The 55,525-nt window shown below is 73.4% G+C and carries 53 protein-coding genes and 4 tRNA genes (2 of these 57 only partly in view); 30 read left to right on the top strand and 27 right to left on the bottom strand.

The annotated features are described in order from the left end of the window. Window positions 1-524, top strand: the 3' portion of a protein-coding gene (locus B5Y66_RS17160) for a CocE/NonD family hydrolase (RefSeq protein WP_079575771.1). It extends 1,591 nt beyond the left edge of the window; only the last 524 of its 2,115 coding nucleotides appear in the window; the start codon falls outside the window, past its left edge; the stop codon is at window positions 522-524. 14 nt (window positions 525-538) lie between these two features. Here B5Y66_RS17160 and B5Y66_RS17155 read toward each other — a convergent pair whose 3' ends face one another. The 4 genes from B5Y66_RS17155 to B5Y66_RS17140 all read right to left on the bottom strand — a co-directional run bounded on the left by B5Y66_RS17155 (window position 539) and on the right by B5Y66_RS17140 (window position 5,460). Continuing rightward, window positions 539-1,459, bottom strand: a complete 921-nt coding sequence (locus tag B5Y66_RS17155; protein ID WP_079575770.1) for an LLM class flavin-dependent oxidoreductase — start codon at window positions 1,457-1,459, stop codon at window positions 539-541. 235 nt (window positions 1,460-1,694) lie between these two features. Then, window positions 1,695-2,723, bottom strand: coding sequence for a MaoC family dehydratase (locus B5Y66_RS17150; RefSeq protein ID WP_079575769.1), 1,029 nt, complete (start codon window positions 2,721-2,723; stop codon window positions 1,695-1,697). Next, window positions 2,720-4,063: a 3-oxoacyl-ACP reductase gene (locus tag B5Y66_RS17145; RefSeq protein ID WP_079575768.1), complete on the bottom strand. Its 1,344-nt coding sequence runs from the start codon at window positions 4,061-4,063 to the stop codon at window positions 2,720-2,722. The genes B5Y66_RS17150 and B5Y66_RS17145 overlap by 4 nt, the downstream gene beginning before the upstream one ends. A gap of 11 nt (window positions 4,064-4,074) precedes the next feature. Continuing rightward, a complete protein-coding gene (locus B5Y66_RS17140) occupies window positions 4,075-5,460 on the bottom strand; it encodes an acetyl-CoA C-acetyltransferase (RefSeq protein ID WP_079575767.1) in 1,386 nt (461 codons plus the stop codon). An 86-nt stretch (window positions 5,461-5,546) separates the two neighbouring features. Between B5Y66_RS17140 and B5Y66_RS17135 the strand changes: the two genes are divergently transcribed. Both B5Y66_RS17135 and B5Y66_RS17130 read left to right on the top strand, forming a co-directional pair. Then, window positions 5,547-6,290, top strand: coding sequence for a TetR/AcrR family transcriptional regulator (locus B5Y66_RS17135; protein ID WP_079575766.1), 744 nt, complete (start codon window positions 5,547-5,549; stop codon window positions 6,288-6,290). Continuing rightward, window positions 6,287-8,389, top strand: coding sequence for an acyl-CoA dehydrogenase family protein (locus B5Y66_RS17130; protein WP_079575764.1), 2,103 nt, complete (start codon window positions 6,287-6,289; stop codon window positions 8,387-8,389). The genes B5Y66_RS17135 and B5Y66_RS17130 overlap by 4 nt, the downstream gene beginning before the upstream one ends. Window positions 8,390-8,471: 82 nt before the next feature. On the opposite strand, the gene B5Y66_RS17125 is transcribed toward B5Y66_RS17130, so the two are convergent. Continuing rightward, complete coding sequence (locus B5Y66_RS17125) at window positions 8,472-8,807, bottom strand: hypothetical protein (protein WP_139820950.1); 336 nt, start codon at window positions 8,805-8,807, stop codon at window positions 8,472-8,474. Window positions 8,808-8,906: 99 nt separating this feature from the next. Beyond that, window positions 8,907-9,422 carry a hypothetical protein gene (locus B5Y66_RS17120; RefSeq protein WP_079575760.1) on the bottom strand — a complete coding sequence of 172 codons (516 nt, stop codon included), beginning with the start codon at window positions 9,420-9,422 and terminating at the stop codon, window positions 8,907-8,909. A 266-nt stretch (window positions 9,423-9,688) separates the two neighbouring features. On the opposite strand from B5Y66_RS17120, the gene B5Y66_RS17115 reads away from it, so the two are divergent. Beyond that, window positions 9,689-10,261, top strand: a complete 573-nt coding sequence (locus B5Y66_RS17115; RefSeq protein ID WP_217700837.1) for a hypothetical protein — start codon at window positions 9,689-9,691, stop codon at window positions 10,259-10,261. A 7-nt stretch (window positions 10,262-10,268) separates the two neighbouring features. Here B5Y66_RS17115 and B5Y66_RS17110 read toward each other — a convergent pair whose 3' ends face one another. After that, a complete protein-coding gene (locus tag B5Y66_RS17110) occupies window positions 10,269-11,291 on the bottom strand; it encodes a LacI family DNA-binding transcriptional regulator (protein WP_079575758.1) in 1,023 nt (340 codons plus the stop codon). A gap of 156 nt (window positions 11,292-11,447) precedes the next feature. On the opposite strand from B5Y66_RS17110, the gene B5Y66_RS17105 reads away from it, so the two are divergent. From B5Y66_RS17105 to B5Y66_RS17090, 4 genes are all read left to right on the top strand, one after another. Continuing rightward, the gene (locus B5Y66_RS17105; RefSeq protein WP_079575756.1) at window positions 11,448-13,364 is read left to right on the top strand and encodes a glycoside hydrolase family 127 protein; all 1,917 of its coding nucleotides are present in this window, start codon (window positions 11,448-11,450) and stop codon (window positions 13,362-13,364) included. Window positions 13,365-13,519: 155 nt separating this feature from the next. Further along, window positions 13,520-14,833, top strand: coding sequence for an ABC transporter substrate-binding protein (locus tag B5Y66_RS17100; protein WP_079575754.1), 1,314 nt, complete (start codon window positions 13,520-13,522; stop codon window positions 14,831-14,833). Further along, on the top strand, window positions 14,830-15,783 hold the full coding sequence (locus B5Y66_RS17095) for a carbohydrate ABC transporter permease (protein WP_079575753.1): 954 nt from the start codon (window positions 14,830-14,832) through the stop codon (window positions 15,781-15,783). Before B5Y66_RS17100 ends, B5Y66_RS17095 begins: the two co-directional genes overlap by 4 nt. Before the next feature lies 1 nt (window position 15,784). Beyond that, window positions 15,785-16,744 carry a carbohydrate ABC transporter permease gene (locus tag B5Y66_RS17090; protein ID WP_079575751.1) on the top strand — a complete coding sequence of 320 codons (960 nt, stop codon included), beginning with the start codon at window positions 15,785-15,787 and terminating at the stop codon, window positions 16,742-16,744. Here B5Y66_RS17090 and B5Y66_RS17085 read toward each other — a convergent pair. Both B5Y66_RS17085 and B5Y66_RS17080 read right to left on the bottom strand, forming a co-directional pair. Beyond that, window positions 16,705-17,094, bottom strand: coding sequence for a putative immunity protein (locus B5Y66_RS17085; RefSeq protein WP_407656405.1), 390 nt, complete (start codon window positions 17,092-17,094; stop codon window positions 16,705-16,707). The genes B5Y66_RS17090 and B5Y66_RS17085 overlap by 40 nt on opposite strands. A gap of 32 nt (window positions 17,095-17,126) precedes the next feature. Beyond that, window positions 17,127-17,519 carry a DUF2568 domain-containing protein gene (locus B5Y66_RS17080; protein ID WP_079575750.1) on the bottom strand — a complete coding sequence of 131 codons (393 nt, stop codon included), beginning with the start codon at window positions 17,517-17,519 and terminating at the stop codon, window positions 17,127-17,129. 211 nt (window positions 17,520-17,730) lie between these two features. Here B5Y66_RS17080 and purL point away from each other — a divergent pair, with 211 nt between their 5' ends. Both purL and gdhA read left to right on the top strand, forming a co-directional pair. Beyond that, window positions 17,731-20,082, top strand: a complete 2,352-nt coding sequence (purL, locus tag B5Y66_RS17075) for a phosphoribosylformylglycinamidine synthase subunit PurL (protein WP_079575748.1) — start codon at window positions 17,731-17,733, stop codon at window positions 20,080-20,082. A 274-nt stretch (window positions 20,083-20,356) separates the two neighbouring features. After that, the gene (gdhA, locus tag B5Y66_RS17070) at window positions 20,357-21,694 is read left to right on the top strand and encodes an NADP-specific glutamate dehydrogenase (protein ID WP_079575746.1); all 1,338 of its coding nucleotides are present in this window, start codon (window positions 20,357-20,359) and stop codon (window positions 21,692-21,694) included. 88 nt (window positions 21,695-21,782) lie between these two features. Here gdhA and B5Y66_RS17065 read toward each other — a convergent pair whose 3' ends face one another. Further along, on the bottom strand, window positions 21,783-22,268 hold the full coding sequence (locus B5Y66_RS17065) for a Dps family protein (RefSeq protein WP_079575744.1): 486 nt from the start codon (window positions 22,266-22,268) through the stop codon (window positions 21,783-21,785). 116 nt (window positions 22,269-22,384) lie between these two features. Beyond that, window positions 22,385-23,326 (bottom strand): alpha/beta hydrolase family esterase, encoded by a 942-nt coding sequence (locus B5Y66_RS17060; protein ID WP_079575742.1) that lies wholly within the window; start codon window positions 23,324-23,326, stop codon window positions 22,385-22,387. A gap of 67 nt (window positions 23,327-23,393) precedes the next feature. Here B5Y66_RS17060 and B5Y66_RS17055 point away from each other — a divergent pair, with 67 nt between their 5' ends. Continuing rightward, a complete protein-coding gene (locus tag B5Y66_RS17055; protein ID WP_079575740.1) occupies window positions 23,394-23,792 on the top strand; it encodes a hypothetical protein in 399 nt (132 codons plus the stop codon). Between the two features lie 165 nt (window positions 23,793-23,957). On the opposite strand, the gene B5Y66_RS17050 is transcribed toward B5Y66_RS17055, so the two are convergent. Beyond that, window positions 23,958-26,189, bottom strand: a complete 2,232-nt coding sequence (locus B5Y66_RS17050) for an NADP-dependent isocitrate dehydrogenase (protein WP_079575738.1) — start codon at window positions 26,187-26,189, stop codon at window positions 23,958-23,960. Between the two features lie 167 nt (window positions 26,190-26,356). Here B5Y66_RS17050 and B5Y66_RS17045 point away from each other — a divergent pair, with 167 nt between their 5' ends. Beyond that, the gene (locus tag B5Y66_RS17045; RefSeq protein WP_079575736.1) at window positions 26,357-27,847 is read left to right on the top strand and encodes an RNB domain-containing ribonuclease; all 1,491 of its coding nucleotides are present in this window, start codon (window positions 26,357-26,359) and stop codon (window positions 27,845-27,847) included. A 47-nt stretch (window positions 27,848-27,894) separates the two neighbouring features. Here the strand turns inward: B5Y66_RS17045 and B5Y66_RS17040 are convergent, their stop codons facing one another. Further along, entirely contained in the window at window positions 27,895-28,332 is a 438-nt protein-coding gene (locus B5Y66_RS17040; RefSeq protein WP_079575734.1) for a YybH family protein, read from the bottom strand. A gap of 287 nt (window positions 28,333-28,619) precedes the next feature. On the opposite strand from B5Y66_RS17040, the gene B5Y66_RS17035 reads away from it, so the two are divergent. From B5Y66_RS17035 to purM, 10 genes are all read left to right on the top strand, one after another. After that, entirely contained in the window at window positions 28,620-30,368 is a 1,749-nt protein-coding gene (locus B5Y66_RS17035) for an ABC transporter substrate-binding protein (RefSeq protein WP_079575732.1), read from the top strand. A gap of 127 nt (window positions 30,369-30,495) precedes the next feature. Then, window positions 30,496-31,488, top strand: coding sequence for an ABC transporter permease (locus B5Y66_RS17030; RefSeq protein WP_079576006.1), 993 nt, complete (start codon window positions 30,496-30,498; stop codon window positions 31,486-31,488). Beyond that, window positions 31,481-32,488 (top strand): ABC transporter permease, encoded by a 1,008-nt coding sequence (locus B5Y66_RS17025; protein ID WP_079575730.1) that lies wholly within the window; start codon window positions 31,481-31,483, stop codon window positions 32,486-32,488. The genes B5Y66_RS17030 and B5Y66_RS17025 overlap by 8 nt, the downstream gene beginning before the upstream one ends. Next, complete coding sequence (locus tag B5Y66_RS17020) at window positions 32,485-33,411, top strand: ABC transporter ATP-binding protein (protein WP_079575728.1); 927 nt, start codon at window positions 32,485-32,487, stop codon at window positions 33,409-33,411. The genes B5Y66_RS17025 and B5Y66_RS17020 overlap by 4 nt, the downstream gene beginning before the upstream one ends. Then, a complete protein-coding gene (locus B5Y66_RS17015; protein WP_079575726.1) occupies window positions 33,408-34,232 on the top strand; it encodes an ABC transporter ATP-binding protein in 825 nt (274 codons plus the stop codon). Before B5Y66_RS17020 ends, B5Y66_RS17015 begins: the two co-directional genes overlap by 4 nt. A 148-nt stretch (window positions 34,233-34,380) precedes the next feature. After that, a complete protein-coding gene (locus B5Y66_RS17010; protein WP_079575724.1) occupies window positions 34,381-34,755 on the top strand; it encodes a sterol carrier family protein in 375 nt (124 codons plus the stop codon). Window positions 34,756-35,004: 249 nt separating this feature from the next. Continuing rightward, window positions 35,005-37,815 carry an ExeM/NucH family extracellular endonuclease gene (locus B5Y66_RS17005; protein WP_079575722.1) on the top strand — a complete coding sequence of 937 codons (2,811 nt, stop codon included), beginning with the start codon at window positions 35,005-35,007 and terminating at the stop codon, window positions 37,813-37,815. Between the two features lie 99 nt (window positions 37,816-37,914). Next, complete coding sequence (locus tag B5Y66_RS17000) at window positions 37,915-38,334, top strand: hypothetical protein (RefSeq protein WP_079575720.1); 420 nt, start codon at window positions 37,915-37,917, stop codon at window positions 38,332-38,334. A gap of 48 nt (window positions 38,335-38,382) precedes the next feature. Beyond that, the gene (purF, locus tag B5Y66_RS16995; RefSeq protein ID WP_079575718.1) at window positions 38,383-39,930 is read left to right on the top strand and encodes an amidophosphoribosyltransferase; all 1,548 of its coding nucleotides are present in this window, start codon (window positions 38,383-38,385) and stop codon (window positions 39,928-39,930) included. A gap of 87 nt (window positions 39,931-40,017) precedes the next feature. Continuing rightward, window positions 40,018-41,124 carry a phosphoribosylformylglycinamidine cyclo-ligase gene (purM, locus tag B5Y66_RS16990; RefSeq protein ID WP_079575716.1) on the top strand — a complete coding sequence of 369 codons (1,107 nt, stop codon included), beginning with the start codon at window positions 40,018-40,020 and terminating at the stop codon, window positions 41,122-41,124. A 121-nt stretch (window positions 41,125-41,245) separates the two neighbouring features. On the opposite strand, the gene B5Y66_RS16985 is transcribed toward purM, so the two are convergent. Further along, window positions 41,246-41,449, bottom strand: a complete 204-nt coding sequence (locus B5Y66_RS16985; RefSeq protein WP_079575714.1) for a DUF3073 domain-containing protein — start codon at window positions 41,447-41,449, stop codon at window positions 41,246-41,248. 397 nt (window positions 41,450-41,846) lie between these two features. Between B5Y66_RS16985 and B5Y66_RS16980 the strand changes: the two genes are divergently transcribed. After that, the gene (locus B5Y66_RS16980; protein ID WP_079575713.1) at window positions 41,847-42,053 is read left to right on the top strand and encodes a BldC family transcriptional regulator; all 207 of its coding nucleotides are present in this window, start codon (window positions 41,847-41,849) and stop codon (window positions 42,051-42,053) included. 28 nt (window positions 42,054-42,081) lie between these two features. Here B5Y66_RS16980 and B5Y66_RS16975 read toward each other — a convergent pair whose 3' ends face one another. The 5 genes from B5Y66_RS16975 to B5Y66_RS16955 all read right to left on the bottom strand — a co-directional run bounded on the left by B5Y66_RS16975 (window position 42,082) and on the right by B5Y66_RS16955 (window position 43,388). Further along, window positions 42,082-42,399 carry a DUF3618 domain-containing protein gene (locus B5Y66_RS16975; protein WP_079575711.1) on the bottom strand — a complete coding sequence of 106 codons (318 nt, stop codon included), beginning with the start codon at window positions 42,397-42,399 and terminating at the stop codon, window positions 42,082-42,084. Further along, window positions 42,396-42,812 carry a phage holin family protein gene (locus B5Y66_RS16970; RefSeq protein ID WP_079575709.1) on the bottom strand — a complete coding sequence of 139 codons (417 nt, stop codon included), beginning with the start codon at window positions 42,810-42,812 and terminating at the stop codon, window positions 42,396-42,398. Before B5Y66_RS16970 ends, B5Y66_RS16975 begins: the two co-directional genes overlap by 4 nt. A 153-nt stretch (window positions 42,813-42,965) precedes the next feature. After that, window positions 42,966-43,041: transfer RNA gene (locus B5Y66_RS16965), tRNA-Phe, on the bottom strand. A 51-nt stretch (window positions 43,042-43,092) separates the two neighbouring features. Then, a tRNA-Asp gene (locus B5Y66_RS16960) sits at window positions 43,093-43,166 on the bottom strand. 149 nt (window positions 43,167-43,315) lie between these two features. Then, window positions 43,316-43,388: transfer RNA gene (locus tag B5Y66_RS16955), tRNA-Glu, on the bottom strand. 61 nt (window positions 43,389-43,449) lie between these two features. Here B5Y66_RS16955 and B5Y66_RS16950 point away from each other — a divergent pair. Then, the gene (locus B5Y66_RS16950) at window positions 43,450-43,812 is read left to right on the top strand and encodes a metallopeptidase family protein (RefSeq protein WP_079575707.1); all 363 of its coding nucleotides are present in this window, start codon (window positions 43,450-43,452) and stop codon (window positions 43,810-43,812) included. Window positions 43,813-43,897: 85 nt separating this feature from the next. Here B5Y66_RS16950 and B5Y66_RS16945 read toward each other — a convergent pair whose 3' ends face one another. Next, window positions 43,898-45,145, bottom strand: a complete 1,248-nt coding sequence (locus B5Y66_RS16945) for a M15 family metallopeptidase (RefSeq protein WP_079575705.1) — start codon at window positions 45,143-45,145, stop codon at window positions 43,898-43,900. 264 nt (window positions 45,146-45,409) lie between these two features. Here B5Y66_RS16945 and B5Y66_RS16940 point away from each other — a divergent pair, with 264 nt between their 5' ends. Beyond that, window positions 45,410-45,985, top strand: coding sequence for an antibiotic biosynthesis monooxygenase (locus B5Y66_RS16940; protein ID WP_079575703.1), 576 nt, complete (start codon window positions 45,410-45,412; stop codon window positions 45,983-45,985). Window positions 45,986-45,996: 11 nt separating this feature from the next. On the opposite strand, the gene B5Y66_RS16935 is transcribed toward B5Y66_RS16940, so the two are convergent. Both B5Y66_RS16935 and B5Y66_RS16930 read right to left on the bottom strand, forming a co-directional pair. After that, window positions 45,997-46,755, bottom strand: a complete 759-nt coding sequence (locus B5Y66_RS16935) for a glycerophosphodiester phosphodiesterase (RefSeq protein ID WP_079575701.1) — start codon at window positions 46,753-46,755, stop codon at window positions 45,997-45,999. A gap of 26 nt (window positions 46,756-46,781) precedes the next feature. Continuing rightward, window positions 46,782-46,854: transfer RNA gene (locus tag B5Y66_RS16930), tRNA-Lys, on the bottom strand. Window positions 46,855-47,105: 251 nt separating this feature from the next. On the opposite strand from B5Y66_RS16930, the gene B5Y66_RS16925 reads away from it, so the two are divergent. Further along, on the top strand, window positions 47,106-47,390 hold the full coding sequence (locus B5Y66_RS16925; RefSeq protein ID WP_079575698.1) for an iron-sulfur cluster biosynthesis family protein: 285 nt from the start codon (window positions 47,106-47,108) through the stop codon (window positions 47,388-47,390). Between the two features lie 202 nt (window positions 47,391-47,592). Next, the gene (locus tag B5Y66_RS16920) at window positions 47,593-48,408 is read left to right on the top strand and encodes a DUF1206 domain-containing protein (RefSeq protein WP_079575695.1); all 816 of its coding nucleotides are present in this window, start codon (window positions 47,593-47,595) and stop codon (window positions 48,406-48,408) included. A 42-nt stretch (window positions 48,409-48,450) separates the two neighbouring features. Here the strand turns inward: B5Y66_RS16920 and B5Y66_RS16915 are convergent, their stop codons facing one another. After that, window positions 48,451-49,200 carry a M50 family metallopeptidase gene (locus tag B5Y66_RS16915; RefSeq protein WP_079575693.1) on the bottom strand — a complete coding sequence of 250 codons (750 nt, stop codon included), beginning with the start codon at window positions 49,198-49,200 and terminating at the stop codon, window positions 48,451-48,453. A gap of 228 nt (window positions 49,201-49,428) precedes the next feature. Between B5Y66_RS16915 and B5Y66_RS16910 the strand changes: the two genes are divergently transcribed. The 3 genes from B5Y66_RS16910 (at window position 49,429) to B5Y66_RS16900 (ending at window position 52,172) form a co-directional block, all read left to right on the top strand. Beyond that, a complete protein-coding gene (locus B5Y66_RS16910; RefSeq protein WP_079575690.1) occupies window positions 49,429-50,922 on the top strand; it encodes a DEAD/DEAH box helicase in 1,494 nt (497 codons plus the stop codon). 64 nt (window positions 50,923-50,986) lie between these two features. Then, window positions 50,987-51,391 (top strand): peptide-methionine (R)-S-oxide reductase MsrB, encoded by a 405-nt coding sequence (gene msrB, locus B5Y66_RS16905; RefSeq protein ID WP_079575688.1) that lies wholly within the window; start codon window positions 50,987-50,989, stop codon window positions 51,389-51,391. A 40-nt stretch (window positions 51,392-51,431) separates the two neighbouring features. Continuing rightward, on the top strand, window positions 51,432-52,172 hold the full coding sequence (locus B5Y66_RS16900; protein WP_079575685.1) for a tyrosine-protein phosphatase: 741 nt from the start codon (window positions 51,432-51,434) through the stop codon (window positions 52,170-52,172). 78 nt (window positions 52,173-52,250) lie between these two features. On the opposite strand, the gene B5Y66_RS16895 is transcribed toward B5Y66_RS16900, so the two are convergent. The 4 genes from B5Y66_RS16895 to B5Y66_RS16880 all read right to left on the bottom strand — a co-directional run. Continuing rightward, on the bottom strand, window positions 52,251-52,736 hold the full coding sequence (locus B5Y66_RS16895) for a MarR family winged helix-turn-helix transcriptional regulator (RefSeq protein WP_079575682.1): 486 nt from the start codon (window positions 52,734-52,736) through the stop codon (window positions 52,251-52,253). Between the two features lie 113 nt (window positions 52,737-52,849). Beyond that, window positions 52,850-54,400, bottom strand: coding sequence for an MDR family MFS transporter (locus tag B5Y66_RS16890; protein ID WP_139820968.1), 1,551 nt, complete (start codon window positions 54,398-54,400; stop codon window positions 52,850-52,852). A gap of 59 nt (window positions 54,401-54,459) precedes the next feature. Further along, window positions 54,460-54,936, bottom strand: a complete 477-nt coding sequence (locus B5Y66_RS16885) for a MarR family winged helix-turn-helix transcriptional regulator (protein WP_079575678.1) — start codon at window positions 54,934-54,936, stop codon at window positions 54,460-54,462. A gap of 214 nt (window positions 54,937-55,150) precedes the next feature. Continuing rightward, a protein-coding gene (locus B5Y66_RS16880; RefSeq protein ID WP_079575676.1) for a sugar porter family MFS transporter crosses the window boundary here: on the bottom strand, window positions 55,151-55,525 show its final stretch. The gene runs 1,065 nt beyond the window's last position; the window shows 375 of its 1,440 coding nt (coding positions 1,066-1,440); its start codon lies beyond the right edge, outside the window — the gene reads right to left on this strand; the stop codon is at window positions 55,151-55,153.

Genomic DNA, 55,525 nt, shown 5'->3' with positions numbered 1-55,525 from the left:
CGGGCGACGCCGTGCTGGCCGTCGCGGTCGGGGACGGCGCCGTCGAGCTGCCGGTGCACGACCGTGCGTCGTCGCACCCGCCGGTCGTGTTCGAGGAGCCGGAGCAGGCGCCGCCGCTGGGCGTCGTCTTCGGGGAAGGCGCCGAGCCGCGCCCGGAACGTCGGGTGGTGCGCGACGTCGCGGAGGGGCGCTGGCTCCTCGAGGTCGACCCTCGTTACGGCGGCACCCGCACCTACCCCGACGGCCTCGAGTTCACCGAGGACGCGCTCGAGCGGTACTGGATCGGTCGCGACGCGACGAGCGCCCGCACGCGCTCGGACTGGACGGTGCGCCTGCGCCGTGCGCCGGGCGACCCGCTGCCGGAGGGGATGACCGGCGGGTGGGACGCGAGCATCCGCACCCGCTCGGAGATCAGCTGTGACGCGGACAGCTTCTTCACCGAGAACGAGGTGGTGGCGCGCGACGGCGACGAGGTCGTCTTCGAGCGCCGATGGACGCGCACGATCCCCCGCACCGCGGGCTGACGTCGTCGGGCCCGCTACCGCAGCAGCGGTGCGACCTCCTCGCCGAGGAAGGCCGCGAAGCCGTCGAGGTCGGGGTCGTCGAGGGTCGGTTGTGCGACGACGGTCGAGACGCCGAGCGCGGCGAAGCGGCGGAGCCCGTCGGCGACCTGTTCCGCCGAGCCCCAGCTGGCGTGGTCGGCGAGCACCTCGTCGGACGTCGCGTCGACGTCCCAACGCGCCAGTGAGCGCCGGAGCCGGTCGGCCGCGCCGTCGCCGGTGGCGGCCTGGGCGAAGGCGACCGCCCGGAACGGGTGCTCGCTCCCCGGGCCGGAGTCCGCCACGGGCGGCAGGCCCGCGGCGGCGCGCCCCTCGTCGAGCAGCGCGATCGCCCGGCGCGCGCCGGCGACCCCGGAGTCTCCGTCGATGACCACTCCGTCGGCGATCTCGCCCACCAGCCGCAGCGTCTTCGGCCCCTTCGCCGCGGCGAGCACGGGCGGAGCGGCGGCCGGCGGCCAGTCGAGGGCGACGTCGTCCAGCGTGACGTACCGACCGGACGTCGTGACGCGATCGCCGGCGAGCAGGGCGCGCAGCGCGGCGACCTGCTCGCGCATCAGCGTCAGGGGCGACGCCACCCGCGCGCCGACCTGGCCCATCCAGTCCTGCACGCCGTGGCCGACGCCCGGCAGGAACCGGCCGGGGAACATGCCGTCGAGCGTCGCGGTCTCCATCGCCGTGAGGGCCACGTTGCGCAGCGGCAGCGGCATGACACCGATCCCGACGCGCAGCCGTTGCGTGGCGGCCAGCATCGCGGACGCCGCCGACGGGCCGGACTCGAGGAAGCAGTCCTCCCAGAGCCACACCTCGTCGAGGCCGGCGGCCTCCGCGGTGCGAGCGAACGGGACGAACCGCGAGGGCGGGTTGCCGTAGGGCGCGAGGATGCAGCCGAGAGTGGTCATGCGCAGATCCTGCCGCAGGCCCGCACGCCGAGGTAGTCCAAGCGCCGCGAGGTAGTCCGGATCGTGCCGAGGTAGTTCGAAGCGCCGCGAGGTAGTTCGAAGCGCCGCGAGGTAGTTCGGCTCAGCCGTCAGGGACGCGGTGGTGCGAACCCGGAACTACCTCGCCGTGATTTCGACTACCTCGGCATGCTCCGAACTACCTCGGCAGCCCTCGGACTACCTCGCGGACACCGGGTCAGAGCGGGGTGACCGTGCCCCGGAAGTGCTGACGGCCGCGGCCGCCGTTCCAACCGACGTACGCGAACCCGGGACCGTCGGGGTCGGGCGTGACCGCCACGTCGACGGTGCCGGGCAGCAGCACGGGCGACGCGAACTCCACCGTCCAGCGGTAGGCGTCGCCGCGGGCGTGCCCGACGTCCGCCAGCGCCCGGGCTGCCGTGTACATGCCGTGCGCGATGGCGCGCGGGAAGCCGAAGGCCTTGGCGGACAGTGCCGACAGATGGATGGGGTTGCGGTCACCGGACACGGCGCCGTACGCGCGGCCGGTGCCGGGCCCGAGCGCCCAGCGGCCGGTGGGCAGCGGGGCCGTCCACGTGCCCGCGGGCGCGCGGTCCTCTGCGTCGTCGGGCGCGTCCGCCGAGCTCTCGGCGTCCGCCGACGTCCACGGTAGGTGGAACCCCTTCGCGAGGTAGGTCGAGACGCCGCGCCAGACGGGGCGGGCGTCCGGCTCGGACTGGCGGCGCACCTCGGCGACCAGGTCCACCTGCACCCCGCGCTTGTGGGGACGCAGGTTCTCGGCCCAGGCGCGCACCTCGAGCACGTCGCCGAGGACGACGTGCCCGCGCAGCTCGACGTCGTTCGCCAGGTGCACCATGCCCAGCAGCGGCAGCGGGAAGTCGCCGCGCACCATGACCGCCGTCGCCAGCGGGAACGCGAGCACGTGGAGGTAGCCCGCGGGCAGCACGTCGGTGACGGGCTCGTGCAGCAGTCGCTGGTAGTCGTGCAGGTGGTGCGCGAGGTCCGCCGTCGGCACGCCGGTGACCTGGTAGGCGACGTCGGGCAGGGTGAGGGGCGCGGCCTCGCCGTCCCCCTCGACCGACCGGCCCTGACCGATGACCGGCAGCCCCGGCATCGCACGGCCGGCGGCGATCCGGCCGGACGCGGCGGCGCCCCGCGCGTACAGGCCGCCGAGCCCCGGCAGCGTGGCCAGGCTCTCGACGCGCAGCGGCTCGCCGGCGCCGGTGGCCGGCGTGCCGGCCGTCACCGCCCCACCAGGTTCTGCCCGCACACGCGCAGCACCTGGCCGTTGACCCCCGCGGAGGCGGGCGAGGCCAGGAAGACGATCGCCTCGGCGACGTCGGCCGGCCGGCCGCCCTGCTGCAGCGAGTTGAGCCGCCGGGCCACCTCGCGGGTGGCGAACGGGATCGAGGCCGTCATCTCGGTCTCGATGAAGCCGGGCGCGACGGCGTTCGCCGTGCCGCCGTGGGCCGCGGCCCACGGGGCGGTGGCGCGGGTGTGCCCGATGACGCCGGCCTTGGAGAAGCCGTAGTTGGTCTGGCCCTTGTTGCCGGCGATGCCGGAGGTCGACGCGAGCGACACGATGCGCAGGCCCTCGACGCCGGAGCCGAGCAGCTGCTCGTTGATCCGCAGCTGGGCCTCGAGGTTCACGGCGACGACCGAGTCCCACTGCGCGGGCTTCATGTTGGCCAGGAGCTTGTCCCGCAGGATCCCCGCGTTGTGCACGACGACGTCGAGGCTGCCGTGCCGGGTGCGCGCGTGCTCGAGGATGCGGCGGCCGGCGTCGTCCGCCGTGACGTCGAGCTGCAGGGCCGTGCCGCCCACCGCGTTGGCGGTGCGGGCCAGGCCCTCGCCGGCGGCAGGGACGTCCACGCACACCACGGTGGCGCCGTCGCGCGCGAGGGTCTTCGCGATAGCGGCGCCGATGCCCCGCGCCGCGCCGGTGACGACGGCGACCTTCCCGGCCAGAGGCCGGTCCCAGTCGGCGGGCAGGTCGGCGTCCGCCGGGCCGACCGGCAGCAGCTGGCCGTCCACGTACGCAGAGCGGGCGGACAGGAAGAACCGCAGCGTCGCGAGCACGGAGGTGCCGTTCACGGCCACGCCGTCGGTGAGCACGATCCCGTTGCCGGTGGCGCCGGCCCGCAGCTCCTTGGCGAGGGAGCGCAGGAAGCCGTCGACGCCGTTGCGCGCCGCGGCCAGGGCCGGGGCGTCGCCGTCGGCGGCCGCGCGCGAGAGGGTGACGACCCGCCCGTTGGTGGCGAGCCGGCGCAGGACGGAGCCCGTGGCGAGCACGGCCGACGAGACGTCGGTGGGCCGCTTCGTCTCGGTGAGCACGAGCAGGACGGCGCCCCAGCGGGTGTCGTCGGTGGGCTGGCGGCGCACGTCGAGCCCCCAGCCGAGCAGCTCCTTGGCGAGCGTGTCCGCGTCGCCCATGGAGGCGTCGTCGGCGACGACGAGCACCGGCCCGACGGTGAGCGGGTCGCCCGCGCGGAAGCGCCGCAGGATCGCGGGGCGCGGCAGGCCCAGCTTCTTCGCGAGGGTCTTGGTGAATCCGGAGTTGACGGCCTTGGTGTAGGAGTCGGTCACGGGTTCCCCTCTCAGACGGACTCGACGACGGCGGTGGCGCCGAGGCCGCCCGCGGCGCAGATGGAGATGAGGGCCCGGGCCGGCTTGCCGGTCTCGGCCGCCTTCGCGGCGACGAGCTTGGCGGCGGTCGCGAGGATGCGCCCGCCGGTGGCGGCGAACGGGTGGCCGGCGGCGAGCGAGGACCCGTTCACGTTGAGCCGCTCCCGGTCGACGCTGCCGAGCGGCGCGTCGAGGCCGAGCTCGGCCTTGCAGTAGTCCGCGTCCTCCCAGGCGGCGAGCGTGGTCAGGACGGTCGACGCGAACGCCTCGTGGATCTCGAAGAAGTCGAAGTCGTCGAGGGCGAGTCCGTTGCGGGCCAGCAGGCGGGGTACCGCGTGCACGGGCGCCATGAGCAGGCCGTCGTGGCCGTGCACGAAGTCGACGGCGGCGGTCTCGGCGTCGACGAGCCGCGCCAGCACCGGCAGGTCGCGCTCGGCGGCCCACGCGGCGGAGGCCAGCAGCACGGTGGAGGCGCCGTCGGTCAGCGGGGTGGAGTTGCCCGCCGTCATGGTGGGCTCGGCCGGCTCGGCGAGGCCCCGGCCGAACACCGGCTTGAGCTTGGCCAGCTTCTCCGTCGAGGTGTCCGCGCGCAGGTTGTCGTCACGGGTCAGGCCGCGGAACGGGGTGACCAGGTCGTCGAAGAACCCGGCGTCCCACGCGGCCGCGAGGTGCTGGTGGCTGGCGAGCGCGACCTCGTCCTGGGCGGCGCGGGAGATGCCCCACCGCGCGGTGGTGATGGCCTGGTGCTCGCCCATCGACAGGCCGGTGCGCGGCTCGTCCGTGGCCGGGGTGAGGGGCTTCAGGTCGGACGGGCGGACCTTCGCGAAGGCCTTGAGCCGGGCCTGCAGGGTCTTGGCGTGCGAGGCGTCGAGCAGCGCGCGGCGCAGGCCCTCGCTCACCGCGACCGGCGCGTCGGAGACGGTGTCGGTGCCGCCGGCGATGCCGGACTCGATCTGACCGAGGCGGATCTTGTTCGCCACGGTGATCGCGGCCTCGAGGCCGGTGGCGCAGGCCTGCTGGAGGTCGAAGGCCGGGGTCTGGGGTGACAACGAGGAGCCGAGCACCGACTCACGGATCAGGTTGAAGTCGCGCGAGTGCTTGAGGACGGCGCCGCCCACGACCTCCCCGATCCGCTCGCCCTGCAGGCCGAAGCGGGCGACGAGGCCCTCGAGGGCGGCGGTGAACATCTCCTGGTTGGAGGCGTCGGCGTACTTCCTGCCGGCCCGCGAGAACGGGATGCGGTTGCCGCCCACGATCACGGCGTCGCGCACGCCCGCGGGGGCGTGCGGGTTCGCGGCGCGGGCGGGGGTCCCAGACGCGCTCCGGGAGGAGCCGTCGGACGGCTTGCGTGTAGCCACAGGTAGATCCTTCACTCCGTCGGTCAGGTAGGACTCACAGTACCTGATACTCTCAGTCCCGTGAGACGAGTCACAAGGCGCGGCCGATGACGGCCGCAGAGCAGCTCGACGGTCGGTCGACCCTCGATGGTCGTTCTACTCGGTGGGACGATCATCGCGCCGCGCGGCGCGCGCAGCTCGTCAACGCCGCGCGCAAGGCCGTGCACCGCGGCGGTCCCGGGGTCTCGATGGACGAGATCGCGGGCGAGGCGGGCACGTCCAAGTCCATCGTCTACCGGTACTTCGAGGACAAGGCGGGGCTGCGCCTCGCCGTGGCCGCGCACGTCGTCGCGACGATGCACGACGCCCTCCGCGAGGCCGCCGAGGCGGCGCCCACCCCGCACGCCGCGCTGCGCGCGATGGTCCGCGTGTACCTCGAGATGATCGAGCACTCGCCCAACGTCTACTGGTTCGTGACGCGCACGGCCATCGGCGGTAACGAGCCCGCACCGGGCGTCGCCGGGACCGGGCAGGTCGAGGCGCTCGGTTCCTACCTCGACTCCGTCATCGAGCTGGTGGCCGAGCCGTTCGCCCGAGCGGTGCAGGTGCCCCCGGCGCTCGCGGCTGCCTGGGCGGCGGGCGCCGTCGGCTTCGTGCGCGGAGCCGGCGAGTGGTGGCTCGGCCACGGGTCGGATCCGGAAGGTGCCGACCGCCTCACCCGGGAGGAGCTCACCGAGCAGGTGACGCTCTGGCTGTGGACCGGCCCCGTCGGCGTCCTCCACCACGAGGGCGCGGCGCCCTTCGACCCCTCCGAGACCTCCATCCCCGCACAACCGCAGGAGAACCGATGACCACGACGTCCGACCGTCCCGCGACGACGCACGCCACTGCCGGCGCGCCCGCGACGGAGACCAAGGCGACCCCCCGCGTCGACGTCGCGGGCCTGTCCGAGCAGCTGCTCGGCCGGTGGCCGGAGTGGCGCCGGCACGCCCGCGACCGCTCGACCGACCCGACCTTCTGGAAGGACGAGTCGCTGTCGATGGCCGAGCACCGCGAGCGGGTGCTCGAGCAGATGCGGCTGCTGGCCAACGCGGACGAGAAGCACCAGGTGTGGCTGGCGTTCCCCGAGCGGCTGGGCGGCGGTGACTCCCCGGGCGCCAACCTGGCGGGCTTCGAGGAGCTCGTCGTGGCCGACCCGTCGCTGCAGATCAAGGCGGGCGTCCAGTGGGGCCTGTTCTCCTCGGCGATCCTGCACCTGGGCACCCCGGAGCAGCAGGACCGCCTGCTCCCGGGCGCGATGGACCTGTCGGTGCCCGGCGCGTTCGCGATGACGGAGATCGGGCACGGCTCGGACGTCGCGTCGGTCGCCACGACGGCCACGTACGACCCGGAGACCGAGGAGTTCGTCATCCACACGCCGTTCCGTGCGGCGTGGAAGGAGTTCCTCGGCAACGCGGCCGTGCACGCCACGGCGGCGACCGTCTTCGCGCAGCTCGTCACGAACGGCGTCAACCACGGCGTGCACTGCTTCTACGTGCCGGTGCGCGACCCGGAGACCATGGAGTTCCTGCCGGGCGTCAGCGGGCACGACGACGGCCTCAAGGGTGGGCTGCGCGGCGTCGACAACGGGCGCCTCGCGTTCGACCAGGTGCGTGTCCCGCGCGCCGACCTGCTGGCCCGCTATGGTGCGGTCGCGGCCGACGGCACGTACTCGTCGTCGATCGACAGCCCCGGCCGCCGCTTCTTCACCATGCTCGGCTCGCTGGTCCAGGGCCGCGTGTCCCTGGACGGCGCGGCGTCCACCGCGTCCAAGCTGGGCCTCGCCATCGCCGTGCGGTACGGGGCCGAGCGCCGCCAGTTCACCTCGTCGTCGCCGATCGAGGAGACGGTGCTGCTGGACTACGCCACGCACCGCCGCCGCCTGTTCCCGCGGATCGCGGAGACGTATGCGACGCACTTCGCGCACGACCGCCTGCTCGACCTGTTCGACGACGTCTTCTCCGGCGAGAAGGACACCCCCGAGAGCCGCGAGGACCTCGAGACGATGGCGGCGGCGCTCAAGGCGACGTCCACGACGTTCGTGCTCGAGACGCTGCAGGAGGCCCGCGTGGCGTGCGGCGGCGCCGGGTTCATCACGGAGAACCGCATCACGAGCCTGCACCACGACATGGACGTGTACGCCACGTTCGAGGGCGACAACACGGTGCTGCTGCAGCTCGTGGCCAAGCGCCTCGTGGGCGACTACGCGAAGGCGCTCAAGGGCGCGACGTCGACCCCGGCCGGCATCGCCCGGTTCGTCGTCGACCGCGCCGCGGACGCCGCGCTGCACCGCACCGGCCTGCGCCGGGCGGGTCAGGCCATCGCGGACGTCGGCGACCCGCGCCGCGCCGTCGGGCACCTGCGCGACGCCGAGACGCAGCGCGAGCTGCTGGCCGACCGGGTCGCGACGATCGTCGAGGAGGTCGCCATGGCGCTGCGCCCCGCGCAGAAGGCCGACCCCGTGACGGCCGCGCGGATCTTCGACCAGAACCAGGTGCAGCTCGTCGAGGCGGCGAAGGCGCACGCGGACCTGCTGCGCTGGTCGGCCTTCACCGAGGCGCTCGAGCAGGTCGAGGACCCGGGCACCCGCCGCGTCATGACGTGGGTGCGCGACGTCTTCGGGCTCACGCTGATCGAGCGCAACCTCGCCTGGTACCTCATCCACGGGCGGCTGTCGGCGCAGCGGGCGCGCACGGTGACGTCGTACGTCGACCGCCTGCTGGAGCGCCTCCGCCCGCACGCCGTCGACCTCGTCGACGCGTGGGGCTACGGCCCGGACCATCTGCGGGCGGTCATCGCGTCCGGCATCGAGGCCGAGCGGCAGGACGAGGCGCGGGCGTACTACGCGCAGCAGCGGGCGGACGGGTCCGCCCCGGTCAGCGAGAAGGCGCTCAAGAAGCAGAAGCGCTGACGCCGGTCGGGCCGGCCCCGACGTACGTCGAGCCCGACGGGACCAGGTCTCGTCGGGCTCGACGTCGTCCTGCGTCCAGGGGTCAGGCGGCGGCGGGCGTCGGCTCTCCGGCGCGCACGGGCTGCGGGTACTCCTCGACCGCCGCCGCCGGCGGGCTCTGGGCCGGGCTGGGCGCCGCGGCGGGAACGAGGGCCGGGTCGTCGGCCGCCTGCGCGTCGCGGAGCGGCAGGCCGAGGGTGACGGTCGCAGGTCGTGCGACGCGCGGCGGCGGGGCGGCCAGCGCGACCACGGCGGCGCCCGCGAGCCCCGCCACGAGCGCGGCCCACGCCACCCACGTCCAGCCCAGCGCTGCCGACGCGCCCAGCAGCGCCCCGTCCGCGATACCGACGACGAGTCCGCCGACGAGCACCCGTCTCATGCCTACCTCCCACGGTCCGCCTCATCCGTGCCTTTTCCAGGAGACGACACGACGGGCGGTCGTGCATCCGCTGGGCGGACCCTGCAGGTCACAGGTGCGTCACGGTCGGCGGTCGGCCGCCGGCTCCCAGGAGAAGGGCGCGGGGACCGGCGCGGGGGCGTGCCCGAGCAGCAGGGGCGAAGGTGCCGGGTCGAGCGTGGAGCGGAGCTGGTGGTGCATGTCCCCGGTGAGGCGCAGCGCGAGCTCGAACCGCACCGGCGCCACGAAGTCGGCGTGCAGCCGGCCGCCGAGCGCGGGGTGCGGGGAGAAGGTGAGGACCTCGTCGGGGCGGGGTTGCGTCCCGGCGTCGACCGCCTCGCGGCACAGGTCCTCCAGGAGGAGGTCCGCGCGCCCGTCGGCGGAGTCGAGCTCCGTGTACAGCTCGACGGCGGTGTTCCAGCGCAGCTCGAGCGAGCCCTCGATCGTGTCGAGGAACCACCATCCCTCCAGGGACTCGAGGAAGACGTCGCCGAAGACGGTCGTGAAGCGGGGCGTCTTGCCGTGGACCCCCAGCCACGACCACGACGCCAGTCCGTACGCGAAGGCGTCAGGGGCGAAGGTTCGAAGCAGTTCCACGTGCGCATCAAACCACCTTGTGGTAAAAGACAAAACCCCCAGCTCCACCGGTGCTTCGCGTGGCCCCGCTCACGGAGAATCGCCACTCGGCCGCGACGTCGGTCAAGAATGCCGGGTTGCAGGTCAAGAAATGGTCATCGGCGCAGGTCGTGCCCGTGCCGGGCTGTGCGGACGGAACTCCGCCCTCGCGTCGGCCGTTGTCCCTCGGGCGGACCGACGACCTCGGACCGCACCGCACGCCCGATCCCCGACCCGGAGGTGGACCCATGAAGACGCCCGCCGAGAGCTGCCGTGTCGACGTGCGCAGCGTCGCGATCACCGGCCTCACGACCATGGCCTGGTATGCGGTGCCAGACGCCGTCGGGCCCCGCTGGGCGCGAGCCCTGGTCAAGGCGGGCGTGCTGGCGGGCGGCCTAGGTCTGGGTCTCGCCGTCACGACGGAGGGCCGGTCCGCGCTCGACGGGATGCGTGAGATGCGCGGCGGGCTCCGCGACCTGCGCGACACCGGGGCCGACGACGCCGCGGCGGACGACGCCGTGGACCGGGGCGAGCGGGACGACAACGCGCTGGCGGCCGACCTCGACCTCGCGGACGCGGACACGCTGCCCCACCCGGTCGTCGCCGGCGCGGCCGCCGCGGGGGTGCTCGCCGTGGTCGTGACGGTCGCGGTGGCGGGGGAGAGGTGGGCCTACCGGCGCGGCGAGCGGTGGCGCGCGCGAGGGCTGCGGCTGCCGCACACGCGGGTCGGGCTGATCCTCGGCACGCTGGCCGCCGCGGCGACGGCCCTCGACCCGTCCGCGGCCCGGCCGGACGGGCCCGAGGGGCGCCCCGCGGCCTGACGCGCCGTCAGGTGTCGCCCGCCGTCGAGCCCCGGACGACGAGCCGTGGGGGCGAGAGCTCCGTGCCGTGCGCGGGGCGACCGTCGATCGCGGCGAGGAGCAGCTCGGCGGCGCGCTGGCCCAGCCGGTCGAGCTGCGGGTCCACGGTGGTCAGCGGCGGGCGGCTGGCGAGCGCCATGACGTCCCAGTCGTCATATCCCGTCACGGCCACGTCCTGGGGCACGCGCACGCCCCGGTCGCGCAGCCGGTCGCAGCCGCCGCGGGCGAGCTGGTCGGAGGCGAACGCGATGGCGTCCACCGGGAGCGGCTCGCCCGGGGAGTGGTCGCCGAGCACGAGGTCGACGGCGAGCCGTCCCCAGCGCTCGGACCACTCGCCGAACAGGGGCTCGCCGACGAGCGTGACGCCGCGCTCCGCCAGGGTGGCGGCGAGGGCGGCGTGGCGCAGGGTCGACGCGGCCTGGTCGGCCCGACCGCCGACGTACGCCACCCGGGTGCGCCCGAGGGAGAGCAGGTGGCGGCCGACGGCGGCCATCCCGGCGGTGTCGTCGGGCACGACCGACGCGTCCTGCGGGTCCTGCGACGGCGAGTAGGCGTAGACCACCGGCATCGGCACCTGGATGGGCCGTCGGGGATCGGTGGTGCGGCCGGTGACGATGATCCCGTCGACGCGCCGCGCGACGAGGCTGCGCACGTGGTGCTGCTCGCGGACAGGGTCGTGCCGCGCGGTGGCCAGCAGCGCGGAGATCTGCCCGCCGACGAGCGCGTTCTCGGCGCCCAGCACGACCGGCAGCGAGAAGCGGCCGGCGGAGTCGGTGCTCAGCAGGCCGACGGTGAAGCTGCGTCGCGCCGACAGGGACCGCGCCTGGGCGTCGGGCACGAAGCCGAGCCGCTCCGCCGCCTCGCGCACGCGGGCCCGCGTGGCGGGCCGCAAGGAGCCGGTGTCGTTGAGCGCCTTCGAGACGGTGCTGGGGGACACCCCCGCCAGTGCCGCCACGTCGGTGATCCGCACGACGCCCGGGGTCTCCGCCATGCGCGCTCCTCGCGTTTTCCCGATGTTCCCGCCGGGATCCCGGCGGCAGCGCCGATAGTACGTCATTCCCGTCCTGGACTGGTGGTTGACGACCCTCGGATCGCTCCGTACGGTACGGAAAACGGATTCCTTGTTTCCTCCTCGAGGGAGAGGTGCATGACGACGACGACGTTCCGGACCGTCCGCGGGCCGGCCGAGCCCACAGGCTCGGCGATCACCACCCTGCGGCCGCTGCCGCCGGGCAGCGCGACGCTCGACGGCGGGCTGTGGGGCCACCGGCTCCGCGTCAACCGCGAGGCCTCCGTCCCCGAAGGGCTGGGCCACCTGCGCGAGTACGGGAACCTGCGCAACCTCGAGATCGCGGCGGGCCTCGCCGAGGGCGAGGCGACCGGGCCGATCTTCGCCGACTCCGACGTGCACAAGTGGCTCGAGGCCGCCGCGTGGGAGTACGGGCGCGAGCCCGACGAGGCGCTGCTGGCCGACATCCTCGAGGTCACGCGCGCCGTCGCCGGCGCCCAGGCCCCGGACGGCTATCTCGACTCCGTGCCTCAGCTGCGCGGCGTGGAGCGCTACTCGGACCTGCCGTGGAGCCACGAGCACTACTGCGCGGGCCACCTGATGCAGGCGGCGGTCGCGCAGGTGCGGGCCACCGGGCGCCGCGACCTGCTCGACGTCGCCGTCCGGCTCGCCGACCACCTCGTCGAGACCTTCGGCGACGGCGACGGGCAGCTGCGGGAGGTCGACGGGCACCCCGTGATCGAGACGGCCCTCGTCGAGCTCTACCGGGAGACCGGCACGCGGGCGTACCTCGACCTGGCCCGCTGGTTCGTCGAGGCGCGCGGCACGGGGATCATCGAGTCCCACGGCAAGCAGCCCACGTACTTCTCCGACCGTGTGCGGGTCCGCGAGGCGACGACGGCCGAGGGGCACGCGGTACGCGCGGTCTACCTCGGCGCCGGCGCCACCGACGTCGCCGTCGAGACCGGGGACCGCGAGCTCCTGGCCGCACTCGAGCGGCAGTACGCGGCGATGGTCGACGGCAAGCAGTACCTCACCGGCGGGCTCGGCTCCCGCTGGGACGGGGAGTCGTTCGGCGACCCGCACGAGCTGCCGAACGACCGGGCCTACGCGGAGACCTGCGCGGCCATCGGCGCCGTGCAGTGGGCCTGGCGGCTGCTGCTCGCCACGGGCGACGCGCGCTACGCCGACCAGATCGAGCGGATGCTGCTCAACGGCTTCCTCTCCGGGCTGTCGCTGGCCGGCACCGAGTACTTCTACGTCAACCCGCTGCAGGTGCGCACGGGCGCCCACCCGGAGGAGGAGCGCAACCCGGCGGCCGGCCGGCGCCCCTGGTTCGGCTGCGCCTGCTGCCCGCCGAACATCATGCGCACGCTCTCCAGCCTCGAGGGCTACCTCGCGACGGTCGCCGACGGCACGCTCCAGGTGCACCAGTACGCGCCCGGCACGATCGCCGCCGAGCTGCCCGGCGGCACGCTTCGGGTGCGCGTCGAGACGGGCTACCCCTACACCGGCCGCGTGACGCTGCACGTCGAGGAGGCACCCGAGGGTGCCGGCCTCGCGCTGCGCGTGCCGCACTGGGCCGACGGCGCCACGCTCGACGGCGCCCCGGTCGCCGCGGGCGGGTACGCCACGGTGGGCCGGGCGCTCGCGGCGAACGACGCCGTCGTGCTCGAGCTGCCGGTCGCGCCCCGCCTCACGGCCGCCGACCCGCGGGTCGACGACGTGCGCGGCTGCGTCGCGATCGAGCGCGGCCCGCTCGTCTACGCGCTGGAGCAGGCGGACCAGGAGGCGGGCGCCGTCGTCGACGACGTGCGGATCGACGCCTCCGCCGCGCTCGGCGACCAGGAGCGGCCCGACCTGCTGGGCGGGACGGTCGTGGTGACCGCCACGGGGACGGTGCAGCCCCGGCCCGATGCTGCCGACGGCCCGTATCGGCCGGCGTCGGCGCCGGTCCCGGCGGCGGCCGGCACGGTGACGCTCCGGGCGATCCCGTACCACCTGTGGGCCAACCGCGGCCCGCAGGCCATGCGGGTGTGGGTGCCCGTGGCCTGACCGGCCCCACCTCTCGCGGGGCGCCCGGCCTCCGGGCGTTCCGCACCCCGCGGGCACCGCTGCCCGCGGCCGAGCGCGCCCTGCCGGGCGCGGTGGACGTCGCGCCCGGCGGGTGCGGTGGACGTGGCGCCCGAGGGGCGCGGAGGAGGAGAGCGATGGAGCTCACCAGACGGCAGCTGCTCGCGCTGCTCGGCGCGGGCGGCGCGACGGCCGCCCTCGGCGGGTGCGCGGGGCCCGCCACCGCCGTCGACGTCGGGTCCCCGGGGTTCGGGGACGGCGCCCGCGGCACGGTGGAGATGTGGTGCCGCTCGGACACGGTCAACGGCGTGCAGGCCGTGGTCGACGCGTTCCACGCGGCGCAGGACCGTGTCCGGGTCCGGTTGACACCGATCCAGAACGGCCAGTACGTCACGAAGGTGGCCACCGCGATCCGCGGCGGCCGCGTGCCCGACGTCATCGACATCGACGACATCTACTCCACGATGTTCGCATTCCGCGACGTGTTCACCGACCTCACGCCGCTGGTCGAGGACCTCGCGCTCGGCGACGCGCTCAGCCCCGGCCACCTCGCCCTGGCCACCAAGGACGGCCGGCACTACGGCGTCCCGTTCCTGGGCGACTTCTCGGTGCTGTTCTGCAACACCGAGCTGTTCGACCGGGCCGGCCTGGACGTGGACGAGCACACCGCGTCATTCGACGGGATCCTCGAGGCGGCGCGGGCGATCCGCGCGCTGGACGACGACACCTACGCCTGGTCGTTCCCCGGCAATGCGTCGGGCGCCCTCGGCTTCACCGTGCAGCCGCACGTCTGGGCCACCGGCACCGACCTCATCGCCGGCGAGGTGGGCGACCAGCGCGGCAACGTGGCCGGCAACGACCCCCTGCGGCGCACGCTCGACCTCGAGCGCACGCTGTGGGAGGAGCAGCTGGTGCCGCCGGGCTGCTTCTCCGACGACGCGTCGCGCTGGTCCGCCGACTATGTGGCCGGGCGGCTCGGGATGTTCCCCGGGGGGTACGGCGTGGTCGCGCCGAACGCGTCGCCCGAGCTGCTGGAACGCAGCCGCGTCGTGCTGCTGCCCGGCCCGGACGGCGGCCGCGCGTTCTTCGACGGCGGCGACAACCTGTGCATGCCCGCGGGCGGGAAGAACCCCGAGGGGGCCGCCGAGCTCATTCGCTTCGCCGTCGCCCTCGAGCAGCAGGCGCGGATGCCCGACGGCTTCTACTCGCCGATCCGCTCGGACGTCGTGACGCCCGAGTTCGAGGCCGAGCACCCGCTCGTCACCCCGACGCTGGAGTCCATCGACTCCGGGTACGCGCCCACCACGCTCGCCTACAACCTCATCTACAACCAGCAGGACGGGCCCTGGCTGCGCATGTTCCGCCGGGCCGTCTTCGACGGGGAGGTCGACGCCGCCATGGACGAGGCCCAGACCACGTACGACCGCATCCTGCGGCAGGCCCAGGCATGAGCGCCCCGGCCGTCCCTCGCACCGGGACCGGCGCGGAGCCGCGCCCGGCCCCGGCCGCCGGCCTCCGCCCCCGGCGCCGCGGCACGCTCACGCACCCCGCCCGCACGGGCCTGATGCTCGTCGCGCCGGCCGTCGCGTTCGTCGTCGTGTTCGTGCTGGTGCCGCTCGTCTCCGCGGTGGGGATCTCGTTCACCAACCTCCCGCTCATCGGGTCGTGGCGGTTCATCGGCCTGGAGAACTACGCGTCGGTGCTCACCGACCCCACGTTCTGGAGCGCCGTCGGCTACACGCTGCTGTACACCGCGATCGTCACGCTGCCGATCCTCGCGCTCGGCTACGCGCTCGCGGTGGTCGTGCGATCGAACCGCCGCGGCGCCACGGCGCTGCGCACGATCTTCTTCGTCCCGTACGTCATCGGCCTCACGACGCTCAGCTTCCTCATGCTGCTCGAGGCGCAGCCGAACAGCGGCATGGTCAACGTGGTCCTCAGGGCCGTCGGGATCACCGACGGCACGACGGCGTGGCTCGTCGACGGGCCGCTCGCCACCGGGCTGCTGTGCGTCATGGTGATCTGGGCGGTGTCCGGCCTCACGATGGTGCTGCTCATGTCGGGGATGCAGGGCATCCCGCGCGAGGTCTACGAGTCGGCGGAGCTCGACGGCGCGTCCTGGTGGGTGCGCGAGCGGTCGATCACGATGCCGATGCTGCGCCGCACGATCGCCATGACGGTCGTGCTGTCGGTCATCGGGTCGCTGCTGGCGTTCACGCAGTTCTACATCCTGACCCAGGGCGGCCCCGGCTCCGACACCACCACCGTGGTGATGGCGATCTACCGGCGGGCGTTCGTGCAGCTGCAGCTGGGGGCGGCGACGGCGATGTCGCTCGTCCTGGTCGTCATCACCGGACTGGTCACCGCGGCGCAGTTCTGGCTGCTGCGGGAGAGGAGCTGACATGGCTGGCACGGCAAGCACGGCCCCCACGGCCGAGGCGGCCCACGCGGCCGCACCGGCCGGAGGCCTCCGCGGCGCGGCACCGAGCGGCTCCTCCTCCGGCGCCACCCGGCCGGCGTCGGGCCCCGAGCGCGACACCCGCGTGCGGCGCACGCTGTACGCGGTGGGCGGCACCCTCGCAGCGCTCGTCTTCGTGGTGCCGCTGCTGCTCGCGCTCGTCCGGGCCGGCCAGCCCGGCGAGGTCGTCGTCGCCGCGCCCGACGGGCGCTTCCTCGACCTGTCGTGGGGCAACTTCGGGCTGATCCTCGACCAGCCGGAGATCTGGCGCGGCATCGTGAACTCGGTCGTGGTGTCCGTGTCGACGGCGGTGCTCACCGCGGTGCTCGCGACGCTCGCCGGCTACGGGTTCGCCAAGTTCGGCTTCCGCGGCCGGGGTCTGCTGTTCGGGCTGGTGCTGGTGACGCTCATGGTGCCCTTCCAGGCCATCCTCACCCCGCTGTACCTGCAGATGAACGCCATGCGGCTCACGGACAGCCTGTTCGGCCTCGTGCTCTTCTACACGACGGTCAATCTGCCGTTCTGCGTGTTCGTCATGCGCAACGCGTTCGAGGCGGTACCCGGCGAGATCGAGGACTCGGCGCACGTCGACGGCGCGGGGACGATCCGGATGATCGTCTCGGTGCTGCGGCCGCTCGTGCTGCCCGGCGCCGCGACCGCCGCGCTGTACGCGTTCCTCGCCTCGTGGACCGAGTTCCTCGGCGCGCTGACGTTCCTCACCGACTCGTCCCTGTACACGCTGCCCGTGTCCCTGGTGAACCTGCAGCAGGGCGCGTACGGGCAGGTGGACTTCGGGCTCCTGGCCGCCGGGTCGGTGGTCGCGATGATCCCGTGCGTCGTGCTCTACGTGGCGCTGCAGCGGTACTACGTGGCGGGGCTCGCGTCGGGAGCGGTCAAGGGCTGACGGCCCCCGGCCAGGTCGTGCGCGGCGACGTGGGCGACCGCCGCCGCCTGCCCGGCCGCGAGGGCGGCGAACCGCGCCGGGTCGGGCAGGTCCTTCCCCGCGGCGTTCGCCACGAAGGCCGTGCGGTGCGCCTCGCGCATCGGCACCTCGCCGCGGATCCAGCCGCGGGCCACGTCGAGGGCGTCGCGCGGGCGGGGGTCGTCGGGCCGCTCGCGCTCGAAGAGGGGCAGCACGTGCTCCGCGCAGGCCACGGCCCACACGGCCAGCAGCTGGTGGTGGGCGTCGGTGAGCGTGCCGCCCCGGCGCACCGTGATCAGCCGGGGGTCGCGGACGGTCGGGAGGATCGGCATCACCCCATCCTGCCCGTCGCGCCCGAGGGTGGTTACGCCCGACGTGTCAGCACGAACGCGACGACGCCGACGCCGGTCACGCCGAGCCCCCACCAGGGCAGGCCCGCGGCCGCCGCGAGCGCGCCGGCGGCGGCGAACAGGAGGACCTGCACGGTGAGCCGCCACGGCTGGGGCAGGCGGTGGGCGGTGGTGCGGGCCAGCCAGCGGCCCCACACCGCCACGGCCACCGCCGGCAGCGCCAGCAGCAGGACGACGCCGGCCACCACGCCCGCCGCGCCGCCCCCGGTGCCCGAGCCGAGCCGCCAGCCGGCCACGGCCAGCAGCGCGAGCAGGGCGAGCTCGCACAGGAACGCGAGGAGGTCGGCCGGGCCGACGGCGTCGGGGGGAGTCGGACGGGTCGGGTCGTCCCGCGCGGGAGCGGTCATGCCGCGCACCCTAGCGACACGGAGGGTTCGCCGTCGGCCGTCGGGCCGCCGCCGGACCGCCGTCGGAGGAGGTGCCCGGCGCCGGTAGACTGGCGGCGCGCCGCGAGGCGCCCCCGCACGGACCGACGCCGGATGCCGGCACCCCGCGGTGCGGTGATCACCCGGTCCGAGCCCAGAGCTCTGCAGTACTCGCGCGACCCGAGGGAAGTTGATGACCGCCGCTGCCGACCGTGCCGAAGCCGTGTCCGCCCCCCGCCCCCAGCTGGACACCGTCGAGCACGCCGCGTCCACGCCCGACGAGGGCCAGCCGTTCGCCGAGCTCGGCCTCAAGCCGGACGAGTACCAGCGCATCCGCGACCTGCTCGGGCGCCGCCCGACGGCCGCCGAGCTCGCCATGTACTCCGTGATGTGGTCCGAGCACTGCTCGTACAAGTCCTCCAAGGTGCACCTGAAGAAGTTCGGCGACCGGGTCACCGAGGAGATGAAGGAGCACCTGCTCGTCGGCATCGGCGAGAACGCGGGCGTCGTCGACGTCGGCGACGGCTGGGCCGTGACCTTCAAGGTCGAGTCGCACAACCACCCGTCCTTCGTCGAGCCCTACCAGGGCGCCGCGACCGGCGTCGGCGGCATCGTCCGCGACATCATCTCGATGGGTGCGCGCCCGGTGGCCGTCATGGACCAGCTGCGGTTCGGCGCCGTCGACCACCCCGACACCGCGCGCGTCGTGCACGGCGTGGTGAGCGGCGTCGGCGGCTACGGCAACTCGCTCGGCCTGCCCAACATCGGCGGCGAGCTCGTCTTCGACGCCTCGTACCAGGGCAACCCGCTCGTCAACGCGCTCTGCCTCGGCGTGCTGCGGCACGAGGACATCCACCTGGCCAACGCCTCCGGCGTCGGCAACAAGGTGGTGCTGTTCGGCGCCCGTACCGGCGGCGACGGCATCGGCGGCGCGTCGATCCTCGCCTCGGAGACCTTCGAGGACGGCGTGCCGGCCAAGCGACCGAGCGTCCAGGTGGGCGACCCCTTCATGGAGAAGGTGCTCATCGAGTGCTGCCTCGAGCTCTACGCGGCGAAGGTCGTCGAGGGCATCCAGGACCTCGGCGCCGCGGGCATCTCCTGCGCCACGAGCGAGCTCGCCTCCAACGGCGACGGCGGCATGCACGTCTGGCTCGACGACGTGCTGCTGCGCGACCCGAGCCTCAACGCCGGCGAGATCCTCATGTCGGAGTCGCAGGAGCGCATGATGGCGGTGGTCACGCCCGAGAAGCTCGAGCAGTTCCTCGCGATCACCGGCAAGTGGGACGTCGAGACCGCCGTCATCGGCGAGGTCAACGGCTCCGGCCGCCTCACCATCGACCACCACGGCCAGCGGATCGTGGACGTCGACCCGAAGACCGTCGCGCACGAGGGCCCGGTCTACGAGCGCCCCTACGCGCGTCCGGCGTGGCAGGACGGCCTGCAGGCCGACACCACCGTGGCAGCGGGCCTGGCCCGACCGACGTCGGCCGGCGACCTGCGCGCCACCGCGCTGCGCCTGATCGCGTCGCCGAACCTCGCCTCGAAGGCGTGGGTCACGAACCAGTACGACCGCTTCGTCCAGGGCAACACGGCCCTCGCCCAGCCCGACGACGGCGGCGTGGTCCGCGTCGACGAGGCCACCGGCCGCGGCGTCGCCCTCGCGACGGACGCGAACGGCCGGTACGGCAAGCTCGACCCGCGCACGGGCGCGCAGCTCGCCCTCGCGGAGGCGTACCGCAACGTCGCGACGGCCGGTGCCACGCCGCTCGCGGTGACGGACTGCCTCAACTTCGGCTCGCCCGAGCACCCGGACTCGATGTGGCAGCTCGTCGAGGCGATCGAGGGCCTGGCGGACGCCTGCCAGGAGCTCGGCGTGCCGGTCACGGGCGGCAACGTGTCGCTCTACAACGGCACCGGCGAGCCCGGCCAGATCGACTCGTCGATCCATCCGACGCCCGTCGTCGGCGTGCTCGGCGTCATCGACGACGTGCGCACCGCGGTGCCGTCCGGGTGGCGCGCCGAGGGCCTGTCGATCCTGCTGCTGGGCCGTACGGCCGACGAGCTCGACGGCTCCGCCTGGGCCGAGGTCGAGCACGGGCACCTCGGCGGCCTGCCGCCGCGCGTGGACCTGGCCGCCGAGAAGGCGCTCGCCTCCGCGCTGGTCGAGGCCCGCGAGCAGGGCCTCGTCGCCGCCGCGCACGACCTGTCCGAGGGGGGCCTCGCGCAGACGCTGCTCGAGGCGTCGCTGCGCTACGGCGTCGGCGCGGACGTCGCGCTCGACGGCGTGACCGGCCGCGACGGCGTGACGCCGTTCGCCGCGCTGTTCAGCGAGTCCACCGCGCGCGCCCTGGTGGCCGTGGACCCGGAGCACGAGAGCGAGCTCGTCGCGGTGGCCGAGGCCGCCGGCGTGCCGGTGCTGCGCCTGGGCCACACGCGCGGGGACGCGCTCGTCGTGGCCGGCGGCTTCGACGGCGAGACCTTCACCGTGGCGCTGGACGACGCCCGCACGGCGCACGAGGCGACCCTCCCGCGCATCTTCGGCTGACACGAGCGGGTGGGCCCGTCGGTCGAGCCTGTCGAGACCCGCGTGGTCTCGACAGGCTCGGCCGACGGACGGCCGCCGCCCTACCAGGTGACGACGCACTCCTTCGCCGCCCGAGAGGTCGGCCGGGGCCGGGAAGGTCGTCCGAACGGACGATGCCGTCGTCTCGTCGTGTGAGACCACGTCTCGCGAACGCATACCCTGCAAGGGACGTGCGTGTGCCGTGCCGCCCTCCGGGCCTTGCGGGCGCGCTCCCCACCGACCGGGAGGAGCCCCGATGGAAGACCGTCTGCAGCCTGTGTTCGCCGAGGTGCTGCGCCGCAATCCGGGCGAGGTGGAGTTCCACCAGGCCGTGCGGGAGGTCTTCGAGTCGCTGGGCCCGGTGCTGCGCAAGAACCCGCAGTACGTGGAGGCCGCGGTCCTCGAGCGCATCTGCGAGCCCGAGCGGCAGATCATCTTCCGCGTCCCGTGGGTGGACGACACCGGCCGCGTGCGGATCAACCGCGGCTTCCGTGTCGAGTACAACTCGGCGCTCGGCCCGTTCAAGGGCGGCCTGCGCTTCCACCCCTCGGTGTACCTGGGGATCGTGAAGTTCCTCGGCTTTGAGCAGATCTTCAAGAACGCCCTCACCGGCCTGCCGATCGGCGGCGGCAAGGGTGGCTCCGACTTCGACCCGCGCGGCCGCTCCGACGGCGAGGTCATGCGCTTCTGCCAGTCGTTCATGACCGAGCTCTACCGGCACATCGGCGAGTACACGGACGTGCCGGCCGGGGACATCGGCGTGGGCGCCCGCGAGGTCGGCTACCTCTTCGGCCAGTACAAGCGGATCACCAACCGCTACGAGTCCGGGGTGCTCACCGGCAAGGGCCTCACCTGGGGCGGCTCGCTCGTGCGCCGCGAGGCCACCGGCTACGGTGCGGTCCTCTTCGCGCAGAGCATGCTCGGCACGCAGGCCGAGAGCCTTGACGGCCGCCGCGTCTCGGTGTCCGGCTCGGGCAACGTCGCGATCTACGCCGCCGAGAAGGCGCAGCAGCTCGGCGGCCGCGTGATCACGTTCTCGGACTCGTCCGGCTACGTCGTCGACGAGGCGGGCATCGACCTCGACCTGCTCAAGGAGGTCAAGGAGGTCGAGCGTGGCCGCGTCTCCGACTACGTCGACCGCCGCCCCGGCGCCCGCCTGGTGTCCGAGGGCAGCATCTGGGACGTCCCGACGGACGTGGCGCTGCCCTGCGCCACCCAGAACGAGCTCACGGAGGCCGACGCCAAGCAGCTCGTGGCGAACGGCGTGCGCGCCGTCGCCGAGGGCGCCAACATGCCCACCACCCCCGAGGCCGTGAGCCTGCTGCGCGACGCCGGCGTGCTGTTCGGCCCCGGCAAGGCGGCGAACGCGGGCGGCGTCGCGACGTCGGCCCTCGAGATGCAGCAGAACGCGTCGCGCGACTCGTGGAGCTTCGAGTACACGGAGTCCCGCCTCGCGGAGATCATGACCGGGATCCACGACAGCTGCCTCGCCACGGCGGAGGAGTACGAGGCGCCCGGGGACTACGTCGTCGGCGCCAACGTCGCGGGCTTCACCAAGGTCGCCGACGCGATGATCGCCTTCGGCGTCATCTGACCCTCTGTACCTCTCGCACGACGACGGCGCGGCCCCGGGCGGGGTCGCGCCGTCGTCGTGGGCGGAGGGCTCTCAGGTCGCGGTGACCTCAGACCTCGGTGTTCTCCGAGGAGATCATCCAGGCCTGCTTCTCGAGGTCGGTGATGATCTCGTGCAGCAGGTCCGCCGTCGTCGGGTCCTCGGCGTCGACGTCGTCGTGCACCTCGCGCGCGACCTCGACGGTCTGCGCGACGCGCTCGACGATCGCGTCGACCGTGTCGCCGACCGACACCAGGCCGGCGGGGTAGGGCGAGAGGTCGGTCGTGGTGGCGACGGTCTCGGTGCGGCCGTCGGGCACGGCCTGGAGGGCACGGAGACGCTCGGCGACGGTGTCGCTGTGCTCGCGGGCGACGTCGACCAGCTCGTCGAGCTGCAGGTGCAGGTCGCGGAAGCCTCGGCCCGTGACGTTCCAGTGGGCCTGCTTGCCCTGGACGTGCAGGTCGACCAGCGCGACGAGCACGCGCTGCAGGTGCGCGCGGAGCTTGTCGGACGCCTCGACGCGGGCGGTGCTGCGCTTCATCGTGGGTGCGGTCATGGTGCGCCTCGCTTTCCTCGAACGGTCGTTTCCTTGAACCGTTCCAGGTTAAGGACCCTTCCCGCGGTCCGCCAGCAAGGCCAGGCGAACCTCGGTCCGCAGCCCGCCCGGCCTGCTCAGCGCCCGCCGGTGACGACGTCGAGCACCGCCGCCGCGAACGCCGCGCCGAGCGTGGGGGCATGGTCCGCTCCCTGGATCGACCACAGCTCGACCGAGGCACCGCCCTTGCAGCGCGTCCAGGTCGTCACGTCGGTCTCGGCGCCGGGGAGCGCGGTGTCGAGGTCGCGATCGTGGTCGCCGGGGGTGGAGGCGGGCGTCGTCGCGCAGCCGTCGAGGCGGGCCCAGGCGGCCGCGGACTCCGCCGCCGAGGGGTAGGCGTGCCCGTCGCGGAGCCCGCCGTCCGCGCGGATGACGGGGTCGTCGGTGCCGTGCGCCTGCACGACGGTCACCGGGCGCGAGGGACGGCAGGCGCCGTCGTCCGCCGGCGTCGCGCCCGCGACCGACACCGCGACGGACAACAGGGCGGCGTGGTCGCACGCCGTGCGGTAGGCCATGAACCCGCCGTTCGAGTACCCGACCACCGCGACACGGTCGGGGTCGACGGCGTAGGTGGCCGCGAGCGTGCGGATCACGAGCGCGAGGAAGGCGGAGTCGTCGACGCCCGCCCGGTCGACGCCGCAGCAGGCGTCGCCGGCGTTCCAGAACCGGCGTCCGTCGGGGCCCACGGTGCCTTCGGGGAGGGCGTAGAGCGCGCCGCGCGCCATGGCCTCCTCGCGCAACCCCAGCGTCGCGTCCACGCGCGCGGCGTCGGAGCCGAAGCCGTGCAGGACGACGAGCAACGGGGCCGGGCGGGCGGGGTCGTACGCGGGCGGCACCTGGACCTCGACGGGCCGCCCGCCGACGTCGACGACACCGTCGGCACCGGCAGGCATCGCCTCGGCTGCCGCGAGCACCAGCGGCTGCTCGGCGGCCTGCGGGGGCACCCGGGAACCGCAGGCGGCGAGGAGCAGCACGACCAGCGCGGCGATCGTCGTCAGGAGAGGGCGGGGCGCCGGCATGCCGTTGATTGTCGCGTGCGCGACGCGTCCGGCATAGGCTGAAAAAGGGTGCGGAGGTGGTGCTCCGGTGACGTGGCAGCTGGCGTTCGTCACGGCGTCGTTCGTGCTGGTCGCGGCGGCCGCCGTCCGGTCGTGGCTGCACTCGCGCTCGCACCACCAGGCCGTGGCGCGACGGTCCCGCCGGCGCCACCCGCCTGCCGCCGACCCGCTCCTCACGCTCACCGTCCAGGTGCGGCTGGGGGAACTCGCGCGCGAGCTGCGCGCCATCGACGACGACCGCCAGGTGTACGCCCGCGCCCACCACGCCCGCGCCGCGCAGGAGGCCTACGACGCGCTGCTGCGCGAGGCGTGCCGTCTCGCCGGGCTCGGCGTCGTGGACCTGCCGACGCGCGCCGGCGAGCAGGCCGAGTCCGCCGAGCGGCTGCGCGAGGAGCTGGAGCTCAGCTCCCGCGGCTGGTCCTGGTGATCCGCGAGGTAGTCCGAAGATTGGCGAGGTAGTTCAAAATCGCCGAGGTAGTTCGCGCCGGCAGGGCGGCACGAGCCACCTGCCGGACGGCGAACTACCTCGGCGATCCTCGGACTACCTCGCGGGGTCCGGGACTACCTCGGCGATCTTCGGACTACCTCGGCGTCAGAGGGACTCGAGCGCCGTGTTGAACGTGGCGGACGGGCGCATCACCGCGGCAGCCTTGGTGGCGTCGGGGCGGTAGTAGCCGCCGACGTCGGCCGGCGAGCCCTGCACGCCCACGAGCTCGTCGACGATCGTCGCCTCCTGCTCGGCGAGGGACGCGGCCAGCGGGCCGAACGCGGCGGCCAGCTCGGCGTCGTCCGACTGCGCGGCGAGCTCCTGCGCCCAGTACAGGGCCAGGTAGAAGTGCGAGCCGCGGTTGTCGATGCCGCCCACGCGGCGCGTCGGGGACTTGTCCTGGTCGAGGAACGTGCCCGTGGCGCGGTCGAGGGTGTCCGCGAGCACCTGGGCGCGCGCGTTGTCCGTGACGGTGGCCAGGTGCTCGAACGACGCGGCGAGCGCGAAGAACTCGCCGAGCGAGTCCCAGCGCAGGTAGTTCTCCGCGAGGAGCTGCTGCACGTGCTTCGGGGCGGAGCCGCCTGCGCCGGTCTCGAAGAGCCCGCCGCCGTTCATCAGCGGCACGACGGACAGCATCTTGGCGGACGTGCCCAGCTCGAGGATGGGGAACAGGTCCGTGTTGTAGTCGCGCAGCACGTTGCCCGTCACCGAGATGGTGTCCAGGCCCTGGCGGATCCGCGCGAGCGAGAACGCGGTCGCCTCGGCCGGCGCCATCACGTGGATGTCGAGGCCGTCGGTGTCGTGGTCGCCCAGGTACTCCTCGACCTTGGCGATGAGCTGCGCGTCGTGCGCGCGCTGCGCGTCGAGCCAGAATACGGCGGGGGAGCCGGTGGCGCGGGCGCGGTTGACCGCGAGCTTGACCCAGTCGCGGATCGCGACGTCCTTGGTGGTGCAGGCACGCCACACGTCGCCGGCCTGCACGTCGTGGCTCAGCAGCACGTCGCCCGCCGCGTTCACGACCTCGACGGTGCCGTCGGCCGGGATCTCGAACGTCTTGTCGTGCGAGCCGTACTCCTCGGCCTTCTTGGCCATGAGGCCCACGTTGGGCACGGAGCCCATCGTGGCCGGGTCGAGGGCGCCGTGCGCGCGGCAGTCGTCGATGACGGTCTGGTACACGCCGGCGTACGACGAGTCGGGGATGACGGCGAGCGTGTCGTGCTCCTTGCCGTCGGGGCCCCACATGTGGCCGCCGCCGCGGATCATCGCGGGCATGGACGCGTCGATGATGACGTCCGACGGCACGTGCAGGTTCGTGATGCCGCGGTCGGAGTCGACCATGGCGAGCGCCGGTCCGTCGGCCAGGCCCTGCTCGACGGCGGCCTTGATCGCCGCGCCGTCGGGCAGCGTGTCGACGGCGGCGAGGAGCCCGCCGAGGCCGTCGTTGGGGGAGATGCCCGCGGCCTTGAGCTGGTCGCCGTACTGCTCGAACAGGGCCGGGAAGAAGGCCTGGACGACGTGGCCGAAGATGATGGGGTCGGAGACCTTCATCATCGTGGCCTTGAGGTGCGCGGAGAACAGCACGCCCTCTGCCTTGGCGCGGGCGACCTGCTCGGCGAGGAAGGTGTTCAGCGCGGCGACGGACATGAAGGTCGCGTCGACGACCTCGCCCTCCTCGACCTTGAGGCCCTCCTTGAGGACGGTCGTGCCGGCCGGGGTGACGAGGCGGATCGTCAGGGTGTCGTCGCCGGGGATCACGACGGACTTCTCGTGGGAGAAGAAGTCGCCGGAGCCCATCGTCGCGACGCTCGTCTTCGAGTCGGCCGACCACGCGCCCATGCGGTGGGGGTGCGCCTTGGCGTAGTTCTTCACCGAGGCGGGCGCGCGGCGGTCCGAGTTGCCCTCGCGCAGCACCGGGTTCACGGCCGAGCCCTTGACCTTGTCGTAGCGGGCGCGGATGTCCTTGTCGGCGTCGGCCTGCGGGTCCTCGGGGTAGTCCGGGACGTCGTAGCCCTGGCCCTGCAGCTCGGCGATCGCGGCCTTGAGCTGCGGCTGGGAGGCCGAGATGTTCGGCAGCTTGATGATGTTGGCCTCGGGCGTGGTGGCCAGCGCGCCCAGCTCGGCGAGGGCGTCGCCGATGCGCTGGTCGTCGCTCAGACGCTCCGGGAACTGGGCGAGGATGCGACCGGCCAGGGAGATGTCGCGCGTCTCGAGCTTGACCCCGGCCTGGGCGGCGTACGCCTCGACGATCGGGAGGAACGAGTACGTCGCGAGCAGCGGCGCCTCGTCGGTGTGCGTGTAGATGATCGTGGCGGCCTCGGGCCGGGACTCGGTGGTCATGCGGCGTTGCTCCCTAGGCAGGGCAGTGGTGGACGAGAGATTGTTTGACATCAAGATATCTGGCCGTGGCGGAGCCTGTCGAAAACGCGACGCACGTCATACCGGCCGTCGCCCGCAGGCCTCCCGCTCGGCGAGCGGCCCGCGCGCCTCGCGGCTACGGTCGAGCGGTGCCGACGCGTCAGCTCCATCTCGCCCAGGCGGGCCCGGCCGAGGTCGCCGACGCCCTGGCCGCGCTCCGCGCCGAGGTCCGCCTGCCCGCGATGTTCCCCGTCGAGGTCCGCGAGGAGGCGGAGAAGTCCGCCGCGGATGGCGGGCACGGTGCCGTCGAGGGCGCCCAGGTTCGCCAGGACCGCCGCGACGTCGAGCTCGTGACCATCGACCCGCCCGGTTCGATGGACCTCGACCAGGCGGTGCACGTCGCGTCGTCGGGCCGGGGCTACATCGTGCGGTACGCCATCGCGGACGTCGCCGAGTTCGTCCGGCCGGGCGGCGGCCTCGACGCCGAGACGCACCGTCGTGGCACCACCGTCTACGGGCCGGACGTGCGCACGCCCCTGCACCCGGCCGTCCTGTCCGAGGGCGCCGCTAGCTTGCTGCCCGACGAGGACCGGCCCGCCGTCCTGTGGACCATCGGGCTGGACGCCGACGGCGAGATCACGAGCAGCTCCGTGACCCGCGCGACCGTGCGCTCCCGCGACCGGCTCACCTACGGCGAGGTCCAGGCCCAGCTCGATGCGGGCGCGGCGTCGGACTCCTTGTCCCTGCTGGCCGACGTCGGCCGGCTGCGGCAGGCGCGCGAGCGCGATCGCGGCGGCGTGTCGCTGGAGGTCCCCGAGCAGGAGATCGTCCCGCAGGCCGACGGGTCGTTCTCCCTGGAGCTGCGGCGCACGCTGCCTGTCGAGGGCTGGAACGCGCAGATCTCGCTGCTCACCGGGATTGCCGCGGCGGCGATGATGCGCGAGGCGGGCGTGGGGCTGCTGCGCACGCTGCCCCCGGCGGACGACCGCGACGTCGCGCGGCTGCGGCGGACGGCCGTGGCGCTCGGCATCGACTGGCCGGACGACCTCTCGTACGCGCAGCTCGTCCCCACCCTGGAGTCGCGGCGGCCCGCGCACGCGGCGTTCCTCGCCGAGGCGACGACGCTCTTCCGCGGCGCCGGCTACCTGGCGTTCGGCGTGCCCGGGCCCGACGACGGCGCCCCCGTCGCCCTCCCTGACGACGCGCGGCACGCCGCGATCGGCGCGGAGTACGCCCACGTCACGGCGCCGCTGCGCCGGCTCGCCGACCGCTACGCCACGGAGGTGTGCCTCGCGCACGCCGCGGGCAAGGAGGCGCCCGCCTGGGTGACCGACGCATTGCCCGGGCTGCCCGGGACGATGGCGGCGGCATCGAGCACGGCGGGCGCGTTCGAGCGCGGCTGCGTCGACGTCGTCGAGGCGGCGCTGCTCGTGGGCCGCGAGGGGGAGACCTTCGACGGCGTCGTCGTCGACGTGCGCGACGGCGACAAGGACGGTGTCCGCCGCGGTGAGGTCATGCTGACGGCGCCCGCCGTGCGTGCCCGGCTCGAGGGGGCCGACCTCCCGCTCGGAGAACGCGTCCGCCCGACGCTGGCCGAGGCGTCCGTGGCCGACCGGCGGGTCCTCTTCACCTTGCGCTGACCCGTTCAGCCCCGCGGTCCGTGCCACGTGAGGTCGCGGGCTGCGGGTCAGGGCTCGAGGCCGGTCGCCGCGGCGCCGGTGCGCAGGTCCACGGGCAGGGACACCTGGTCGTGCGCGACCAGCCAGCGGTCGCCGTCGCGCCGGAGGCAGAAGGTGGCGCGCACCCACGTGCCGGGCGTCGTCGCGCCGCCGTGCAGGGCGCCGCTGAGCCGGCCGAACGCGTGCCCGTACGCGACGCGGTCGTCGACGGTGAGCGCGAGGTCGCGCAGCTCGTAGTCCAGGGTGTCGAAGGTCGCGAACACCGTGGTCCAGGTCGCCAGCTTCGACTCGACGCCGACGTGCTGCAACGGGGGCTCGACGTCGAACGACACGACGTCGGTGGCGTAGAGCGCGCGCAGCGCGCCGAGGTCCTTGGCGCGCAGGCCGTCGACGAGCGACGCGAGCAGCTGCCGGATCGCGGCCTCGTGGTCGTGGGGTGCGGTCATGGTGATCGGTCCCTCCGGGGGTCGGGTACGTCCGGGACGGCGGTCCCACCTGTCCGACGACCGCGGGGGCGCACCTGTGACGTGCCTGGTCCGGTCGGCGTCGAGGGCGTGCGGACGGGTAGGTCCGGTGCCCGTGGCGACCCAGGTGACGGTTTGATAACACTCCTGCCTTATAACGATTCATGCTCTAGCGGCCACCCCCGATCAATTCGTTAGGGTGCCTTCCCTACGGCCATTGCGGTACCACCCGCGGCGCGACGACGCGTCGCCTACCGGAAGGACCCACGATGAACCGACGTATCACGAGAGGCCGGTGGCTGATGGCGGCCGCCGCGCTCACGAGCGTGACCCTCCTGGCCGCCGGGTGCTCCGGTTCCGCCGGGGGCGACGAGGGCGGCGACGGCACCGGCGCCCCCGCCGCCGAGGGCGCTGCCACGGACCAGGAGCTCGTGGTCTGGGCTGGCACCCAGACCCCGATCACCCCCAACTTCAACCCCTACGCGGTGGGTGTGCTGCACCTCGCCAACGGCGGCATCTACGAGTCGCTGTTCGCCTACAACAAGCTGCAGGACGTGGACCCCACGCCGATGCTCGCCGAGTCGTTCGAGTGGAACGAGGACGGCACCGAGCTCACGGTGAGGCTCCGCGACGGCGTGACGTGGAACGACGGCGAGCCGTTCACCGCGGACGACGTCGTCTACTCGTTCACCAACGACACGGTCAAGCCGGCGTACCTCGACGACGCCGTCGCGAAGGACGGGTCCACCGTGGTGTTCTCGTTCGCCGAGCCGGCCTACGCGAACGAGTTCGCGATCCTGGGCAGCACGTACATCGTGCCGGAGCACGTGTTCTCCGAGCACGAGGCGGACGCCGGCGAGGACGCCGAGGGCAACGCGCTCACGGGTCTCGTCGCCTGGGACAACGCCGAGGCCCCCGTGGGCACCGGCCCGTACGTGCTCGACACGGCGTCGAACGCGGCCTACACCGCGAAGGCGAACCCCGACTACTGGGGCGGGGCACCGAAGGTGGCCTCGCTGCGGTACGTGGGCATCGACGCCAACCAGTCGGCGGAAGACCTGCTCACCACCGGGCAGATCGACTGGACCACGATGTTCGTGCCGGACCCCGAGCGCGTCACCTCCACCGGCGGCTTCGGGTACGTCAACACGCCGGTCGACCCAGTGGTGCTCTACACCTGCTCCAACACGGACCTCGGGTGCGAGGGCGCACAGACGGACGTCGCGGTCCGCCAGGCGCTCGACGCCGCGATCGACCGCTCGGCCATCACCGAGAAGGCGTTCGTCGGGCTCGCGAAGCCCATCTCGCCGACGTTCGCGCTGCTCGGGCGCGACGACAAGTGGATCGCCGACGGCATGCCGAAGGAGTCGCCGCAGAGCGCCGACGCCGCCGCGGCCGGGACGATCCTCGAGGAGGCCGGCTACACCAAGGACGCCGACGGCTTCTACGGCAAGGACGGCAAGCCGATCACCCTCACCCTCACCTCCGTCGACGGCTGGTCGGACTTCAACAACGCCGCCAAGCTCATCGAGGAGCAGGCCAAGGCCGCGGGCATCAAGCTCACCGCGTCCACCATCAGCTGGAACGAGTTCGCCGACGCCCGCGTCTCCGGCGAGTTCGAGCTGATCATGGGCGGCGTCGTCGGCACCTCGCTGGCCGACCCGTTCCAGATCTACCGCGAGTGGTTCACGGGCGACTACACCCAGAAGGTCGGCACCGCCCTCGAGCCGGGCGAGTGGAACATCTCCCGGTACGACGACGACGAGGTGAACGCCGCCGTCCAGGCCGCCTCCGAGACCAACGACGAGGCCGCCAAGAAGGAGGCCTACGCCACCGTCCAGGAGCACATCGTCGAGGACCTCCCGTACATCCCGATCGTCGTGAACGGCACGCAGACGTTCTTCAACACGACGAAGTTCACCGGCTGGCCCACGGAGGAGGACATGTACATGTTCCCGCCGTCGTGGCAGGGGCCGTCGTCGGGCGTCGTCCTCGGCAAGCTCGGCGGCGCCGAGTAGCCCGCACCCACCGGTGACCGGCGGGCTCCCGAGCCCGCCGGTCACCGGCACGACCCGCACGACGACGCCGCGACGCCACGACGAGGAGGAGCCGCATGCCCGCGACACCGAAGGGCGGCCCGACCCCATGAAGTTCTACGCCAGACGGATCGCCTTCTACGCCGTGACCCTGTGGGCCGCGATCTCCCTGAACTTCCTCATCCCGCGCATGCTGCCGGGCGACCCGTTCTCGATCCTCATGGCGAAGCTGCAGCGCGCCGGCGGCATCCCGGCGGGCACGGAGAACAGCATCCGGCTCCTGCTCGGGGCAGCCGAGGACCAGACCCTGTGGGAGCAGTACGTCACGTACTGGAAGAACGTCCTCACCGGGAACCTCGGCATCTCGGTGACCAACTTCCCCACACCCGTCACCGAGCTCATCGGCGACGCGATCCCGTGGACCCTCGGCCTGGTCGGCACGGCGACGGTCATCTCGTTCGTGCTCGGCATCGGGCTCGGCGCCCTCGCCGGCTGGAAGCGCGGCACCTGGGTGGACAGCCTCGTGCCCAGCACCACGATGCTGCAGTCGCTGCCCTACTTCTGGGTGGCCCTCGTGCTCATCTTCGTGTTCGCCGTGAGCCTCCAGTGGTTCCCGATCATCGGCGCCTACGACGTCTTCCACTTCAACGGGCCGGAGTGGAGCTGGGCCTTCGTCGGCTCCGTGCTCTACCACGCGTTCCTGCCGGCCGTGACGATCGTCATCTCGTCCGTCGGCGGCTGGCTGCTCGGGATGCGCAACATGATGGTCTCCACGCTGTCGGAGGACTACGTCACGACGGCGGAGGCCAAGGGCCTGCGGCCGCGCCGCGTGTTCACCACCTACGCGATGCGCAACGCCGCGCTGCCCTCGCTCGCCGGGTTCGGCGTCTCGCTCGGCTTCGTGGTCGCCGGCTCCCTCGTCATGGAGCAGGTGTTCACGTATCCCGGCGTCGGCAAGCTCATGATCACGGCCGTGCGCAACAACGACTACGCGCTCATGCAGGGCGTGTTCCTCGTCATCACTCTCGCGGTCCTCGCGGCGCTGTTCCTCATGGACCTCATCTACGGCTTCCTGGACCCGAGGACCCGCCACCATGACTGATACCGACACCACCACACCCGCGACGCCGTCCGGCACCACGCCGCCGGTCAAGCGGTCCGGCGTGCGCCAGATGATGCCCACCATGTCGGGCAAGCTCCTCGCCGGCCTCGTACTCATCGGCGCGATCCTGCTGTTCGCGATCGTCGGCCCGTTCGTCACGCAGGACCCGCGCAGCTCCGGCAACGACGCCCTGCTGCCGCCGCAGCCCGGTCACTGGCTGGGTACCACCAGCCTCGGCTACGACGTGCTCGCCCAGCTCGCCGAAGGCGCACGCGGCTCCCTGATCGTCGGCGTCTCGGCCGGCGTCGTCGCGATCGTCCTCGCGCTCCTGTTCGGCGTCGTCGCCGGGTACCTGCGCGGCTGGACCGACGAGGTGCTGTCGCTGGTCACCGGCATCATGCTCGTCATCCCGGGCCTGCCGCTGATGATCGTCGTCGCGAGCTACCTGCAGGTGCGCAGCCTCTGGGTCGTGGCGCTCATCCTCGGCGTCACCGCCTTCGCCGGGCCCGCCGTCGTGCTGCGCTCCCAGGCCAGGTCGCTGCGGGTGCGCGACTACGTCTCCGCGGCCCGCGTCGCCGGGGAGAAGACGGCGCGCATCATCGGGGTCGAGGTGCTGCCCAACCTGCTGCCCCTGCTCGCGTCGCAGTTCCTGTTCGCCATCGTGCTCGCCATCCTCGGCGAGGCCGGCCTGTCCTACCTGGGCCTGGGGCCCAACGGGTCGATCACCTGGGGCACGATGCTCAACGAGGCGCAGGGCGGCGGCGCGCTCACCCGCGGCGCCTGGTGGTGGTTCGTGCCGCCGGGCCTGATGATCGCCCTGTTCGGCACCGGCCTGTCCCTCGTGAACTTCGCCATCGACGAGATCGTCAACCCGAAGCTGCGCCTCGCGCCCGCCGCCGCCAAGAGCGTCCGCGAGGCGCGCAAGGCCGGCAGGGACAAGCTCGGCCGCCGTGCGACGGCTCAGACCGTCGCCGCCGCGAAGGAGAGGGTCGACGCATGACCGCCACCGCCACCCCCACCGGGCCGCTGTCGTCGCCGACGCACGCCACGCACGTGGCCCACCTCGAGCCGGTCCTCACCGCCCGGCACGTGTCCATCGAGTACGAGGTCGACCCGCCCGTCCGCGCCGTGGACGACGTCTCCCTGACGCTGCACCGCGGCGAGATCCTCGGCCTCGCCGGCGAGTCCGGCTGCGGCAAGACGACGCTCGCGTACGGCCTCAACCGGCTCCTCAAGCCGCCGGCCATCCTGCGCTCCGGCGAGGTGACCTTCCACGACGCGAACGGCTCCGACACCGACGTCGTCTCCCTGACCGGCGACGCGCTGCGCGCCTTCCGCTGGGACAAGGTCTCGATGGTCTTCCAGGGCGCGATGAACTCCCTGAACCCGGTGATCAGCGTGCGCAAGCAGCTCGGCGACGTGCTCACCACCCACCGGCCGCAGATGGGCAGGAAGGAGCGCGACGCGCGCTCCGCCGAGCTGCTCGAGCTGGTCGGCGTCGACCCGGGGCGGCTCGACAGCTTCGCACACGAGCTCTCCGGCGGCATGCGACAGCGCGTCATGATCGCCATGGCGATGGCGCTCAACCCGCAGGTCATGATCATGGACGAGCCGACGACGGCGCTCGACGTCGTCGTCCAGCGCGGCATCCTGCGCGAGATCATGCGCCTGCGCGAGCGGTTCAACTTCGCCGTCGTCTTCATCACCCACGACCTGCCGCTGCTGCTCGAGATCAGCGACCGCATCGCCGTCATGCGCACCGGCCGCATCGTCGAGCTCGACACGTCCGCGTCCATCTACGCGCGGGCCCAGCACCCGTACACGCGCCAGCTGCTGAACTCGTTCCCGAGCCTCACGGGCGACCGCGGCTCCTTCGTCCGCACCGGCGTCTCCCAGGACGCCCCCGATCAGGAGGCGTCATGACCAGCCTCGAGGTCCGCCACCTCGTCAAGGAGTTCAAGGTCCGCAAGGGCGCGCGCGGCGGCATCCTGCGCGCTGTGAACGACGTGTCGTTCACGCTCGAGCCCGGCAGGACGATCGCCCTTGTGGGGGAGTCCGGCTCCGGCAAGTCCACCGTGGCCCGCATGATCTCCCAGCTCGAGACGCCGACCAGCGGCGAGATCCTGCTCGACGACCGGCCCGTCGGCCGGCACGGCCGGGCCCTGTCGAGCTACCGGCACCAGGTGCAGATGGTGTTCCAGGACCCGTTCGCGTCGCTCAACCCGTACCACACGGTGGCGCACCACCTGGAGCGCCCGCTCAAGCTGCACGGCGTCGCGAGCGGCGACGGGCTCGAGCCCGCCGTCCACGACCTGCTGGAGCGCGTCAACCTCACCCCGCCCGAGCTCTACGCCGTCAAGCGCCCGCACGAGATGTCCGGCGGACAGCGCCAGCGCGTCGCCATCGCGCGCGCCCTCGCGCCCGGCGCGCGGTTCCTCGTCGCCGACGAGCCCGTGTCGATGCTCGACGTGTCGATCCGCCTCGGCGTGCTCAACCTCCTGGCCCGCCTGCAGCGGGAGGAGAACCTCGGCGTCCTGTACATCACCCACGACCTCGCCACCGCGCGGCACTTCAGCGACGAGATCCTCGTGATGTTCCGGGGGGACATCGTGGAGCGAGGGCCGTCCGACGACGTCATCCTGAACCCGCAGCACGAGTACACGAAGTCGCTGCTCGCCGCCGCTCCGGAGCCGTCCCGTCATGGGCGGCTGCGGGAAGAGGTGCGGGCTGAGCTGGCCTCGTAGGTTCTGCGGCGTCCGGTCGTGGTCGCGCGGGCCGAAGGAACCTCCGACCCGCGCTCGTCCCTCGTCTCGCGCGCCCTCGTCGGTCGAGCTCGTCGAGACCACGGTGCGACGTCGGCGGCCTGTGGGTGGGGAGGCTTAGGGTGCTGCCGTGCCTGCGCGACGACGGACGGATCCTGCTGCCGGGAGGGCGGCTGTGGCCGCGTGGTTGGGCGGGGACGCGTCGCGTCCCGTCGTGACCACCGCGGTGCGGTTCACGCTGGAGGAGCTGGCCGACGTCGCGCCCGGCAACTCCGTGGAGGTGCGGGTGCCGCCTGCGGGCGCGGTGCAGGCCGTGGCGGGGCCGCGGCACACGCGGGGGACGCCGCCCAACGTGGTGGAGACCGACGTCGAGACCTGGCTGGCGCTCGCCACCGGCCGCCTGACGTGGGACGACGCCCTCGGTTCCGGGCGGGTGAGCGCCTCCGGTGAGCGGGCCGACCTGTCCGGGCTGCTGCCGCTCCAGGCCGCGCGCCCGCGCCCCTGACCTGCGAGGTAGTCCGGATCCCGGCGAGGTAGTCCAGACCCCGCGAGGTAGTCCAGACCCCGCCGAGGTAGTTCGCGTCGCGAGGTCGTGCGTGCGGCGCGCGCGCACCGCACGGTTCCGCTACGTTCGGCGGCACCGGGCAGACACCCGCGGTCGGTGGACGACGACGTCCGGTGACCTGGGGTTCAACCGCGGTTCACGCGGGTCTGCTGAGGTGACGTCACCCACGTCCGCCGCGAAGGAGCCACCGTGAGCCCTACCCGCCCCACCCGTCACCGAGGACCGCTCGCGGCCGCCACCGCTGCCGCGCTCGTCCTCCCCGTCGGCGCGGCCCTCGCCGCCCCGGCGTCGGCCGCCGTCTCGCCCGGTGCACCCGTCGTCATCGACGAGATGTACGGAGGCGGCGGCAACAGCGGCGCCGCGTTCAACCAGGACTTCGTCGAGCTGCACAACCCGACGGACCAGCCGGTGTCCCTCGAGGGCTGGTCGGTGCAGTACGCGTCCGCCACCGGCACCTGGGCCAACGGGGCGCAGACGAACCTGTCGGGCGAGATCCCCGCGGGCGGTGCGTTCCTGGTCGCGGAGGCCACCGGCAGCAACACGTCGCTGCCCGCGCTGCCGGCCCCCGACGTCACCGGGACCATCGCGATGTCCGGCACCGGGGCCAAGGTCGCGCTGGTCCGCTCGACCGACCGGCTCGCCTGCGCGGGGGCCGACTGCGCGGCGGCCGAGGCCGTCGTCGACCTCGTGGGCTGGGGCGTCTCCGCCAACGCCTTCGCGGGCTCCGGGCCGGCGCCCGCCACCACCAACGCGACGTCGGTCGCGCGCCGCGACCACGCGCACTCCGCCGACAACGCCGCGGACTTCGCCGCCGGCACGCCGACGCCGACGGCGAGCGGCACCGACCCCGGCACGGACCCCGGGCCCGCCGAGGACGCGACGATCGCGGAGATCCAGGGCACCGGCGCGACGTCCCCGCTGGTGGGGAAGGCCGTGACGACCACCGGCGTCGTGACCGCCACCTATCCGACGGGCGGCTTCGACGGTCTCTACCTGCAGACCGCCGGCACCGGCGGCGACCCCGCCGACGACGCGACGCCCGGTGCCTCGGACGCCGTCTTCGTCTACTCCCGGGCCGCGGCCGCCGAGCTCGAGGTCGGCGACCACGTCGAGGTCACCGGCGAGGTCAGCGAGCACGAAGGGCTCACCGAGGTCACCGCCGACACGTGGGCCGTGCTCGACGAGCCCGGGTCGGTCGAGCCGCTGGCCACGACCTGGCCCGCGACGGACGCCGAGCGGGAGGCCCTCGAGGGCGTGCTGCTGGCCCCCCAGGGCGACTTCACCGTCACCGACAACTACGACACGAACTTCTACGCCACGATCGGGCTGGCCGCCGGCGGATCGCCCCTGGTCCAGCCGACGTCGGTCGGTCGGCCGGGCTCGGTCGAGGCGAAGGAGCAGGCCGAGGACAACGCGGCCCGCGCCGTGCTGCTGGACGACGGCGCGTCGACGAACTACGGCTCGGCCGCGAACTCGTCCCAGCCGCTGCCGTGGCTGACCGGCGGCGACCCCGTCCGGGTCGGTGCCGCGGTGACCTTCACGCGTCCGGTCGTCCTCGACTACCGCTTCGACGCGTGGGGCCTGCAGCCCCAGCACCGGCTGACGCCCGACGTCGCCGACGCCGTGCAGCCCGCCGTGTTCGAGGACACGCGCGAGGCCGCGCCCGAGGAGGTCGGGGGCACGCTGCAGGTGGGCACGTTCAACGTGCTCAACTACTTCACCACCACCGGCGACCAGCTCACCGGCTGCCGGTACTACACCGACCGCGCCGGGGACCCGGTGACGGTGCGCGACGGGTGCGACGCCCGCGGCGCCGCCGAGGCCGAGGACCTCGAGCGTCAGCAGACCAAGATCGTCGCCGCGATCTCCGCCCTCGGGGCCGACGTCGTCGGGCTCGAGGAGATCGAGAACTCCGCGGCGTTCGGCAAGGACCGGGACCAGGCGCTGTCCGACCTGGTCGACGCGCTGAACGCGCACGACGGCGCGGGCACCTGGGCGTTCGTCGCGTCGCCGGCGGACCTGCCGGGAAGCGAGGACGTGATCCGCACCGCGTTCGTCTACCGCACGGCCGGCGCCGAGCCGGTCGGGTCGTCGCGGATCCTCGACGACCCGGAGGCGTTCGGCAACGCTCGCCAGCCGCTCGCGCAGGTGTTCCAGCCGGCCGGTGGGGTGGACGCCGACCCGGGCGACGACGTCGTGGTGGTCACCAACCACTTCAAGTCCAAGGGGTCGGCCGGCCCGTGGCCGGGGGACGAGGACACCGGCGACGGCCAGGGCGCGTCCAACGAGTCGCGCGTGCGGCAGGCGACCGCGCTGGTCTCGTTCGCGGACGACGTCGCCGCCGACGCCGGCACGGACGCCGTGCTGCTCGTGGGCGACCTCAACTCCTACGAGCAGGAGGACCCGGTCGTCGTGCTCACGGATGCGGGCTACACGGACCTCGGGCCGACCACCGGGGAGTACACCTACGCGTTCGACGGCGCGGTCGGCTCGCTCGACCACGCGCTCGCCTCGTCGGGGCTGATCGACCGGGTGACCGGCACGGACATCTGGAACGTCAACGCGTACGAGCCGGTGGCGGGCGAGTACAGCCGGTACAACTACAACGCGACGATCCTCTACGACGAGTCGCCGTTCCGGTCGTCGGACCACGACCCGATCCTCGTCGGGCTCGACCTCGCGCCGTCCGCCCCCGCATGGGGCGCGAAGGCCACCTACGGCAAGGGCGATCGCGTGTCCTTCGAGGGCAGGCTGTTCGAGGCGCTGTGGTGGTCGCGCGGCGACCGCCCCGGGGCGTCGGCGTACGGGCCGTGGGCCGAGGTCGGCGCGCCCGTCGTGACGTCCGCGGGGACGTTCCCGGCATGGACCGGGACCTGGGTCTACGGCAAGGGCGACGTCGTCGTCCACGACGGGCACCGCTGGCAGGCGCAGTGGTACTCCCGGCACGACGAGCCCGGCACGACGCGGTGGGGTCCCTGGAAGGACCTCGGCGCCGCCTGAGCCGGTCGGAGGACGGGCCGGTCGGGACCACCGCTGGTGGGCCCCGGCCGGCCCGACGCCGATGACCGCGGGGCCTTCCGCGTGACTTAGGCTCGTGGGGTGAGCAGCTCGACCCCCGACGGCCCCGTGAACGACGGCCCGGACACGCCCGGCACCGCGCCCGCCGACGACCCGCAGGAGACGCCGGCGCCGGACGGCGCGTCGGGCTCGAAGCCCGAGGCGCCCCGGGCGGCCGCCGCGGACGAGGACGAGCCGCAGGACGTCACGCTGCTGGTCGACCCCGACCGCGTGCGCCGCGCCCCCAAGTACCCGGTCTTCCTGTGGGTGGGAGCGCTGGTGGGTGCCGTCGTCGGGCTCATCTTCTCCACCTGGCTCATCGACGCGACCGACTCGGCCGGGGCCCTGATGAAGCCGGGCGTGTACGTGTCGGTCACCATCCTTGGCGGCATCGCCGTCGGCCTGGGCGTCGCGGGCCTGATCGCGGTGATCTCCGACCGGCGCAGCCTGCGCCGCCGCTGACGTGACCGCCCCGGTCGAGGCACCGGGGCCCTGTGGGATACTCGGCACATGCCCTTGCGCCCTGACGGCAGCCTGAACCATGACCTCATGCCCGGCGAGAAGGGCCCCCAGGACGCCTGCGGCGTCTTCGGGGTCTGGGCCCCCGGCGAGGAGGTCGCGAAGCTCGCCTACTTCGGCCTGTACGCCCTGCAGCACCGCGGACAGGAGTCCGCCGGCATCGCCACCAGCAACGGTGAGCAGATCCTCGTCTACAAGGACATGGGCCTCGTGTCCCAGGTCTTCGACGAGACGGCGCTCGACGCCCTCACCGGCCACCTCGCGGTCGGCCACTGCCGCTACTCCACCACCGGCGGGGTCACCTGGGAGAACGCCCAGCCGACCCTCGGCGCGACCGCGGGCGGCACCGTCGCCCTCGGGCACAACGGCAACCTCACCAACTCCGCCGAGCTCGTGAACCTCGTGGCCGAGCGCTACGGCGCGCAGCGCCGCGGCGAGCTCGCGCGCGGCAACACCACCGACACAGCGCTCATCACCGCGCTCCTCGCGGGCGACGCCGACCACACCCTCGCCCAGACGGCGCTCGAGGTGCTGCCCCGGCTGCGCGGCGCGTTCTCGCTCGTCTTCATGGACGAGGGCACGCTCTACGCGGCGCGCGACCCGCAGGGCGTGCGCCCGCTGGTGCTGGGCCGTCTGCAGCGCGGCTGGGTGGTCGCGTCCGAGACACCCGCTCTGGACATCGTCGGCGCGTCGTACGTGCGCGACGTGGAGCCGGGCGAGCTCCTCACGATCGACGCGGACGGGCTGCGCTCGGAGAAGTTCGCCGAGCCGGAGCGTGCGGGCTGCGTCTTCGAGTACGTGTACCTCGCCCGCCCGGACAACACGATCAACGGGCGCTCCGTGCACGCGTCGCGCGTCGAGATGGGGCGCACGCTCGCGCGGGAGCACCCGGTGGACGCGGACCTCGTCATCCCGACGCCGGAGTCCGGCACACCGGCGGCCGTCGGGTACGCCGCCGAGTCGGGGATCCCGTTCGGGCAGGGGCTCACCAAGAACGCCTACGTGGGCCGCACGTTCATCCAGCCGTCCGACACGCTGCGCCAGCTCGGCATCCGCCTCAAGCTCAACCCGCTCAGGGAAGTGATCCGCGGCAAGCGCCTCGTCGTCGTCGACGACTCGATCGTGCGCGGCAACACGCAGCGTGCCCTCATCCGGATGCTCCGCGAGGCGGGGGCGGCGGAGGTGCACGTGCGGATCTCGTCGCCGCCCGTGAAGTGGCCGTGCTTCTACGGCATCGACTTCGCGTCGCGCGCGGAGCTCATCGCCAACGGCCTCACGCCGGACGAGATCGGACAGTCCCTGGGCGCCGACTCTCTCGGCTACATCTCGACCGAGGGCATGATCGCCGCCACCGAGCAGCCGGCGTCCCAGCTGTGCGCCGCCTGCTTCACGGGCAAGTACCCGATCGAGCTGCCCACGGCCGACCAGCTCGGCAAGCACCTCCTGGAGCAGGCCGAGCTGCCGCTCGGCGCCCCCGAGGACGGGCTCACGCAGGTCTCCGTGGGTGCCGGCGGCGGCACCGCGCTCAACCACCCCTGACCAGATCCCGGTGGTCGAGCCAGTCGCGACCACCGCCCGACGACCGACGGTGGACCGACACGCTCGACCACCGGCCTGGGAGCCACTGTGACGAACGAACCCCTGACCTACGCCGCGGCCGGCGTCGACACCGAGGCCGGCGACAAGGCCGTGGAGCTGATGAAGGACGCGGTCCGCCGCACGCACGGCCCCGCCGTCCTCGGCGGGGTGGGCGGGTTCGCCGGGCTCTTCGACCTCTCGGCGATCCGCGCGTACCGCCAGCCGCTGCTCGCGACGTCGACGGACGGAGTCGGCACCAAGGTCGCGATCGCGCAGGCGCTCGACAAGCACGACACGATCGGTTTCGACCTCGTCGGGATGGTCGTGGACGACATCGTCGTGGTCGGTGCCGAGCCGCTGTTCATGACCGACTACATCGCCACCGGCAAGGTCGTGCCCGAGCGCGTGGCCGACATCGTGCGGGGCATCGCCCAGGCCTGCGAGGTGGCCGGCACGGCCCTCGTGGGCGGCGAGACGGCCGAGCACCCGGGCCTGCTCGAGCCGGACGAGTACGACGTCGCCGGCGCGGCCACGGGCATCGTCGAGGCGGACGCCGTCCTCGGCCCGGAGCGGGTGCGGGCGGGCGACGTGCTGGTCGCCATGGGCTCGAGCGGCCTGCACTCCAACGGCTACTCGTTGGTGCGTGCCGTCGTGAAGCACGCCGGCTGGTCGCTGGACCGTCACGTCGAGGAGTTCGGCCGCACCCTGGGGGAGGAGCTGCTGGAGCCCACGCGCGTGTACGCGCGCGACGTGCTCGCGCTCGCCCAGGACCCGGCCGCACAGGTGCACGCAGTCACGCACGTGACGGGCGGCGGGCTCGCGGCGAACCTCGCGCGCGTCCTGCCCGCCGGCACGGTGGCCACCGTGGACCGCGCGTCATGGGAGGTGCCCGCCGTCTTCCGCACCGTCCGCGAGCTCGGCTCGGTGCCGCGGCGTGACCTGGAGAACACCCTCAACCTGGGTGTCGGCATGGTGGCGGTCGTCGGCGCCGACGGCGTGGACGCTGCGCTGGCGACGCTCGCGGCACGTGGTGTGCCGGGCTGGGTGCTGGGCTCGGTCGCCGACCTCGACCCGGCCGCACCGGCCGAGGACCTGGTTGCCGGGACCAAGGGTGTGCAGGGCGGCGCCGTGCGGATGACCGGCGACTACCGCTGACGTCGCGACGCGGGGGAGGGGAGCCTCTCCCGCACGGACGAAGGGCCGGACGGCGACTGCCGTCCGGCCCTTCGTGCGCGCCGTAGGATCCCCGAGGAGAGGAGAACCTGGCGCTGACGACCTAGCGCTCGTCGCCCCACGTGCTGTATCGGTTGTCGTACTCGTCGTCGTCGGCGGAGAAACGATCCTCCGTCGCGACATCCGTACGACCGCCCTCGCTGCTCTTGAGCTCCTGCTCGAGCGCGTGGTAGTTCGTCTCGGGGCTGTAGTACTTCAGCTCGCGAGCGACCTTAGTCTGCTTTGCCTTCTGACGGCCGCGGCCCATGGCTGAGACCCCCTCAACGTAGGAGCGGGGCTTGCGCCGTCCGTGACGGCGGCCCCGTGCGTAAGTAGTCTGTTCAGACCACAACGGTACATGCTTGCGAGCCATTCCCTCCACTCCGCGACGCGCGTCGGACGCATCGAGTCACGTGGGAGCGGGTGATCGTCCTCGGATCGTGTCTCAGGTCACGAGACCGATCGGTGCACGAGGCGGTCCGGAGCGGGCCACGGGCCCCGCAGAACGGACGCACGCCGCGACTCCGTCCATGCCAGGACGATCCGGACGATTTCATCCGGCTCCCAAGTCGCCTCAATCCCGCTTTCTGCACACAATGGAGGAGCGAGACCGTGTCCGCACACCGGGCGCCGCCCGGGCCGGTCCGCACCAGGAGGTGCAGGGGATGTCGCTCCACGGAGACTCCGAGGTTCTGCTGACGCCTGCCGAGGTGGCCAGCTTGTTCCGCGTCGACCCCAAGACCGTGACCCGCTGGGCGAAGGCGGGGAAGCTCTCGTCCATCCGCACGCTCGGCGGTCACCGCCGCTACAAGGAGTCGGAGGTGCGCGCGCTGCTCGGCGCCGCCTCCGAGGAGGCGACGCCGGACAAGTAACGCGGCCCTCGCCGCTGAGCGTCGACGCTCAGCGGCGCCGGGCGCGGACGACGGTGATCACGACCAGCGCCAGGCCCGCCGCGGCGGCCCCGAGCAGGACCTGCGCGTTCCGCTTGCGCCGCGCGTCGGTGTCCGGCAGGCCTCCGCCCGTGACGAAGGCGCCGGCGTCGCTGGCAGCTTGCGTGGTCGCCCGTGCGAACTGGTTCGCCTGGTACTTCGGCGAGAGTCGCGTCGCGAGCTGGTCGAGGGTCGCGCCCAGCTCCGCACGGGTGCGGGCCACCTCGTCCTCGAGCTCGCGGGCCGTGGGGACCGGGGCCCTGTTCTCGGGCGTCGTGGGCTCGGTCACCGGCGCACCCCCTTCTTGATCGTCTCCACGTCCTCCTTGACCCGGTCGATCGTCTCGGGCCGGCGGGCCGCCTTCTTGAGCTGGCCCACGGCGATCGCCACGGCGATGCCGGCGACCAGCAGCATGGCGACCCCGACGACGAGCGCCGACAGCCAAAGGGGCCAGGCCTCCGCGAGACCGATGATCCCGGCCCAGATGAGCACTCCCACCGCGTAGAGCACGATGACGAGCGCTGCGCCGACCAAGCCGATCCCGATGCCGGACCGCTTCGCCTTCTCGGTCATCTCGGCCTTGGCGAGCGCGACCTCCGCGCGCACGAGCCGCGTGGTCTGTTCCGACAGCTGCTCCACGAGCCGCCCCATGGAGGGTGGCTGCTCGGCGGGCGGTGTGCGTCCGTCGTCCCAGTCCGTCATCGGCTGCTCCGATCCTGCGTGAGGTGATCGTCCGTGCGGGTCCCACTCAACCCGTCCCTGCTGGTCCAGGCAATTCCTAGGGTGCCCGACGACGGCGCAGGTCGCGCTGGGAACGACAAGACCCCCGCGCCGTGGGGCGCGGGGGTCTTCGGGTGGTGGCTCCGACCGGCGTCGATCCGGTGACCTTTCGATTTTCAGTCGAACGCTCTACCAACTGAGCTACAGAGCCTTGGACACGAACGCCCGGGCGCCGTTTCCGACGAACCGGGCGCATCATGCGCGACCCTGACGGGACTTGAACCCGCGACCTCCGCCGTGACAGGGCGGCGCGCTAACCAACTGCGCTACAGGGCCAAGGTGGGGAGTGGGCTCCCACCGAGGAGGCTCGTTTCGAGCCGAGAAGAAGCGTACCCCATGCTCGCCGGGATCTTGAAATCGGATCCTGACCAGCAAGGACGTACCGTTTCACGTGGCCGCCGGACGGGTCCGGCGCCCCGCGGACGTACCCCCAACGGGATTCGAACCCGTGCTACCGCCGTGAAAGGGCGGGGTCCTAGGCCGCTAGACGATGGGGGCCGGGAACCCGGCAAGCATACCCAGCCCGGCAGGGCGGGTCCGCGCCCGCCGGTGGGCGAGGATGGGACCTGTGGTGGAGATGACGCGCGAGGAGTTCGAGGACGCCGTCCGGGACGGCCTGGACCAGGTGCCGGCTGACCTGGCGGCGATGATGGACAACGTCGTCGTCCTCGTCGAGGACGACGCCCCGGCCGACGACCCGGAGCTTCTCGGGCTGTACGAGGGTGTGCCCCTCACGGAGCGGGACCTGCACTGGGCGGCCGGGTCGCTGCCGGACCGGATCACCGTCTACCGCAACCCGACCCTCGCCATCTGCGACACGCGCGACGACGTCGTCGAGGAGGTCGCCGTCACCGTGGTGCACGAGATCGCCCACCACTTCGGCATCGACGACGAGCGGCTGCACCAGCTCGGCTGGGCCTGACCCCCGACCCGACGACGACGGACCCGCGGCGCACCGGGGTGCGTCGCGGGTCCGTGGGGGGCCGTGCCGTCGTCAGGAGCGAGGCTCAGAGCGGGCTGTACTCCCAGTGCCACGCCTCGGGCTTGCGGCCGTCGGCCTGGGCCCAGGCGGGGTTGTGCCAGCCGAACTTCGCGGCGTTCTCGACCAGCCACTGGTGCTGGGCGCTGGAGCGCTCCTCCACGCCGCCGTTGAGGTCGACGGCGATGCCCCAACCGTGGTCCGAGTAGCCGGGCACGGCGGCGAGGTAGCCGCGGCTCGCCTTCACCGACACCTGCGACTCGTACGAGCGGTAGGAGTCGCGGATCTCCAGGTGCGTGCCGAAGCGTGCCCGGTAGGCGGCGTCGAGGCGCTCGAGCTGCTCGGCCGCGTCGCGGCGCAGGGACTCGCCCGACGCGAACGACAGCCCGTGCAGGTCGGCAGAGGCGAGGCGGCCGTTCTCGTAGCCCTCGGTGTCGTCCGCGAACTTCTTGAGCGACGCGGACGCCTTCCGGGCCTGTGCGGCCTGTGCGTCCAGCACCTCGGCGGGCGTCGCCGGAGCGGGGTCGATGCTGACCGCGCTCGGCTCGGTCTTCTCGATCAGGGTGGTGAGGTCCTTCGTCGCCGCGGCGACGTCGGCCGCACCCTCGCCGCGGACGGCGAGCGCGGTGCGTTCGCCGGCGCGGGACGCCGCCCGGGAGCCGGAACCCTCGGAGACGACCTCGCGCAGGTGCGCGGCGCTCTTCGCGACCTCCTTGCGCTGGACGCGCGGCACCGCCCGTGACTCCGTGGTCACCTGGTCGGCGCGGGCCAGGGCCTCCTGCGCGGCCGTGAGGGCCTCGTCGCCTGACGAGGCGACGGCGTCCTTGGCCGCGCCCTTCCCGGTGCCCTTCGCGGCGGACTGCTGCTCGGTGCCGGCGCCCGCCGTGCCCGAGCCGACCGCGCCCGACGTCGCCGAGGCGGCGCCCGACAGGGCGGGGCGCACGATGGCCGTCGTAGCGGAGCCCGTCGCCGCGGCGGTCCCGAAGGTGCCGGTGCTGATGGTGCCCACCGTGCTCGAACCGGAGTCGGTCGACGACGCGGCCCGCGTCTCACCGGACGCCGGGGAGAGGCCGGTCACGACGCCGGTCGTCAACGCCATCACGGCGAGCGCCACGGGGGCGCCGGCGCGCAGGGCGCGACGTCGAGGACGCGGCGCACCGGCCTTGACGGCGTCGACGGCACGGTCGGTGCCGGTGGGGCCGTCGACGCGGGGCGTCCGCGTCGGGTGGTGGATGTCGCGCCGCCGGGGCAGTGGCGCAGGGGTGTGCTCGGTCATGAAGAAGGTCCTCGGGGGTCGGGAGCTCGAACCTGTCGGGAGCTCGCACCGGACGGAAGCTCATTCCATCTTCAACCGTTTCGACGAGTGCTCCGGGCCAACGAGGGGACCAGACGACACGAATCCCGTGCGGGCCGCGAGGACGAGATGTGAAGGCCGGGACATCCCGGAGACGGCTCGCGGCTCGCCCGGATGCTGGGACGCGCTGTCCCGCCCCGGACGCGGGAGAGGGCGCGACGTCGTGCCGCGCCCCAGGATGCTCGGATGAGCTCCGCACCCGTGACCGTCGCGATCCATCGCGCCGTCAGCCCCGACCGCGTCCCCGAGGTCACCGCCTGGGTGCAGTCCGGCGTCCGTCTGGCGAACCGGTGGGACGGCTTCCTCGGTTCCGGCTGGATCCGCGCCTCGGAGGGGGCCGCGGACTGGATCATGCTCTACCGGTTCGCCGACGCCGCCCGGCTCGAGGCATGGGAGGAGTCGCGAGAGCGTCGACGCTGGCTCGCCGCCGGCGAGGGACTGGTCGAGGAGCGGCGGGTGGAGAAGCGCACCGGCATCGAGGGCTGGTTCGACCCGCCGATGCGGCAGGACGAGCCGACCGGGCCACCGCTGCTGGCCGCCCCGCCCCGCTGGAAGCAGTCGGTGGCCATCTGGCTCGGCTTCTTCCCCGTGAATCTCGCGTTCACCGCGCTGATCGGGTGGCTCGTGCCGTCGTTCGCCGACCTGCACGTGGTGCTCCGGGTGCTCGTCACGACCCTGGTGCTCACCCCGATCATGTCGTTCTGGGTGCTGCCCTGGGTGACCGGCCGGCTCTCCGGGTGGCTGCACGCGCCCCGGCGCTGAGCGGAGGGGACTCAGCCGCGGGCGGGGACGGCTGCCGTGTCGAGCCAGTCGCGCAGCGCGGCCGGGCGGTCGGTGATGATGCCGTCCACGCCGGCGTCCACGAGCAGCCGCCAGGCGGGCTCGTCGTTCGCGGTCCAGCCGAACACCTGCAGGCCCGCGGCGTGCGCCGCCGGGACGAGGCGCGGGTCGTCGGCGATCAGCCCGGCCCCGGGGCTGACGGCGACGGCGTCGAGCTCGGCGAGGAGGGCGGGCAGGTCGTCGCGCGGGTGCTCCACCAGCAGGGAGCGCGGCACCTGCGGGGCGACGTCGCGCAGGGCGGCGACGGTGGTCGGGTCGAAGCCCTGCACCATGATCCGGTCCTCGAGCCCGGAACCGGTCATCACGCGCATCGTGACGGCGACGTCGGCGGCGGCCCACGCGCCCTTGTACTCGCACAGGACGCCGAGCCCCTGGTGCCGCGCGACGAGCTCCAGCACCTCGGCGAGGGTGGGGACGCGCTGCCCGGTGAACTCCGGGCCGAACCAGCTGCCGGCGTCGAGGGCCTGCAGCTCGGCCCGGGTGTGCCCGCGGACCTCGCCGGTGCCGTCGGTCGTGGCGTCCACCGTGCCGTCGTGGATCACGACCGGGACGCCGTCGGCGCTGAGGTGGACGTCGATCTCGATCATCGCCGCCCCGGCGCGACCGGCGGCGTCGAAGGCGGCCAGCGTGTTCTGGGGGGCGTCGGCGGAGGCGCCGCGGTGGGCGACGACGACGGTGGTGTGTGCGGGCACGAGGCTCCTTCGGGCGTGGCTTCGGGTGGGCCCCCAGGGGCTCGAACCCTGAACCCGCGGATTAAAAGTCCGCTGCTCTGCCAGTTGAGCTAGAGGCCCGCCGCCGTCCGCCCCGGAGGTCGGTCGTCGGCTGCCGCACAGCGTACGCGGGCACACGGGCGGGCCGTGCGCGAAGGGCCGGAGAGGTCACGATCCGGTCACGGAGGGCAACCTATCCGCGCCGCGACGGGCGTGTCACGCGGGGTCTCACCCATCGGGAGATCTCGTCCCGATCGTGTCTCAGCGTTGCGCTGGGCCCCCTCGGACTGTTTCGGTGGACGGGTTCGCAAGGACCGACGAGAGGAGCGCCCATGCTCACCGTGACCGACACCGCCCGTACCGCCGTCGAGGATCTCGCCCAGCAGGCAGGTGTGCCCGACGAGGGCGGGCTGCGGATCGCGCAGTCCGCCGGCCAGCCCGGCAACTTCGAGCTGGCGCTCGTCCCCGCCCCGCAGCCCGACGACCAGGTCGTCGACGAGGAGGGGGGCACGCACGTCTTCGTCGAGGCGCAGGCGGCGCCCGCGCTCGACACCCTGACCCTCGACACCGACCCCGCCGCGCAGGGTCCGGGGTTCGTCCTCACGCCGCAGGCGTGACGTCCGGGCGGGTCCGGAAGGCACCCTCGCGAGGGTGCGCCGTCCTCGTCTGACCGGTCCCACGACGGCCGGGTACGGAGATGCTCCGTGCCCGGCCGCCGTCGTGCCGGGAGGGTCGTCGCCGGGCGGTGTGCAACCAGGGCGCGGATACGTCATCGTGTGGTGCCGCCGCGACCCCGCGGCCCTGACGGAGGTGACTCGCATGTCCGAAGCTGCTCGAGCCGTCCGCCGCTCCTCCCGGAGCGCGAACGACAGCACCGCCCTGCGGGGCCTCGCCCGCGGTGGCTACGTCGCGTCCGGCGTGCTGCACCTGCTGCTCGGCTGGCTGGCCGTCCGCCTGGCGTTCGGGTCGACGGCGGGCAGCGCCGACCAGCAGGGCGCGCTGCGCGAGCTCGCCGACGCCCCCGGCGGCGCGCTGCTGCTGTGGCTGACGGCGGCGGGCTTCGCCGGCCTCGCGCTCTGGCAGCTGACCGAGGCGGTGGCGGGCGTGCCGGGGACGGACACGGCGAAGCAGGTCGGGGCCCGCGCGAAGGCCGGCGCGAAGGCCGTCCTGTACGGGGTGCTGGCCGGCACCACGGTGCGTGTCGCCACCGGTGCGTCGGGCGGAGGGTCGGAGGAAGGGCTCACCGCGGACCTCATGCGCGCGTCCGCGGGACGCTGGCTCGTCGCGCTGGCCGGCCTGGTGATCGTCGGGGTCGGCGTCTTCCATGTCGTCAAGGGCTGGCGCCGGTCGTTCCGCGACGACCTCCGCCGGACGGGGGCCGGCGGCGTGGGGCAGGCCGTCGTCCGGCTCGGCCAGGTCGGCTACGTCGCGAAGGGGATCGCCCTCGCGGTGCTCGGCGGCCTGTTCGTGACCGCCGCGGTCACCGCCGACCCCGACAAGGCGGGCGGGCTGGACGACGCGCTGCACACGATCCGGGACCAGCCGTTCGGGGTGGTGCTGCTCGTCGCGACCGGTCTGGGCATCGCGGCGTACGGCGTCTACTCCTTCGCCCGGGCGCGGTACGCGCGCCTCTGACCCGGCCTTCCGGACCCGGCCGTCAGGTCCGCGGCGGCGGGATCAGCCCGCCGCGGGCTCCACGATCCACGTCGCACCGAGCAGCAGGCAGCCGACGGTGACGAGCAGGAAGACGACCACCCAGAGGATGCCGGTGGTGCGCGTCAGCGCCGCGAGCTGGTCGGCGTCGGACCTCCGCGCACGCCCCCGGGTGCGCTGGGCCTGGAGCTCGAGCACCGGGCGGACGGATCCGAGCAGCAGGAACCAGGTGACGGCGTACGCGACCGTGGCCTGGGCGGCGGGCTCCAGCCACCACGAGACGGCGACGAGCGCGGCGCCGCTCACGAGGATCGACCACAGCCCGAACCAGTTGCGGATCTTCAGCAGCAGGAGGGCGAGCAGCAGCACCAGCAGCCACAGCAGCCCCACCGCGTAGCCGTGGCGCAGCAGCCACGCGGCGCCCAGCCCCGTCAGCCCGGGGCCGACGTACCCGGCGAACGCGGTGACGATCATCCCGAAGCCGCGCGGCCGCCCCGCGGAGACGGTGAGCCCCGACGTGTCGGAGTGCAGCCGGATGGCGTCCAGCCGTCGCCCGGTCACCATCGCGGCGACGGCGTGCGCCCCCTCGTGCGCGATCGTCACGACGTGCCGCGCGACCCGCCACACAGGGGTCACGAGCACGACGGCGAGCGCGGCGAGGCCCGCGGCCAGCACCACGGGCTGCGCCGGCGCCGGCACGGGGGTGGTGGCGGCGGTCCAGATCTGCGTCAGCACGTCGCCGGCGGTCGTGAGGAAGTCGTCCACGGCGGCCATTCCACCATGCCGGCCTGTGCGCCGGCCGAGCGCCTGGCGTGGCCCGGTCGTCGCCTGGGGTGACGAACGACGCGCCCCGCGGCCTGGGGTGGTGCCGCCGGACGTGCGACAATGCTGGAGGTGGCTGCGCGTCCGCGCGCCCCACGTCGTGGAGATCCCCCCGGATTGCGTGCGGCGGACCCCGACCCCTGACGTCCTCGGACGTCCCAGCCCGAGAGGCCCTCTTTCTTGACTACCTTTGCCGATTTCGGCCTGCCCACCCCTGTCGTCCGTGAGCTCACGGAGCAGGGCATCACCACCCCGTTCCCCATCCAGACGGCGTCGCTGTCGGACACGCTCGCCGGCAAGGACGTGCTCGGCCGTGGCCGCACCGGCTCCGGCAAGACCCTCGCGTTCTCGCTGCCGGTCGTGACCCGGCTCGCGACGTCGGCCGCCCAGGCGGTCTCCGCCGGGCGCCCGCGCCGTCGTCCCGGCCGCCCGCGCGCCCTCGTGCTGTGCCCGACGCGCGAGCTCGCCAACCAGATCAACGCCACGATGGAGCCGCTCGCGAAGTCCCTCGGCCTCGTGACGACGACCGTCTTCGGCGGCGTCGCGCAGTCCCGCCAGGTGACCGCGCTGAACGCCGGCGTCGACGTCCTCATCGCGTGCCCCGGCCGCCTCGAGGACCTGCTCGGCCAGAAGCACCTCACGCTCGACGACGTCGAGATCACCGTGCTGGACGAGGCCGACCACATGGCCGACCTCGGCTTCCTGCCCGGCGTGAAGCGGATCATGGACCGCACGCCCGTCGTCGGGCAGCGCCTGCTGTTCTCCGCCACGCTGGACAACGGCGTCGACGTGGTCGTCCGGCGCTACCTCAAGCACCCCGTGACCCACTCGGTGGACGAGGCCGCGGCCCCGCCGCCCCAGATGACGCACCACATCCTCGCGGTGGCCGACGCCGACGCGAAGAAGGACGTCGTGCACGCGCTCGCCTCCGGCACGGGCCGCCGCGTGCTGTTCACGCGGACCAAGCACCAGGCGAAGAAGCTCGCCAAGCAGCTCACCGGCGAGGGCGTGCCCGCCGTCGACCTGCACGGCAACCTCGGCCAGGGCGCCCGCGAGCGCAACCTTGCCGCCTTCTCCTCCGGGGACGTGAAGGTACTGGTCGCGACGGACATCGCGGCGCGCGGCATCCACGTCGACGACGTCGAGCTCGTGGTGCACGTCGACCCGCCGGCAGAGCACAAGGCGTACCTGCACCGGTCGGGCCGTACGGCCCGCGCCGGCTCCGGCGGCGACGTCGTCACCGTGATGCTGCCCGAGCAGCGCGGCGACGTCCGCGACCTCACCCGCAAGGCGAAGATCGACGCGCGCCCGCAGCAGGTGGCCCCGGGCGACGCGACCGTCACCGCCCTGGTGGGCGAGGTCGCCGCGTACGTCACGCCCGCGGCCCCGGTGGCGCAGGCGCCGCAGCGGCGCAAGGGTGCCGGCCAGCCGCAGGGCGGTCGGAACCAGGGCGGTGGCCGGTCGCCGGGCGGCCGACCCCAGGGCGCTCAGAGCGGTCGGTCGCAGGGCGGCCAGGGTGGCCGTTCGCAGGGCGGCCAGGGCCAGCGCTCGCAGGGCCAGCCGGCGTCGTCCGGCCACGCCCCGCAGGCGGTCCGCGGGGACGGCTCCGCGCCGGCTCGTCGCCGCCGTCGTGGCGGCCGCGGCCGCGGTCAGGGCGGCGCGCCGACGGCGTGAACCACCCCGGCGCCCGACGGAACAGCCGCGACCCCGCCACGGTTGAGCACGACGGAGGTGTCAGATGACGTACGAAGTCACGAAGTCCGACGAGCAGTGGCAGGTGGAGCTCTCCCCGCAGGAGTTCGCCGTCCTGCGGCAGGCGGGCACGGAGCGGCCCTGGACCGGCGAGCTGCTCGACGAGAAGGGCGTCGGCGTGTACCGCTGTCGCGCGTGCGGGCACGAGCTGTTCCGTAGCGAGTCCAAGTTCGACTCGCACTGCGGCTGGCCGTCGTTCTACACGCCGCTCGCAGGCGACAGCGTGGAGCTGCTCGAGGACCGGTCGCACGGCATGGTCCGCACCGAGGTGCGCTGTGCCCGGTGCGGCTCGCACCTGGGGCACGTCTTCGACGACGCGCCGCAGACCCCGACGGGCGACCGGTTCTGCATGAACTCGCTCAGCCTGACGTTCGAGCCCGCCGAGGCCTGACCGCCCGCGCGCCGCGACGAGCGCGGCTAGTGTCGGGCAGGTGACCACCTTCGAGCCCGGCATCCGGTCCGGCCCCGTGCCCGACCACCTCGTCAACCTGCGCGACGTCGCGACAGCCGCCCCGGGCCTCACGCCCGGGGCGTTGCTGCGTTCCGACGCCCCCCGCTCGGGCGACGTCGCCCCCGACGACGTGGCGTGGCCGCCGCGCACGGTGCTCGACCTGCGCGACCCGGGGGAGAACGGGGAGCCGCACCCGCTGGCGGGCACGGCGCAGGTGGTGCCGCTGCCGCTGCTCGACGGCACCGCGATGCAGGGCGCGACCGCGCCGGCGCCGGTCCCGGGCCTGGGCGACCTGTACCTGCAGATGCTCGTCGGCGCGGGTGCGGGGCACCTCGTCGAGGCGGTGCGGCTGATCGCCGCCGACGACGCGCCGGTGCTCGTGCACTGCACCGCCGGCAAGGACCGGACCGGGGTCACCGTCGCGCTGGTGCTGTCCCTGCTGGGCGTCGACCGGCCGGCGATCGTCGCCGACTACGAGCGGACCGGTCCCCACATGCGCGAGGTGCTGGCGCGCGCGGCCGTCACGGCCAACCTGGCGGTGCCGGACGCGCACCTGCTGGCGAAGCTGCCGCCCGAGCTCGTCACCGCGCCCGGCTGGGCGATCGAGACGGTGCTCGACCGGTTCGACCAGCACGACGACGGCGCCCCGGGCTGGTTCCGCGCGCACGGCGGGAGCACGGAGACGCTGGACGCGCTGCGGGCCCGCCTCGTCGAGGCCTGACCCGGTCCCGGATACACGTCGAGCCTGCCGGGACCGTGGTCTCGACAGGCTCGACAGGCTCGATCGGCGAACCGGAGCTCAGGAGCGCGTGTCCCGCCAGCGCACGAAGTCCTCGGAGTAGCGGTGCAGCAGCGTGGCGAGCTGCGAGACGTCGGTCTCGTCCCAGTCGCCGAACGCGTCCTTGTACATCTCGATGCGGCGGTCGCGCGCCCGGGCGAAGCGCTGGGCGCCGTCGGCGGTGAGGGTGATCCGCTGGCCGCGCGTGTCCTCCGGGTCGACCTCGCGGTGCACGAGGCCCAGGTCCACGAGCCGGCTCAGCTGGCGCGACACCGTGGCACGACCGACGCCGAAGTGCGCCGCGAGGTCGGAGCCCCGGATCCCGGGGTGGGAGTCGATGTGCGCGAGGATCGGGTAGGCCGACGCCTCGAGCTCAGGGTGCACCCGCCGGGCGGTCTGGGCCGCCGACGACTGGGCGCGACGAATCAGGACCCGGATCTCGCGTTCGAGAGCACCGAAGGGGTCGGTGGCCGGGTCGGGCAGTGGCTGATCGGCTGCGTCGTGCATGGGCCCATCATGAGGCTTCGCCGAGGCAAACGGGAACGCCCCGGCTGGGGGAAGTTGCGCCCGGACGGGGCGTGAGCGGGTGAAATCCGCCCTGTCCGGGCGTCTCGCCGGTGTCAGGCCCGGTCGGCGACGGTCTGCTCGGCGGTCTTCTCCTCGTCGAGCACCTGCTCGATGCCGGAGCGCTGACCCAGCGGGATCTCCTTCATGAACAGCACGGCGATGAGCGAGATCACGGCCATCGGCACGGCGTACAGGAAGATCGTCGTGATCCCGTCGGCATAGGCGCCCTCGACCACGGTCTGCACGGGGGCCGGCAGCGAGGCCAGGTCCGGGACCGCGCCCGAGCCCGCGCCCATCGCGTCGGAGGCGATGCCGAGCTTCGCGAGGCCGGTGGAGAGGTCTGTCTTGATCTGGGCCGCCATCACGGCGCCGAGCGCGGACACACCGATCGCGCCGCCCAAGGAGCGGAAGAACGCGACGCCGGAGGTGCCGGCGCCCATCTCGTGCACGTCGAGCGTGTTCTGGGTGGCCAGCACCAGGTTCTGCATCAGGGCGCCGACCGAGAGGCCCAGGCCGAAGAGGAAGACCGAGATGACCACGAAGCTCGTGTCGACCTCGATGGTCGACAGGCCGAACAGGGAGGCGGTCAGGACGACGGCGCCGCCCACCATGATCGCCTTGTAGCGGCCGGTGTTCGAGATGATGCGGCCGAGGACGATGCCCGCGAGCATCGTGCCGACCACCATCGGGATGGTGAGCAGGCCCGACTCGGTGGGCGTCTTGCCGCGGGCGAGCTGGAAGTACTGGCTGAGGAAGACCGCGGTGCCGAACATCGCGACGCCGACGGACGCCGAGGCGATCACGGCGAGCACGAAGGTGCGGTTCTTGAACAGGTGCAGCGGGATGATCGGCTCGGCGGCGGCCCGCTCGACGAAGCCGACGACGACGAGCGCGAGCACGGCACCGCCGACCATCGCGGCGGTCTGCCACGAGGCCCACGCGAACTGGTCGCCCGCGAAGGTGACCCACAGGAGCAGCAGCGCGACCGCGACGGCGATGAGGCCGGCGCCCGCGTAGTCGATCTTCACCTCGCGCTTGGCCAGCGCGGGCAGGTGCAGCGTCTTCTGCAGCACGATGAACGCGGCGACGGCGAACGGCACGCCGACGAAGAACGTCCAGCGCCAGCCGATCGAGTCGGTGAGGACGCCGCCGAGCAGCGGTCCGCCGATCTGGGCGACGGCCATCACACCGCCCATGAGGCCCATGTACTTGCCGCGCTCGCGGGGGCTGATGATGTCGGCCATGAGCACGGTCGCGAGGGCGGTGAGACCACCCGCGCCGATGCCCTGCAGCGCGCGGAAGCCGATGAGCATCTCGATGTTCTGCGACAGGCCGGCCGCGGCGGCGGAGACCACCGTGATGGCGAGGGCGACCTGCATGAGGACCTTGCGGTTCGTGAGGTCGGCGAGCTTGCCCCACAGCGGGGTCGAGATCGTCATCGTCAGCAGCATCGCGGTGACGACCCAGGTGTAGGAGTGCTGGGAGCCGCCGAGCTCGCTGACGATCTTGGGCAGCGACGTCGAGACGATGGTGGTGGCCAGCAGCGAGACGAAGACGCCCAGCAGGATGCCCGAGAGTGCCTCGAGCACCTCGCGGCGCGACATCGCCGGGGCCGGCGGGGCGGAGAGGTCCGGTGCCAGGGGCGCCGGGGTGGGGGACTGACTCATCGGGCGGGGATCTCCTCCTGCGCCTGGGCGCGGTCGTGGGTCGTGGTGAGGGCGGCCGCGACGCTGCGGATCCGGGAGGTGGCGTCGGCGAGGTCCTGCTCCGACCAGTCGGAGAAGGCCTCGGAGACGAGGTCGTCGATGCGCTCGAAGGACGCCTCCGCGAACTCGCGGCCGGTGTCCGTCAGGGCGAGGTAGCGGGCGCGCCGGTCGTCGTCGTCCACGGTGCGCTGCACGAAGCCGGCGTCGACGAGGGCGCTGACCTGGCGGCTCGCGACGGACATGTCGACGCGGAGCTTGGCGGCGACGTCGCTGAGCTGGACGCGCCCGCACCGCGTGAGCAGGTGGAGGGCGCCGAGGCCGGCGCGCGGCAGGTCGAGGTCGCGCGCGACGCGCATGGCGGCCTCGCGCTGGGCGCGGGCCAGGTCCTCGAGCGTCTCCAGGAGCTCGCGGGCCGCGGAGCGGGGAACGGGCATGCCAGGGCCTTTGCTGAAAGTGGAGGGGGCTCGGGGCCGGAGGGCGGCGAGCCGTGCGGCCGGAACGGCCGGTTGCTTGCAGAGAGCAAACATACGCCTGGTGCTTGCAGCAAGCAAGTGTCCTGGTCGGGACCTCACCCTCCCGTGCACGACGACGGCCCGCGACGCCCCGGAGGGGTCGCGGGCCGTCGTCGCGGGACGCCGTCGGCGCGGGTCAGGTGCGCTTGTAGGCCTCGCCCGCCATGTCCTCGAGCTCGACGCCCTTCGTCTCCGGGATCTTGCCCAGCACGAAGAAGAACGACAGCGCGGCGAACACCGCGTACATGAGGTACGGGATGGCCGGGCCGAACGTGTCGAGCATCGGCGGGAAGGTGAGCGTGATGACGAAGTTGGCGATCCAGTTGGCCGCCGCGCCGACGCCGAGGGCTGCCGCACGGATCCGGTTCGGGAACATCTCGCCCAGCAGCACCCACATCAACGGGCCCCACGTGGCGCCGAAGAAGACCACGAAGGCGTTCGCGGCGACCAGCGCGACGATGCTCCACGGATCCGGGAGGCTGATGGTGTCGCCCGAACCGGTGGCCTGCGT

Source organism: Krasilnikoviella flava (assembly GCF_900167525.1).
Classification (GTDB): Bacteria; Actinomycetota; Actinomycetes; order Actinomycetales; family Cellulomonadaceae; genus Isoptericola; species Isoptericola flavus.
The sequence above is the reverse complement of the archived record's forward strand: the minus strand, read 5'-3'. Positions and strand labels throughout refer to the sequence as shown.

Coding starts and splice junctions, on each gene's coding strand:
- B5Y66_RS17125 (WP_139820950.1), bottom strand. CDS start 8,807: ATGAGACGGGTGCTCGTCGGCGGACTCGTCGTCGGTATCGCGGACGGG.
- B5Y66_RS17100 (WP_079575754.1), top strand. CDS start 13,520: ATGGAGCTCACCAGACGGCAGCTGCTCGCGCTGCTCGGCGCGGGCGGC.
- gdhA (WP_079575746.1), top strand. CDS start 20,357: ATGGAAGACCGTCTGCAGCCTGTGTTCGCCGAGGTGCTGCGCCGCAAT.
- B5Y66_RS17105 (WP_079575756.1), top strand. CDS start 11,448: ATGACGACGACGACGTTCCGGACCGTCCGCGGGCCGGCCGAGCCCACA.
- B5Y66_RS17115 (WP_217700837.1), top strand. CDS start 9,689: ATGAAGACGCCCGCCGAGAGCTGCCGTGTCGACGTGCGCAGCGTCGCG.
- purL (WP_079575748.1), top strand. CDS start 17,731: ATGACCGCCGCTGCCGACCGTGCCGAAGCCGTGTCCGCCCCCCGCCCC.
- B5Y66_RS17040 (WP_079575734.1), bottom strand. CDS start 28,332: ATGACCGCACCCCACGACCACGAGGCCGCGATCCGGCAGCTGCTCGCG.
- B5Y66_RS17030 (WP_079576006.1), top strand. CDS start 30,496: ATGAAGTTCTACGCCAGACGGATCGCCTTCTACGCCGTGACCCTGTGG.
- B5Y66_RS16970 (WP_079575709.1), bottom strand. CDS start 42,812: ATGACGGACTGGGACGACGGACGCACACCGCCCGCCGAGCAGCCACCC.
- B5Y66_RS16940 (WP_079575703.1), top strand. CDS start 45,410: ATGAGCTCCGCACCCGTGACCGTCGCGATCCATCGCGCCGTCAGCCCC.
- B5Y66_RS16985 (WP_079575714.1), bottom strand. CDS start 41,449: ATGGGCCGCGGCCGTCAGAAGGCAAAGCAGACTAAGGTCGCTCGCGAG.
- B5Y66_RS17155 (WP_079575770.1), bottom strand. CDS start 1,459: ATGACCACTCTCGGCTGCATCCTCGCGCCCTACGGCAACCCGCCCTCG.
- B5Y66_RS17035 (WP_079575732.1), top strand. CDS start 28,620: ATGAACCGACGTATCACGAGAGGCCGGTGGCTGATGGCGGCCGCCGCG.
- B5Y66_RS16895 (WP_079575682.1), bottom strand. CDS start 52,736: ATGCACGACGCAGCCGATCAGCCACTGCCCGACCCGGCCACCGACCCC.
- B5Y66_RS17085 (WP_407656405.1), bottom strand. CDS start 17,094: ATGCCGATCCTCCCGACCGTCCGCGACCCCCGGCTGATCACGGTGCGC.
- B5Y66_RS17130 (WP_079575764.1), top strand. CDS start 6,287: ATGACCACGACGTCCGACCGTCCCGCGACGACGCACGCCACTGCCGGC.
- purF (WP_079575718.1), top strand. CDS start 38,383: ATGCCCTTGCGCCCTGACGGCAGCCTGAACCATGACCTCATGCCCGGC.
- B5Y66_RS16885 (WP_079575678.1), bottom strand. CDS start 54,936: ATGCCCGTTCCCCGCTCCGCGGCCCGCGAGCTCCTGGAGACGCTCGAG.
- B5Y66_RS17015 (WP_079575726.1), top strand. CDS start 33,408: ATGACCAGCCTCGAGGTCCGCCACCTCGTCAAGGAGTTCAAGGTCCGC.
- B5Y66_RS17060 (WP_079575742.1), bottom strand. CDS start 23,326: ATGCCGGCGCCCCGCCCTCTCCTGACGACGATCGCCGCGCTGGTCGTG.
- B5Y66_RS17110 (WP_079575758.1), bottom strand. CDS start 11,291: ATGGCGGAGACCCCGGGCGTCGTGCGGATCACCGACGTGGCGGCACTG.
- B5Y66_RS17090 (WP_079575751.1), top strand. CDS start 15,785: ATGGCTGGCACGGCAAGCACGGCCCCCACGGCCGAGGCGGCCCACGCG.
- B5Y66_RS17080 (WP_079575750.1), bottom strand. CDS start 17,519: ATGACCGCTCCCGCGCGGGACGACCCGACCCGTCCGACTCCCCCCGAC.
- B5Y66_RS16915 (WP_079575693.1), bottom strand. CDS start 49,200: ATGGCCGCCGTGGACGACTTCCTCACGACCGCCGGCGACGTGCTGACG.
- B5Y66_RS17025 (WP_079575730.1), top strand. CDS start 31,481: ATGACTGATACCGACACCACCACACCCGCGACGCCGTCCGGCACCACG.
- B5Y66_RS17095 (WP_079575753.1), top strand. CDS start 14,830: ATGAGCGCCCCGGCCGTCCCTCGCACCGGGACCGGCGCGGAGCCGCGC.
- B5Y66_RS17065 (WP_079575744.1), bottom strand. CDS start 22,268: ATGACCGCACCCACGATGAAGCGCAGCACCGCCCGCGTCGAGGCGTCC.
- B5Y66_RS16980 (WP_079575713.1), top strand. CDS start 41,847: ATGTCGCTCCACGGAGACTCCGAGGTTCTGCTGACGCCTGCCGAGGTG.
- B5Y66_RS16920 (WP_079575695.1), top strand. CDS start 47,593: ATGTCCGAAGCTGCTCGAGCCGTCCGCCGCTCCTCCCGGAGCGCGAAC.
- B5Y66_RS16950 (WP_079575707.1), top strand. CDS start 43,450: ATGGGACCTGTGGTGGAGATGACGCGCGAGGAGTTCGAGGACGCCGTC.
- msrB (WP_079575688.1), top strand. CDS start 50,987: ATGACGTACGAAGTCACGAAGTCCGACGAGCAGTGGCAGGTGGAGCTC.
- B5Y66_RS17135 (WP_079575766.1), top strand. CDS start 5,547: ATGACGGCCGCAGAGCAGCTCGACGGTCGGTCGACCCTCGATGGTCGT.
- B5Y66_RS16890 (WP_139820968.1), bottom strand. CDS start 54,400: ATGTCGCGCCGCGAGGTGCTCGAGGCACTCTCGGGCATCCTGCTGGGC.
- B5Y66_RS17050 (WP_079575738.1), bottom strand. CDS start 26,189: ATGACCACCGAGTCCCGGCCCGAGGCCGCCACGATCATCTACACGCAC.
- B5Y66_RS16945 (WP_079575705.1), bottom strand. CDS start 45,145: ATGACCGAGCACACCCCTGCGCCACTGCCCCGGCGGCGCGACATCCAC.
- B5Y66_RS16925 (WP_079575698.1), top strand. CDS start 47,106: ATGCTCACCGTGACCGACACCGCCCGTACCGCCGTCGAGGATCTCGCC.
- B5Y66_RS17020 (WP_079575728.1), top strand. CDS start 32,485: ATGACCGCCACCGCCACCCCCACCGGGCCGCTGTCGTCGCCGACGCAC.